Source organism: Bradyrhizobium sp. LM2.9 (assembly GCF_054056555.1).
The window spans coordinates 3293033-3350703 of the sequence record NZ_JBSRYJ010000002.1 but is presented as its reverse complement, the minus strand read 5'-3'; the positions used below and the strand labels follow the sequence as shown (position 1 = coordinate 3350703).

Genomic DNA, 57671 nt, shown 5'->3' with positions numbered 1-57671 from the left:
GCCCGACTGCCGCATTTTCGCGGCATTTGCCTACAGATGCGCGCGTGCTTTCTGGTTGAAAAGCCTGATAACGTTGACTACGCAGGAACTTCAGTGCCTTGCAGTCTTAGGAGCCCCGCGGCGTGCCTCAGGACAAGACCGGCGACCCGCGACAGTCGGCGGGCAACAAACTATCGGTCCTGCGCAAGCACCCGATCTTCGCGGATCTGGAGCCGGACGCGCTTGATCAGCTCTGCCGCTACGCCAAGCACACCATGGTGAAGCGCGGTGCGACGATCGCCGCCAAGGGCGATCCCGGAAACAATTTGTTCGCGGTGATCGCCGGGACAGTGAAGATTTCCTCTTCGTCGCCTGATGGGCGGAATGCCATTCTCAACCTGATCGGTCCTGGAGAAATCTTTGGCGAGATCGCCGTGCTCGACGGCGCGCCAAGGTCGGCCGACGCGACCGCCAACACCAATTGCGAGCTCTACATCATCGACCGCCGGGACTTCCTGCCGTTCGTGAAGAGCCAGCCGGCGCTGGCGATGAAATTCATCGAGCTGCTCTGCGCGCGCTTGCGCTGGACCAGCCAGCAAGTCGAGCAGGTGATCCTGCAAGATCTACCGGGTCGGCTCGCGAGCGCGCTGCTCGGTCTCACTGAGGAGCGCAAGCTCGACTCCGGCAGCGGCACGCTCACCATCACGCAGCAGGAGATCAGCGAGATGGTGGGGATGACGCGCGAGAGCATCAACAAGCAATTGCGCGTCTGGGCAGGTCGCAACTGGGTTCGCCTCGAGCACGGCGCCATCGTCGTGCTCGACATTGATGCCTTGCGCGAACTCGCCGAGAGCGGCCTCGACGGTAACTAGCTGTCGATGATTGCGACTGCGCGGGTCCAGCCTGCGGAGGCACGCTCGATCTTCACCGGAAAGCATGACACCGTGAACCCGGTCGAGGGCAGCTGGTCGAGATTGTGCAGCTTCTCGAGATGGCAATAGCCGATGTGCCGTCCCGCCTTGTGGCCTTCCCAGATCAGGCCGGCATCTTTTGTTTCCGCATATTTCTTCGCGGTATAGACGAATGGCGCGTCCCAGCTCCATCCGTCGGTGCCGGTCAGCCGCACGCCGCGTTCGAGCAGATACATGGTGGCCTCATAGCCCATGCCACAACCCGAGTTGACGTAGTCGGCGCGGCCGAATTTGGCGCCGGCGCTGGTGTTGACGACGACGATCTCCAGCGGCGACAGCGTGTGCCCGATCCGCCTCAACTCCTTCTCGACGTCGTCGGCGCTCGCTACGTAACCGTCGGGCAGATGCCGGAAGTCGAGCTTCACGGCGGGCTGAAAGCACCATTCCAGCGGCACCTCGTCGATCGTCCACGACCGCTCGCCGCGATTCATGGTCGGATGGAAGTGCCAGGGCGCATCGAGATGCGTGCCGTTATGGGTCGACAGCGAGACTTGCTCGACGGCCCAGCCCTGGCCGTCCGGCAGGTCTTGCGCCTTGAGGCCGTCGAAGAACTGCAGCATCCGCGGCAGGCCCTGCTGGTGATCGATATACTGGATCGTCGGGTGATTGCCCGGGGGATCGGCCGTCACGTCGTTTCTGAGCGGCACGGAGATGTCGATCAGCTTCCGCGGCATGGGTGTTCCTCGGGACGGTCCGTTTTGTTTCGGAGCATCTTGGAGGGGCCGCACCGGGGGCGTCAAGCGACGCGCGTGAACGTTTCGCGCGGCAGACGGCCATATGGTTTCGGAAAAAACTGACTATTCCCAGATTGCCTCTCCGAACCCGCTTGATCCATCGATACAACTCTAGCATTGATCGATGCCGGATTTGGCTTGGACTCAGAATGCCGCCCGCCCTACGGACGACAATGGCGCTTGACTTCACACCTGAAGTGGAGCGACCCAAGGCGGCCCACAGCATCTGCCCAACGATATAATCACCTCAGGAGGAAGCCCAGATGAAGACACTCACCGGCATCATTGCAGCCGCTCTGCTTGCGGTCTCAGCCCCCTTGGCGACCGCACGCGATTTCCGTTCCGCCGACATCCATCCCGCTGATTATCCGACCGTCGAGGCCGTCAAGTTCATGGGCAAGCAGCTCGCGACGGCGAGCGGCGGCAAGCTTGGTGTGAAGGTGTTTCCCAACGGAGCCCTGGGCTCCGAGAAGGACACCATCGAGCAGCTCAAGATCGGCGCACTCGACATGATGCGGATCAACGCATCGCCCTTGAACAACTTCGTGCCGGAAACCATCGCGTTGTGCCTGCCCTTCATCTTCCGGGACACGCAGCACATGCGCACGGTCCTTGACGGGCCGATCGGCGACGAGATCCTGGCGGCTATGGCGCCCGCAGGCCTGATCGGCCTCGCCTATTATGACAGCGGCGCCCGGTCCATCTACACCGTTAAGGCACCGATCAAGTCGCTCGCCGACCTCAAGGGACTGAAGATCCGCGTCCAGCAATCCGACCTGTGGGTCGGCATGATCCAGAGCCTCGGGGCCAACCCGACGCCGATGCCGTATGGCGAGGTCTATACCGCGCTCAAGACGGGTCTGGTGGACGCTGCCGAGAACAACTGGCCCTCTTACGAATCCTCGCGCCATTTCGAGGCCGCCAAGTTCTACAACGTCACCGAGCACTCCCTGGCGCCCGAAGTTCTCGTGATGTCCAAGACGGTCTGGGACACGCTGAGCAAGGAAGATCAGGCGATGGTCCGCAAGGCGGCCAAGGAATCGGTGCCCGTCATGCGCAAGCTCTGGGACGAGCGTGAGCAGGCGTCCCGCAAGACGGTTGAGGCGGCCGGCGTTCAGGTCGTGACGATCGCCAACAAGGCGGAATTCGTCGATGCGATGAAGCCGGTGTACGACAAGTTCGCCGGTGACGAGAAGCTGAAGGGCCTCGTCAAGCGGATCCAGGACACGAAGTAAGACCATAGCGTCGGTCCGGCGTCGCCGCATGGCGACACCGGGCCCCGCAAGGAGAGCTGATGACAGACCCTCACGTCGCAAGCCACGAGCAGGAAGTCGCCGGACGACCGTCGACCGGCTTGCTGTCGCGGATCAACGCCGTCGTCGCTCGGCTGGGCATGTATGTGTCTGTGACCGGACTGCTCGTTATCGTCACCATCGTGTTCTACCAGGTGTTCGGACGTTACGTGCTGAATTCCAGCCCGACCTGGACGGAGAACCTCGCGCTGGTTCTGATCCTGTATGTCACGCTGATCGGCGCCGCTGTCGGCGTACGCGATGCCGGACACATCGGAATGGACAGCTTGCTGGTGATGCTTCCTGATCAAGTGCGTGAGAAGATCGAACTCGTGATCCACGTCCTGGTGGCCGTGTTCGGCATTGCGATGGCCTACAACGGCTGGATCCTCGGGGCGTCGGTCGGAACGGTGAAGATCCCCAATCTCGGCCTGCCGGAGGTCATCCGCTACGTGCCGCTGATCGCCTCCGGCGTTTTGATCGTTTCCTTTTCAATCGAGCACATCATTGCTCTCCTGCGCGGCGAAGAGGTCGTCCCCTCATGGAATTGATCATTCTCGGCGCCACTTTCTTCGGCTTTCTCGTCATCGGTGTACCCGTTGCCTTCGCGATCGGTCTCTCGGCGATTTGCACCATCCTCTACGAAGGCCTGCCGGTCGCCGTCATCTTCCAGCAGATGATGTCGGGGATGAACATCTTCTCCTTCCTCGCCATCCCGTTCTTCGTCTTCAGCGGTGAGCTGATGCTGCATGGCGGCGTCGCCGACAAAATCGTGCAGCTCGCCAAGAATCTCGTCGGGCACATCCGCGGCGGGCTCGGCATGTCGAACGTGGTCGCCTGCACGCTGTTCGGCGGCGTCTCCGGTTCGCCCGTGGCCGACGTGTCGGCAATGGGGGCCGTGATGATCCCCATGATGAAAAAGGAAGGCTTCGACACCGACTACGCCGTCAACGTCACCACCCATGCCTCGCTCGTCGGAGCGCTGATGCCGACCAGTCACAACATGATCATCTATGCGCTCGCCGCCGGCGGCAAGGTATCGATCGGCGCGCTGATCGCCGCCGGCCTACTGCCGGCGCTCGTGCTGATGGTGTGCATGCTGGCCGCCGCTTACGGGGTCGCGGTGAAGCGAGGCTATCCGGCCGGCAAGTTCCCGGGCTGGCCCGCGGTTTTTCGCTCGTTTGCGGCCGCTCTGCCTGGCCTTCTGATCGTCGGCATCATCCTCTCAGGCATCCTGTCGGGCGTGTTCACGGCAACCGAATCCGCGGCCGTCGCGGTCACCTATACGATCCTGCTGACGTTCTTCATCTACCGTACCATGACCTTGCCGAACTTCCTGCGCGCTGCGGCCAAGGCGGTGAAGACGACGGGCGTGGTGCTGCTGCTGATCGGCGTCTCCACCATGTTCCAGTATCTGATGGGGCTGTACGAGGTGGCCGACTTCGCCGGCGACATGATGAGCAAGGTCTCGACGCAGCCCTGGGTCATCTTCCTGCTCATCAACGTCATCCTGTTCGTGCTCGGCACGTTCATGGACATGGCCGCGACCATCCTGATCTGCACGCCGATCTTCCTGCCGATCGCGATGAAGGCGGGCATGGATCCGGTGCAGTTCGGCATGCTGATGCTGATCAACTGCGCGCTGGGACTGAACACCCCGCCGGTCGGAACGACGCAATTCGTGGGCTGCGCCATCGGCGGCATCTCGGTGGGCGCGGTGATGCGCACCATCCTGCCGTTCTACGCCGCCCTGATCGCAGCTCTGATGTTCGTGACCTACATCCCCGCCTTCTCGCTGTGGCTGCCCCGCCTGCTGATGGGCTACAAGGGATAGCAGCAACACAGGAGAATTCGTTCGTGACTGACTATCGCAAGCTCTTCGATCTCACCGGCAAGACCGCCGTGGTGCTCGGCGCCGCATCGGGCATCGGTAAATCGTCAGCCGAGGCGCTGGCCGGGCTCGGCGCCCGTGTCGTCTGCGCCGATCGCGCGCTTGATGCCGCCGAAGCGACCGCCGCCGGCATTCGCGACAAGGGCGGCTGGGCCGAGGCGGCCGCGTGTGACGCCGCGAGCGCTGCGGACGTCAATGCGTTGGCCAAGTCCGTGATGCAGAAATTTCCGCGGCTCGACATTGCGGTGACGACGCCCGGGCTCAACATCCGCAAGACCATCCTCGACTATACCGAGGAGGATCTCGACCGCGTCCTCAACCTCAACATCAAAGGCACGGTCTGGTTCTTCCAGGCGTTTGGCCGCATCATGGTCGAGCAGAAAGGCGGCAGCATCATCGCCTGCTCCTCGGTGCGTGCGGTGACCATCGAGCCGGGCCTGGGCGTCTACGGCTCGACCAAGGCGGCCATCGGCCTGCTGGTGAAGGGGTTTGCTTCCGAGGTCGGACGCTCCGGCGTGCGCGTCAATGCGATCGCGCCGAGCATCGCCGAGACCGCGCTGACCGGCCCGTTCAAGCAGCGTCCAGACATCTACAATCTTTACGCCGGCCACACCGTGTTCAACCGCTGGAGCAGCGCCGACGAGGTCGCGACCGCCGTCGCTTATCTCGCCTCGGACGCCGCAAGCTATGTCAGCGGCAGCACGCTGTTCGTCGATGGCGGCTGGACCGCGGTCGACGGGCCGCCGACCGGCCTCACCCAGCTGCACAAATAGGGCGGTTATCTAGCCGGTGAAGCCTGCACGCTGGCGCAGCTCCTTGTGGTCTGCGCCGGTCAGCAACGCGATCAGTGCGGCCGCATCTTGCGGATGCGTGGCCCGCGTGGTCACGCCGGCCGTGTACATCGTCACGAGTTCGCAGCCCGGCGGCAGCGCCCCTGATAGCGCGATGCCGTCGGTCGCGATGATCTCGGTCGCCTGGGTGCATCCGATCGGATGCGCGGCGGTGGACGCCGCAAGCTCGCGCATCGCGGCCGCGCCATTGGGAAAAATCTTGAGGCGCGAAGCAACCTCATAGGCGATGCCGAGCTGATCCAGGACTTTTGCGACGTGCTGTCCTGCGGTCGAGGCTCTGGTATCCGGGACGTAGATTGCGTCGGCGCTGCGCAGCACCTCGCGCAAATCGGCCTCGGTTTTCACGGTTACCTTGGGGTCGCGGCTGCGAACCGCCAGCGCGGTCTCGACCCGGCCGACATCTGCGATGGAGGAGGGGGTGACGAGATTCTCCTCCGCGAGCTTCGCAAGCAGCGCCTGCGTCAGGATGACGAGATCGGCCGCCGTCCCCGCGCGCAGCTTGTCGGCCATGATGCCGACCGCGCCGAACTCACCGTCGATACCGAGGCCGGTCTGCGCCTTGAAGGGCTCGCTGAGGCCGCGTACCAGGCCTTGCGCCGCACCTCCGCTCAAAACATTCACTGTCGTCACGATGCTAGCTTCATGGCTGCGATGATCTTGGCGCGCGTGATCGGCAGGTCGCGCACGCGCACGCCGAGGCAATCGTAGACCGCATTCGCGATCGCCGCGGTCGCCGGGCCGTGGGCGGCCTCGCCGGCGCCGACCGGCTCGATCTCCGGCCGCTGGATGATCTCGACATCCACTGCCGGCACCTCGCTGAAGGTCAGGATCGGATAGTCGGTCCATGACGTCGATGTGATCCGCATCCGGTCGAAGCGGACGCGTTCCTTCAACACCCAGCTTGTCGCCTGCATCGCGCCACCCTCGATCTGGTTGATGACACCGTCCGGATTGACGGCCTCGCCGACATCGACCGCAAGCGTCAGCCGCTTGACGCGGATGTCATCAGTGCCTTCGATCTCCGCAATCGCGGCGCAATAGGCCCCTGTGTTCTTGTAGCGGGCGAAGCCGACGCCGTGGCCCGTGCCGGACTCTTTCTGCGGTTTCCACTGCGCGCGTCGTGCCGCGGCGCGGATGACGTCCTTCGCCCGCTCGTCGCGCAGATGACGCAAGCGGAACGCGATCGGATCCTCGCCGCGCAGGGCGGCGATCTCGTCGAGCAAGGACTCGATGGCGAACACATTGCCCTGTCCGCCGAGTGTCCGCAGCGCCGAGGTCCGCACCGGCATGGTCAGCAGCCGGTGGCTCGTGACCGTCCAGGCCGGGAGGTCGTAGAGCGGAATGGAGTTCCGATCGCCGCCGCCGCCGTTGGCAGCGGGCGGGTTGGTCGAGATCATGCGGGGGTAGGGGTTCGTAATCTCGGTCGCGGCAAGCAGCGCGGGCTGTGCCGCGCGCCCCGGTCGCGCCGCGTGGCCGTTGCTCCAGATCGCATGGCGCCAACCGACGATCTCGTTGTCCTCGTCGAGATCAGCCTCGACCTCGATCGCCATCGCTGCGCCAAACGGCGCGTGGGCCATCTCGTCGTGGCGCGACCACTGCACCCGCACCGGACGGCCGGCCGCCGCTTTCGCCAGCAGCACGGCATCGAGCGCGACGTCGTCGGCGGCATTGTGCCCGTAGCAGCCCGCACCCTCCATGTGCTCGACCACGATGTTTTCGGCCGACAGCTTGAGCACGATCGCGAGATCGGCGCGCAGCAGGTAAACGCCCTGGCTGTGCGTCCAAACGTGGACACGATCGTCGCCGGCCCATTGTGCCATGGCGCAGGAAGGCGCGATCGAGGCATGCGCGATGTAGGGGCGGGTGTATTGCCGGCGGAGAGTCCGAATGGGCTTGCCTGTCGTTGCCGCCATCCTGGTGTCGATGACATAAGTCTCGACCGGCTGGCTTTTCAGGAAGCCCGCCAGATCATTTTCATCGGGCAACGGTTCGCCGGCTGACCATATCGCGCCCTTGCGAAAGGCTTTCAGCGCGGCTTCCGCCGCTGCCTCGCTGTCCGCAACCACGCCGGCAAAGCCGCCGTCGCGGACGATCGCGACGAGGCCGGAAACGGCGCGCGCGGCCGCTTCGTCCAGTGCAATCAATTTGGCGCCCGAGACGTCCGGCCGCAACACGCGTCCGTGCACCAGGCCCGGCAGCGCATGGTCATGGATGAAGCGCGGCCGTGCGAACACCTTGTCGGGAATATCGACGCGCTGGACCGAATGTCCGGCGATAGCGCGTTTGGCGAAGTTCTTCGTTGTCGCGCCCGCATTGGCGTCGTGGTCGAGCGAGACGTCGCCGGCAAGCTCCCAATAGCTGGTCCTGACATTGCCGGGGCCCGAGATCGTGCCGTCATCGATCTCGAGCAGCGACGCATCGACGCCGAGACGTTCCGATGCCGCGACGAGGAAGCGCTGGCGCACCTCGGCGCAGGCGTGGCGCAGCGCGCGGCCGGACTGCTGGATTGAGAGGCTGCCCGAGGTGACGCCCTCGTTCGGGCTGGTCGCTGTGGAGGCACGGATCATCTCGATCCTGATGATATCGACGTCGAGCTCGTCGGCGGCGATCTGCGCCAGCGCTGTGACGATGCCCTGACCGATCTCGACCTTGCCGGGCGAGATCGCGATACGGCCTTCGCCGATGAGCCTCACCCAGGAGGACAGCTTTGGATTGGCCGCAAGGCTGACCGGCAGTGTCGGGGCAGGGGACGCCGTACTCATGATGCCGCCATCTGCGACGCCGCCCGCAGTACGGCGCGGACCATCCGGTTGTGCGATCCGCAGCGGCACAGATTGTGATCCAGCGCCGCTTTGACCTCCGCCTCGGTCGGCGACGGATTGCGCTTCAGCAACGCCGCCGCGCTGATCAGGATCCCGGAGACGCAATAGCCGCATTGCATCGCCTGTTCGGCGATAAAGGCACGTTGCAGCGGGTGCGGTTGCTCTGCCGTGCCGAGGCTACCTCGACCGTGACGATGTCCTTGTCCGCGACCGACCACATCGGCAAGTCGCAGGAGGCCATCGCGCGGTCGCCGACCATGACATAGCAGGCGCCGCACTCGCCCGCTCCGCAACCGAAATGCGGACTGGTGACGCCGAGCGGGCCGCGCAGCACATCGAGTAGCGTCCGATCGGGAGCGGCATCCACGGACGTGGCCGCGCCGTTGAGCTGGAATTGAATGGTAGGCATTGTCGCTCTACAGCCTCAGGACTTGTCGAACTTCTTGACGACGTCGGCCCATTTTTCGATGTCGCCGCGCAGGAATTTCTCAAATTGGTCCGGCGTCATCGACATGGGTACGGCACCCTGCTCGGTCCAGAGCTTTATGATGTCGGGGCGCTTCACCATCGCGTTCACGGCGGCATTGAGCTTGTCGATGACAGGTTTCGGCGTGCCGGCCGGCGCCATCAGGCCGAGCCAGATCGTGGCTTCATAACCTGCCACGCCTGCCTCGATCGCCGTCGGTACGTTTGGCAGCACCGCTGAGCGCTGCTTGCCAGTGGTCGCGAGCGCGCGGACCTGGTTCTCGCCGATATTAGGCGCCATCGCCGGCACTGCGTCGATCATCATCTGCACCTGCCCGCCGATCACGCCGCTGCGCGCCTCGCCGCTGTTGCGGTAGGGGACGTGCACGAGGTCGATGCCGGCCATGGCTTTGAACAGCTCCCCGGCCATGTGATAGGGCGTGCCCTGGCCGGAGGACGCGTAGTTCAACTTGCCCGGCTGCGACTTGGCGAGCGCGACGAACTCCAGCAGTGTCTTCGCTGCGACTTGCGGGTTCACCACGATGACGAGATCGGAATAGTTCACCGGCGTGATCGGCGCGAGGTCACGCATCAGCTCGTATTTGCGTTTATCCGGCGTCAGCAGGGATTCGTTTGCGGTCTGGGTGTTGGACATCATCAACAGCGTGTAGCCGTCGGCCGGCGACTTCGCCGCTTCGACCGTGCCGATGACGCCCGCCCGCGCCGGTTCGGTTCTCGATCACGAAGGGCTGGCCGAAACTCTCCTGGAGCGCATTGCCGATCAGCCGGGCCGCGACATCGGCCGGCCCGCCGGCGCCGAAGGGCACGACGATCCGGACCGCGTGGTTGGGATAGTCTTGTGCCAGGGACGGGGCTGCGGAGAATGCGCTGAGCAGGCCGGCGGCCAGCGCCAGCATAAATTGTCGGGCCGTCACACCCACCTCCCTGATATCGTTCTTGTTGGCCGGCACTGTAGCGGCAGGGGAGGCGGACTGTCGACGCATCACAAAGCCGACGGTGCCTGGAATATCGGGCGGTTTGCGGTGTGGCGGTGCCGCTCTTCGCGGTTGCGGCAGGAACCGGCAGCGCAGGCGGCCTGAGCAAATCGCATGGGCATTGCCGGATAAATACGCTCGGCTGACCGGTATTTTGGTGTTACCAAATTGGACATGAACCAGCACGCCAAGATCGAAATCCGCCATTCCACCTGCCCGCATGATTGCCCGTCGGCCTGTGCCCTCGACATCGAAGTCGTCGAGGGACGCAGCATCGGCCGCGTCCGCGGTTCGAAAAAGCAGACCTATACGGCCGGCGTGGTCTGCGCCAAGGTTGCCCGTTATGCCGAGCGCATCCATCACCCCGAGCGGCTGATGTATCCAATGCGCCGCACCGGGCCGAAGGGTTCCGGTCAATTTGCGCGGATCAGCTGGGACGAGGCGCTCGACGAAATCGGGCATCGCTTCAACCAGGCCGAGCGCGAGTTCGGGGCAGAATCGATCTGGCCCTATTATTACGCCGGCACGATGGGGCTGGTGATGCGCGACGGCCTCAATCGTCTCACGCATGTGAAGAAATATTCGCGCTTCTATCAGACCATCTGCGCCAATGTCGGGCGTATCGGGTTCGCGATCGGCACTGGCAAGATCGCCGGCGTCGATCCGCGCGAGATGGCACTCTCCGACCTCGTCGTGATCTGGGGCACCAATCCCGTCAACACGCAGGTCAACGTGATGACGCACGCGGCACGTGCGCGGAAGGAGCGCGGCGCCAAGATCGCGGCGGTCGACATCTACGACAACGAAACCATGAAGCAGGCCGACATCAAGATCATCCTGCGGCCCGGCACCGATGGTGCCTTCGCCTGCGGCGTGATGCATGTCCTGTTCCGTGACGGCTATGCCGACCGCGCCTATATGGACAAGTACACCGATTGCCCTGACGAGCTCGAGGCGCATCTGGAGACGCGCACGCCGGAATGGGCGTCCGCGATCTCGGGCGTGCCGGTGGCGGAGATCGAGGCCTTTGCCAAATTGGTCGGCGAAACCAAGCGCACCTTCTTCCGGCTTGGCTACGGCTTCACCCGCTCGCGCAACGGCGCGGCGCAGATGCATGCCGCGAACTGCATTCCCGCGGTGACCGGCGCCTGGCAATATGAAGGCGGCGGCGCCTTCTTCAACAATTACGCGCTGTGGCACTTCAACGAATCCATCATCGAAGGCCACGACGCCATCGACAGGGCGACGCGTGCGCTCGACCAGTCGCAGATCGGGCGCATCCTCACCGGTGAGGCCGAGGCCCTGCACGGCAAGGGTCCGATCAAGGCGATGCTGATCCAGAACACCAATCCAATGACGGTGGCGCCGGAGCAGGCACTGGTGCGCCAGGGCTTTGCGCGCGAGGATCTGTTCGTCGCAGTGCACGAGCAATTCATGACCGAGACGGCTGAGATGGCCGACATCGTGCTGCCGGCGACGATGTTCATGGAGCACGACGATCTCTATTACGGCGGCGGCCACCAGCACATCTCGGTCGGGCCGAAGCTGATCGATCCGCCCGGCGAATGCCGCTCCAACCATGAGGTCCTGCAGGCGCTGGCGCCGCGGCTCGGCGCCAGGCATCCCGGCTTCGAGCTGACGCCGCGCGAATTGATCGACGCGACGCTGAAGCTCAGCGACCACGGCGACATTGCCGGCCTTGAAGCCGATCTCTGGCGTGACCTGCAACCGGACTTCCGCACCTCGCATTATCTCGACGGCTTCGCCCATGCCGACAGGAAATTCCACTTCAAAGCCGATTGGGCGCATCCGCCGTTCGGCCAGACGATGGGGGACTTCGACAAGATGCCGTCGCTGCCGGATCATTGGGCGGTGATCGAGCACTCCGATCTGGCCCATCCGTTCCGGCTTGCCACCAGCCCGTCGCGCAGCTTTCTCAACACTACCTTCAACGAGACGCCGTCCTCGCAGGCGCGCGAGGGCAAGGCGAGCGTGATGATCCATCCCCTGGATGCGGCCGCGCTCGACATCGCGGACGGCGACGCCGTGACGCTCGGCAACACCCGCGGCGAGACCACGCTGATTGCCATTCTGTTCGAGGGCGTGCGCCGTGGTGTGCTGATCGCGGAGTCCGTTCATCCCAACAAGAACCATATCGGTAACCGCGGCATCAACATGTTGACGGGCGCGGACACCATCGCGCCGATCGGCGGAGCCGCTTTCCACGACAACAAGGTCTGGATCAGGAAAGCGGTCGCGGCCTGAGCGCTCGCGCTTCGTTCGCCTTTCAAGTTTGTGTCGAGGCGCTAAAGCGGCGGCTCGCCGCAGATTGCCCTTGCACCTTCAGCCCGTGCTGCCGCAAATGGCTGCAAAACGGGAACTAGAGGAAGCGAGTGCGCCATGACCGACACCACAGCCGTGATCACTGAGAAGCGCGGGCAGGCGCTCTGGATCACCATCAACCGGCCCGAGAAACGCAATGCGCTGAATGGCGAGGTCATCGCCGGCATCGCACGCGGCTATCGCGACGCGCATGACGACAAGGACATCCGCGTCATCGTGCTGACGGGTGCGGGCGAGAAGGCGTTCTGCGCCGGCGCGGATTTGCAGAACTCCGGCGCGGCTTTCGCGATGGATCATTCCAAACCAAATGTCGACTATGCCGATCTGCTGCGTTTGTCGCAGAACGCGACCAAGCCGGCGATCGCGCGCGTCGGCGGCGTCTGCATGGCCGGCGGCATGGGCCTGCTCTGCATGACCGACATGGCGGTCGGCGCCGATCACGTCATCTTCGGCCTGCCGGAGGTGAAGGTCGGCGTGTTTCCGATGCAAGTGTTGAGCCTGTTGCAGTCGATCGCGCCGCCTCGGCTCGTCAACGAATGGGCGCTGACCGGCGAGCCGTTCGACGCGAAAGCGGCGCAGGGAGCCGGCCTGCTCAATTATGTCGTGCCCACGGCCGAGCTGGACGCCAAGGTCGACTGGCTGATCGGCCGCATCGTCGACAAATCCCCGACCGCGATCCGCCGCGGCAAATACGCCATGCGCGCAATCGCCTCGATGTCGTTCGACGAGAGCATCGCCTACACCGAAAGCCAGATCGCGCTGCTCGCCATGACCGAGGACGCCAAGGAAGGGCTGAAAGCGTTCGGCGAAAAGCGCAAGCCGATTTGGACGGGGCGGTGAGGGCGCACCGCTCTCGTGTCCCGGACGCGCTGCAACGCTCTTGCGTTGCTGCGCAGAGCCGGGACCCAGAACGCAGTTCGGTACAGCGCGGCGGGATAGGCCCCGGCTCTGCAGCGCACCGCTGAAGAAGCGCTGCGCTGCGTCCGGGGCACGAGAGCGACTTCCACCAGCTTAGATTCGATTGTCAAACAGCAAACACGCCTTCGCCTTCTCGCGGCGTATTCCGCCCGAGGTTTGCTCTCCGTTTCACGCCCTTTCCGGAGAAAGGGCGCAGGGAAGGCCGGGTGCCGGCTGGCACCCGCATGACTCCCGTGCGAGAACGTTGCACACGCAATGCACAGGAGAGAAACAGGGCAGCCTGACATCCGGCCTTCCCTGCGCAGTGGTTTGACGGCTTATGCGCGCTCTCCCCGGAGACGAATTCCTGCTTGCCTCCGTCACCTCGCGAAAGTCACGGACATCTCCCCGGTTGAGGCGATGCCGCATTCGCAAAGGCTTGACCGTAGCAACGACGGCCAGGACCACGCGGTTTTGCCGTACGCATTCGGCGCCGTCCGTCGTGCGCGGTCCGCGATGTGCTCACGGGGTTCATCCCGCCCTGCACATTACGTTCCGCATCGGCGCCGCTCGCGTCCACCGCAGCCCGATCCGCGGTTCGTGACGACGTACGACCGCCCCTTTCGCCGGATCAGGATGGGGCGGAGAATGCGATAAAACAGAAATTCTGTAAAGGCGAATATTTTGGCGAGCGATGGTTGACCGAAGGGTAGCGTGTTTTGCCCGTCGGGTGGCGCAAAGTGTTGTGGCCGCGTAGGGCTGACCCACCTCTCTAGTCTCCGCGGTGACAGAAGTGGTGGGGTACGCCAGCGACTGCGCTTCGCGCAGCCGCCGTCTGACCGACCCTACAGGATTCACCCCGCGTTGGCTTTCAATCCCGCGGCCTGGATGCCCGCCACGGCACACGCCTCGTCATTGTCCGACGTGTCGCCGGAGACGCCGACGGCGCCGAGCAGCGTCGCGCCGTCCATGATCAGCACGCCGCCGGGGACCGGGACCAGCGCGCCCTTGGCGATGGTGTTCACGGCGTCGATGAAATAGGCCTGCTCCTGCGCGCGCTGGAACAAAGCGCGCGAGCCCATGCCCAGTGCGAGCGCGCCATAGGCCTTGCCGTGCGCGATCTCCGCACGCATTAGGCTGGTGCCGTCCTGCGCCGCGGCGATCTTGAGCACGCCGCGGGCGTCGAGGATGGTGACGACGAGTGGCTTCAGCTTCAGCTCGGTGGATTTCGCGAAGGCGGCGTCGAGGATCTTGCGGGCGGTGTCGAGGGTGAGGTCAGCCATGGCTGGTTTCCTTTGCAACGGGAGTGGTTGTGGATTGGGTCTCGGCACGATCAAGGCTCATCGCCAGCACACGCGCGACGTGAAGCGCCTCGCGCTGGGCGCCGTCGTGGATCTGGTGCCGGCAGGAGGTGCCGTCGGCAACGACCAGCGTATTCTGGTCCGCGCGGCGCACGGCAGGCAGCAGCGACAGCTCGGCCATCTCGATCGAGGCGTCGTAGGTGTCCGCGCCATAACCGAACGCACCGGCCATGCCGCAGCAGCTCGACTCGATGGTCTCGACCGCAAGGCCGGGGACGAGGCGCAGCACCTGCTCGACCGGCTTGAAGGCGCCAAAGGATTTTTGATGACAATGGCCGTGCACCATGGCCTTGTCGGCGACGGTGCCGAACGGCAGTTGCAGCCGGCCGGCCTCGGCTTCGCGCACCAGAAATTCCTCGAAGGTCAGCGCATGGGCGCCGACCGCCTTGGCATCGTTGTCCTTGCGCAGCGAAGCCAGCTCGTCGCGCAGGGTCAGCAGGCAGCTTGGCTCGAGACCGACGATCGGCACGCCGCGCGCGGCGAAGGGCGCGAAGGCGGCGACGAGACGATCGAGTTCGACTTTCGCTTCGTCGACGAGACCGGCGGACAGGAAGGTGCGGCCGCAGCACAGCGGCCGGCCGCCGCTCGCGGGCTTCGGCAGGTGCACGCGATAGCCGCCGGCCGCCAGCACGCGCAGCGCGGCCTCGAGGTTTTCGCGCTCATAGATGCGATTGAAGGTGTCGGCGAACAGCACGACCTCGCGGCCGGTTTCAGGTCCCACGCTGTCCGCAGGCGGTACGAACACATCACTGCGGAAGGCGGGCAGGGCGCGTCGCGCGCTGATGCCGGCGAAGCGCTCGAACAGTCTTCGCAGCAGCGGGCTGTGATTGCGCAGGTTGACGAGCGGCGCGAAGCGCGACGCGAGGCCGGCATAGCGCGGCAGGTAGCCGACCAGGCGATCGCGCAAGGTCAGGCCGTGTGACGCCGCACGCGCGGCGAGCACCTCGATCTTCATCTTGGCCATGTCGACACCGGTCGGGCATTCGTGGCGGCAGGCCTTGCAGGAGACGCAGAGCTTTAGCGTCTCCATCATCTCGTCCGACGACAAGGCGTCCTCGCCGAGCTGGCCGGAGATGGCGAGCCGCAAAGTGTTCGCACGCCCTCGCGTGACGTCCTTCTCGTTGCCCGTCGCGCGGTAGGACGGGCACATCACGCCGCCCTCAAGCTTCCGGCAGGCGCCGTTGTTGTTGCACATCTCGACCGCGCCCTGAAAACCGCCGCCGGCCCCGGGATAAGCGGACCAGTCGAGTTTTGTCTTGAGCTCGGCGACGCGATACTCAGGCTTGAAGCGGAATAGCGAACGATCGTCCATCTTCGGTGCGTCGACGATCTTGCCGGGGTTGAGCACGCCATCGGGATCGAAGCGCTGCTTCACCTCGCGGAAGTCGGTGACCAGGCGCTCGCCGAACATTGTTTCGTGGAATTCGGAGCGCACCAGGCCGTCGCCATGTTCGCCGGAATGCGAGCCCTTGTATTCGCGCACCAGCTCGAAGGCCTCTTCGGCGATGGCGCGCATCGCCTTGACGTCCTTATCGAGCTTCAAATTCAACACCGGCCGCACATGCAGGCAGCCCTCGGAGGCATGGGCGTACATCGTGCCGCTGGTGCCGTGCCTGGCGAACACCTCGCTCAGCCGCGCGGTGTAGTCGGCGAGATGCGGCAGCGGCACGGCGCAGTCTTCGACAAAGGAGACCGGCTTGCCCTCCTGCTTCATCGACATCATGACGTTGAGGCCGGCGGCGCGGAAATCGGCGATGCCACTCTGCAGCGCAGGCTCGATGATTTCGACCACGCCGCCCCATTTGCGTTTGTCCTTATTCCAGCCGAAGCCGAGATCGCCCATCAGCTCGCCGAGCTGCTTCAGGCGTACGAGATTATCCGCCTGATCCTCTTCAGCGAATTCGACCACCAGCACCGCATCCGGATCGCCCTTGATGGCAGCAGAGATGATCGGCTGAAACATCGCGATGTCGCGGCCGAGCGCGAGCATGGTACGATCGACCAGCTCGACCGCGATCGGCTTCAGCTTGACCAGATGCTGGGCGGCGTCCATCGCCTCGTAAAAATTGCCGAAATGGCAGATGCCGAGCGCCTTGTTGCGGATCACCGGCCACAGCTTCAGCTCGACCTTGGTGGTGAAGGCGAGAGTGCCCTCGGAGCCCACGAGAAGATGCGCCATGTTGTTGCGCGCATTGCGCGGCACCAGCGCATCGAGATTGTAGCCGCCGACTCGGCGCTGCACCTTCGGAAAGCGCGCGGCGATCTCCTCGGCCTCGCGGGCGCCGAGATCGAGCATGTCGCGGAACAGGGCGCGGGCGCTGTCGTTCGCGTCGAGATCAGAGAGATCGCGCGCCACCTCGCCGTAACGGCTCAGCGTGCCATCGGCGCGCGCGGCCTCCATCGACAGCGTGTTGTCGCGCATGGTGCCGTAGCGCAAGCTACGGCCGCCGCAGGAATTGTTGCCGGCCATGCCGCCGATGGTCGCGCGCGATGCCGTGGAGACGTCGACGGGAAACCACAGGCCGTGCTTCCTAAGCTGGCGGTTGAGGTCGTCGAGCACGATGCCCGGCTCGACCACGCAGGTGCGGGCCTCGACGTCGAGCGACAGAATCCGGGTCAGATGCTTCGAGAGATCGACCACAAGGCCGTCATTGACGGTCTGGCCGCATTGCGAGGTGCCGCCGCCGCGCGGCGTGACCTTGCGTCCCTCGTCGCGCGCGATCGCCAGCGCCCGCAAGGCCTCGTCCATGGTCTTGGGCACAACCACGCCCGCGGGCACGATCTGGTAGAACGAGGCGTCGGTGGCGTAGCGGCCGCGGCTGAAACCGTCGAACAGGACGTCGCCGGTCATTTCCGCGCGCAGGCGCCGTTCGAGCGAGGAGGCGTTTGTCATCCCTGGTCCCGGACTGATCCAGCGAGGCCTACGGCCGGACTGGAGTATTCATTCTTGTTTCTGATCGATTTCATTATGAATGCAAATGAGCAAGCCCGGCTGCCCTTCACGGCGCGGCCGAAGCGCCCTCTTGGGGCTCGGTCAGGTGCTCAATCGCGGCCGTCCGCTTGTTGCGCAGGTGCTGGAACAGGATGTCGCTGAGCTCACTGCCGGCACGGCGGCGCAGCGCGTCGAGGATGGTCTCGTGCTCGCGCATCGCTTCGGCCCAGCGCTGCCGCTTGCGGGCGAAATTGGCGGAGTAGCGGACGCGGCGGATCCGCCCGGCAAAGTTGGCGTACGCGGTCTTCAGCGTCTCGTTGCGCGCGGCCGCGACGATGCTTTCGTGGATGCGCTGGTTGACCTGGAAATAGCCGTGCATGTCGCGATGCAGATAGTGGCCGTACATCTCGTAATGCAGCTGCTCGATCGCGGCGATTTCCGCATCCGTAATGGCTTCGCAGGCGAGGCGCCCGGCCAGGCTTTCCAGCCCCGCCATGATGTCGAACAGCTCCTCGAGATCGCGCTGGCTGAGTTGGCGGACCCGCGCACCGCGATTGGGGAGAAGCTCGATCAGCCCCTCTGCGGCGAGCACTTTCAGTGCCTCGCGCAGCGGTGTGCGGGAGATGCCGAGCATCTCGCAGAGCTGCCGCTCGGGAACGCGGGCGCCTTCCGAAATGTTGCCCTCAACCACGTAGTCGCGCAGCCGCAGCAGGATCTCGCCGTGAAGCGAGGCCTCCTGGCGGTCGCCGCCATTTGTGGCGGACGGGGCAATCGGAACCCCGGTGTCGGGAATCGTGGATTTCATTTGCAGCACAATAGTTTGCTCGTTTGGTCGCGTCGATGTCCACAATCGGATACCAAATTTAGGTGGAAAGTACAAAAAATGAATGCAAACTAGCTCGCAGAGCCGGCCAGAATCCGCCGACAGGGAGGTTTTCATGCATCAGGGACGCCATTTCCTTCAGATTCCCGGCCCGAGCCCGGTCCCCGAGCGCGTCCTGCGCGCCATGGACATGCCCGTCATCGACCACCGGAGCGCGGAATTCGGCGAGCTCGGCCGGGCCGTGCTCGAAGGCAGCCGGAAAATCTTCCAGACCGCCGGCCCGGTGGTGATCTTCCCCTCGTCGGGAACCGGTGCCTGGGAGGCCGCGATCGTCAACACGCTGTCGCCGGGCGACAGGGTGCTGATGGTCGAGACCGGCCATTTCGCCACCCTGTGGCGCCAAATGGCGGGACGGTTCGGCATCGAGGTCGATTTCGTTCCCGGCGACTGGCGCCGCGGCGCCGATCCGGCCGTGATCGAGGCAAGACTCACTGACGACACCGCCCACGCGATCAAGGCCGTGATGGTCGTGCACAACGAGACCTCGACCGGCGCGACCAGCCGCATCGCCGAGATCCGCGCCGCGATCGATCGTACAGGGCATCCGGCGCTGCTGATGGTCGACACCATCTCCTCGCTCGGCTCGGTCGACTACCGCCACGACCAATGGAAGGTCGATGTCAGCGTCAGCTGCTCGCAGAAGGGTTTCATGCTGCCGCCCGGCCTCGGCTTCAACGCGATCTCGGAGAAGGCGCGCGCTGCGGCGAAGACCAACAAGATGCCGCGCTCCTATTTCGACTGGGAGGAGATGCTCAAGCCCAATGCAAACGGCTTCTTCCCCTACACGCCGGCGACCAATCTGCTCTACGGCCTGCGCGAGGCGATCGCGATGCTGCTCGAAGAGGGCCTCGACGACGTGTTCGCGCGGCATCAGCGGCTGGCTGCTGCGACCCGTGCCGCCGTCAATCATTGGGGCCTCGAAATCCTCTGTCAGGAGCCATCGGAATTTTCGCCGGTGCTCACGGCGGTGCTGATGCCGCCGGGACATGACGCCGATCAATTCCGCAAGATCGTGCTCGACAATTACAACATGTCGCTCGGCTCGGGCCTGTCGAAGGTCGCGGGCAAAGTCTTCCGCATCGGCCATCTCGGCGAATGCAACGCGTTGACGCTGCTCGGCGCGCTCACCGGCGTGGAGATGGGCCTTTCGGTCGCGGGCGTGCCGCACCGCTCCGGCGGCGTCGATGCCGCGATGAAGCTGCTGGAGCAGCGCCCGCACGGCAATACGTCGCCGCATCTGAAAGTGGTCGGCACTTAAACCGCGCGGGGATAACCACAAAAAGCATTCAGGGAGGGTGAGATGGGAGTATGGCCGCAGAGTAGGGGGCGGCCGCCCTCCGGCCATGCATGGGAGCCGCCTTTAGAAGAGGGGACAAGCCGGTCAAATGGTGCTATTCGGCGGCCATCCAAAATCAAGGCAAGACCGGGAAGGACGCCGATGACCGTGCATACTGGAAGGCATTTCCTACAGATTCCAGGACCGACCAACGTGCCCGACCGGGTGCTGCGGGCGATGGACATGCCGACGCTGGACCATCGCGGTCCGGAGTTCGCCGAGCTCGGTTTCGCCGTCCTCGCCGGAATGCAGCGGGTGTTCCGCACCAAGCAGCCCGTGATCATCTTCCCCTCGTCCGGCACCGGCGCCTGGGAAGCTGCGATGGTCAACGTGCTGGCGCCCGGCGACAAGGTGTTGATGTGCGAGACCGGCCAGTTCGCCGTGCTGTGGCGCGGCATCGCCGAGAAGTTCAAGCTCGACGTCGACTTCATCCCGAGCGACTGGCGCCATGGCGCCGATCTCGCCGAGATGGAGAAGCGGCTTGCCGCCGACAAGCAGCACGCGATCAAGGCGGTCTGTGTCGTCCACAACGAGACCTCGACCGGCTGCGTGACGCCGCCGCTCGAAGTGCGCAAGCTGCTCGACCGGGTCAAGCATCCGGCGCTGCTGATGGTCGACACCATCTCCGGCCTCGGCTCGATTGAATACGAACACGATGCCTGGGGCATCGACGTCTCGGTCGCCGGCTCGCAGAAGGGCCTGATGCTGCCGCCGGGCCTCGGCTTCAATGCCGTCTCGGAGAAGGCGCTCGCGATGGCCAAGGCCAACCCCGGCATGCGCTCTTATTGGGACTGGCAGGAGGTGATCAGCTTCAACAAGCTCGGTACCTTCCCCTACACGCCCGCCACCAATCTGCTCTACGGCCTGCGCGAAGCGGTCAAGATGCTGGAAGAAGAGGGGCTTGAGAACGCCTGGACCCGCCACAAGCGCCACAGTGCGGCGACGCGTGCCGCGGTCAAGGTCTGGGGCCTGGAGACGCAGTGCGCCGATCCCGCCGCACATTCGCCGGCGCTGACCGGCGTGCGCGTGCCTGATGGCCATGACGCCGACGCCTTCCGCAAGGTTGTGCTGGAAGCCTTCGACATGTCGCTCGGCACCGGCCTGAACAAGGTCAAGGGCAAGGTGTTCCGCATCGGCCATATCGGCCATTTCAACGATCTGATGCTGATGGGCACGCTCGCCGGCGTCGAGATGGGCCTCGATCTTGCAAAGATCCCGCACCGGAGCGGCGGCGTGTTGGCGGCCATGGACGTCCTGAAGGGACGCGACGTGGTGCCGATGGCCAAGGCCCAGGTAGCCTGAGGGCTCAGGTGGCCTAAAGGCTCAAGTGGCTTGAACTAGCTTAGAAAAGAAGTGAGCGCGCGATGAACGCACCGACGACTGCCAACGAAGACCTGCTTTACTCCGTCACGGACGGCATCGCGCGGATCACTTTCAACCGTCCGCAGGCGCGCAACGCACTGACCTTCGCCATGTACGAGCGCATGGCGGAGATCTGCCTGGAGATCAACGCCGATCGCTCGATCAAGGCACTGATCCTGACCGGCGCCGGCGACAAGGCGTTTGCCTCCGGCACCGACATTTCTCAGTTCCGTGCGTTCAAAACCGCGCAGGATGCGCTCGACTATGAGGCTCGCATCGACCGCGTGCTCGGCACGCTCGAGCAGTGCCGCGTGCCCGTGATCGCGGCGATCGCGGGGGCCTGCACCGGCGGCGGTGCCGGAATTGCGGCCTGCTGCGACCTTCGCATCGGGACTGAAGCGACACGCATCGGCTTTCCGATCGCGCGCACGCTCGGCAACTGCCTGTCGATGTCCAATATCAGCCGCGTCGTCTCGCTGGTCGGCCCCGCCCGCACCAAGGATATGATCTTCAAGGCGCGCCTGGTCGAGGCGCCGGAAGCGCTCGCGCTCGGCCTGCTCACCGAAATCGTGCCCGATGTCGAGACGCTCCAGCGCCGTGCCGACGAGACCGCCAAGCTTGTGGCGAGCCACGCCCCGCTCACGCTGGAAGCGACCAAGGAGGCGGTGCGCCGCATCCGCCGCACGCTGTCGCGCGAAGAGGGCGAGGATCTGATCCTCAAGGCCTATATGAGCGAAGATTTCCGCGAGGGAATGGACGCCTTCCTCAACAAGCGCACGCCCAACTGGAAGGGCAAGTAGCGTATCTCCGGCTTGGGCCTCGTCAGCCGAAAGTCATAGGCGGCGGGATGCCCGCCTGCTTGAACTCGCTGGCTTTAGTCCGCACAATGTGCCGATAAATTACTGACAAACAAAGCCAACAATAACCAGGGGGCGAAACTCGTGCGAATTCTAGTGAAAGCTGTCGGGGTCGCAGCGGCGCTAACGTTGAGCGCGCCGGCCTTTGCCGGCTGGGAGCCGACCAAGCCGGTCGAGATCGTGGTGGCGGCGGGCGCGGGCGGCGCCTCCGATCAGATGGCGCGGATGATGCAGGCCGCGATCCAGAAGAACAATCTGATGAAGCAGCCGATCGTGGTCTCGCTCAAGGGCGGCGCGTCAGGTGCGGAAGCGCTGATGTACATGAAGTCCAGCGAGGCCGATCCCAACAAGGTGCTGATCGCCTATTCGCTGATCTACATGCTGCCGCTGTCGGCGAAGATTCCGTTCAACTGGCGTGAGCTGACCCCGGTCTCGGTGATCGCGCTCGACCAGTTCGTCCTATGGGACAACAGCTCGGGTCCCAAGACGGTGAAGGAGTTCGTCGCCGCCGCGAAGGCTGCGAGCGCCCCGTTCAAGATGGGCGGCACCGGCTCCAAGCGCGAGGATCACGTGCTGACGGTGTTTCTCGAGCAGAAGACCGGCGCGAAATTCTCCTATCTGCCTTACAAGTCCGGTGGCGAGGCCGCGACCCAGCTGGTCGGCAACCACACCGAATCCAACGTCAACAACCCGTCCGAAAATCTCGAAGTCTGGCGCGCGGGCCAGGTGCGTCCGCTCTGCGTGTTCGACAAGGAGCGCATCTCCTACACCAGCAAAGTGACGGACACGCAGTCCTGGGCCGACATCCCGACCTGCAAGGAGGAGGGCGTCGACGTCCAGTATCTGATGCTGCGCGCGACGTTCCTGCCCGGTAAGGTCACGGCTGAGCAGCAGGCGTTCTATGTCGACCTGTTCCACAAGGTGACGCAGACCGCCGAATACAAGGACTACATGGAAAAGCAGGCGTTGAAGCCGATCTTCCTCACCGGCAAGGACATGGTGCAATTCCTCGAAGAGGACGATGCAGTCAACAAGTCGCTGATGACGGAAGCCGGATTCGTCGCGAAGTAGCTTTGGTTTCTCCCTCTCCCCGCTTGAGGGGAGAGGGTCGGAGTGAGGGGCTCTCTCCGCGAGTCCAATCCTCACCGTCATCGCGGAGACTCCCCCTCACCCCAACCCTCTCCCCGCAAGCGGGGAGAGGAGGAATTGAACTACTCGGTCCCCAACGGCTCATGTCCCAAACCGATCTTGAAATCGTCGTCGACGATCCGACCGCGCCCGAAGACGACTCGCCTTCCGTCGTCTCCTCCGGCACGGTCGAGATATTCGTCTGTCTCCTGTTGCTCGCGCTGGCTGCCACGCTCGGCTACGACAATTGGCGCACCGGCGCCTCCTGGGATTCGACCGGGCCGGAGCCTGGCTATTTCCCGTTCTATCTCTCCGTCATTCTCGGCGGCAGCAGCCTCTACGGCCTGATCGTGGCTCTCGTCGCGCACCGCAAGGCGGCTGAGACCTTCGTCACGCGCGCGCAGGCCCGCCGTGTGATGGCGGTGTTCGTGCCGACGCTGCTGTTCTGCCTGACGACGCAGTTTCTCGGCCTCTATGTCGCGAGCTTCCTGCTGATCGCGGGCTTCATGCGCCTCGTCGGCAAGATCGCGCTGTGGAAGTCGCTGCTCACCGCTGTCGTGTTCACGGCGATCATGTTCCTCACCTTCGACATCGCCTTCGACGTCATCATGCCGAAAGGGGCCGCTCGAAGCGGCCTTCGGCTACTAGGCGGGGCCTGCGATGGAAGCTTTCGGTCTCTTGCTTCACGGCTTCGCCGTCCTGCTGACGTGGAAGACGCTCGCGCTGATGATGGTCGGGCTGGTGCTCGGCATCTTCGTCGGCGTGTTGCCCGGGCTCGGCGGACCCAACGGCGTCGCGATCCTGCTGCCGCTCACCTTCACGATGGATCCGACCTCGGCGATCGTGATGCTGTCCTGCATCTACTGGGGCGCGCTGTTCGGCGGCGCGATCACCTCGATCCTGTTCAACATCCCCGGCGAGGCCTGGTCGGTCGCGACCACGTTCGACGGGTATCCGATGGCGCAGCAGGGCAGGGCAGCGGAGGCACTGACCGCGGCGTTCACGTCCTCTTTCATCGGCTCGCTGGTCGCTGTGCTGCTGATCACTTTCCTCGCCCCGATGATCTCGTCCTTTGCGTTGAAGTTCGGCCCGCCCGAGTTCTTCGCTGTTTATCTGCTGACCTTCTGCTCCTTCGTCGGATTGGGCCGCGAGGCCAAGCACAAGACTGTCATCTCGATGTCGTTGGGGCTCCTGCTCGCGGGCGTCGGAATGGATACCGTGTCGGGGCAGCTGCGCATGACCTTCGGTTCGTCCGAGCTTTTGCGCGGCATCAACTTCCTGGTCGCCGTCATCGGCCTGTTCGGCATCAGCGAGATCCTGCTGACGATGGAGGAGCGCCTCGCGCTGCGCGGACACGCAGCGAGCATTTCGCTGCGCGTCGTGCTGAGTGTGTGGAAGGACCTGCCGAAATACTGGGTGACGCTGCTGCGCTCCTCCGTCATCGGCTGCTGGCTCGGCATTACCCCGGGCGGCGCGATCGCGGCCTCCTTCATGGGCTACAATCTGGCAAAGCGCTTCGCCAAGGATCCCGAGAGCTTTGGCAAGGGCCGCATCGAGGGCGTGTTCGCGCCGGAAACGGCGGCGCATGCCTCCGGCACCGCGGCCCTCTTGCCGATGCTGGCGCTCGGAATTCCCGGCTCCGGCACCGCGGCGATCCTGCTCGGCGGGTTGATGGTGTGGGGGCTCAATCCCGGCCCGCTGCTGTTCGTCGAGCACAAGGATTTCGTCTGGGGCCTGATCGCCTCGATGTATCTCGGCAATGTCGTCGGCCTCGTGCTGGTGCTGACGACGGTGCCGATCTTCGCCTCGATCCTGCGCGTGCCGTTCGCCGCGGTGGCGCCGATGATCGTGGTGTCCTGTGCGATCGGCGCCTATGCGATCCAGAACGCCATGTTCGACATCTGGCTGATGCTCGGCTTCGGTGTCGTCGGCTACGTCTTCAAGAAGATCGGCATTCCCTTGGCGCCGTTCACGCTCGCGCTCGTGCTCGGCAACCGCGCGGAGGATGCCTTCCGCCTGTCGATGATCGGCTCCGGCGGCGACCTCAAGGTGTTCTGGTCGAACGGCCTGGTCGGCTCGATCACGACGCTCGCGATCGTGCTGCTGTTCTGGCCTATCATTGATAGGCTTCTGACACGCATTGGAGGGATGCAACGGGGCAAAGCCAGGTCACTTTGACGTCTATCACTCAAAACATCCCGGACAAGTTCGGACCTTCCGCAGCGGATCGTTCGCCGGCACACGTTTATCCGGCGCGATGTACGAAAACAGGCCGCGCTGATCCGTAAACCTGCCGCGCATGATCGTCTCCGCCGATTCGAGATGATAAAGTGAATCATCAAGTCCCCTCCCTGGCGAGGGGTTTTTTCAGCAGACTGTTAGACGACTTTCGCCTCCCTTAAACGAGCTACTTCCTCCTTGTTGAAGCCGAACTCCTTCAGCACTTCGTCGGTCTGCTCGCCGAACTCCGGCGGCCGCGCCACCATCCTGCTCGGCGTGCGCGACAGCGTCACGGGCTGGCCGACGAGGCGGATGTCGCGATCCTCGTCGTTCGGCACCTCCTGCGCGATGCCGAGATGCTTGACCTGCGCGTCTTCGAACATCTGGTCGATGGCGTAGATCGGCCCGCAGGGCACGCCGGCCTCGTTGAGTTCACTGACCCAGGTCTCGGTGGACTTCGTCAAGGTACGCTTCTCGATCTCGGCATTGAGTGCGTCGCGGTTCTTGGAGCGGGCTGGCGCGGTCACATAGTCGGGGTGGCTGTAGAGTTCCGGCGCGCCGATCGCCTGCGCGCAGCGCTCCCAGATCCGGCCACCCGTCGTGGCGATGTTGATGTAGCCGTCCGAGGTCCTGAACACGCCCGTCGGGATGCTGGTCGGGTGATTGTTGCCGGCCTGTTTTGCCACGTCTTTTTCCATCAGCCAGCGCGCGGCCTGGAAGTCGAGCATGAAGATCTGGGCTTGCAGCAAAGAAGTCTGTACCCACTGGCCCTTGCCCGAGACCTCGCGCTCCAGCAGCGCGGTGAGGATGCCCATGGCGCAGAACAGGCCCGCGGTGAGGTCGGCGACGGGAATGCCGACCCGCATCGGGCCTTCGCCCGGCGCGCCGGTGATCGACATCAGCCCGCCCATGCCTTGCGCGATCTGATCGAAGCCCGGCCGCTTGTGGTAGGGCCCGTCCTGGCCGAAGCCGGAGATGCTGCCATAGACGATGCGCGGGTTGATCTCGCGCAGGCTCTCATAGTCGATGCCGAGCTTCTTCTTCACGTCGGGACGGAAATTCTCCACCACGACGTCGGCCTTGGCGGCGAGGCGCTTGAACACGGCAAGCCCACGCTCGTCCTTCAGGTTCAGCGTCATCGCCCGCTTGTTGCGATGCAGATTCTGGAAATCGGAGCCCCGCCGCGGCCCGCCCGGCTGTTCGCCGCCGGAATCCTCGGTCAGCGCGTCGATCTTGATCACGCTGGCGCCCCAGTCCGCGAGCTGCCGCACGCAGGTGGGCCCGGACCGGACGCGGGTCAGATCGAGTACGGTGAAGCGCGACAAGGCTTCGGAGGCATGCGGAAAGGGCATCTTGAAAGGCTCCGGGAAAGATTGCGGGCCTACCATAGTGCCGAAAGACCATGCGGCAAGACATCACGCGGCAGGTCTGGGCCGCGCGGATGCCGCCTGTCGAAATGCAATGCCTGAGGGGGCACGGCGCGCGAAGGATCAGCGCGCCAGCTGCTTCAGCTCGGCACGCGCCTGCTCGGCCAGGGGATCGTCACCGTGACGCGCGATGAAGAGCTCGAACGCCTCCCGTGTACCCTGCCGGCGGGCGGCTTCGTACTCCTCCGCTACCGCAGCCGAGGGGTCGCGGGCCATTGGAACGGAGGGGGCGCGTCCCGCTGTGCCGCCTTGCTTGCCACTCTCATCCGCGCTGGCTTTCCCGACCATGACAGGCAGTCCTCCGAAGGGTAGATGGTCCGGCCCGGCGAGCGCCACCAGGGCGCCGAACAGACCGGCCGAGAGTGGACGTAGTTTCATGATTTCACTCGCAACACAGGTGGGCGGAACCGACATCCTTTGCCCTGGCCCGTGTGACTACGGGATTTGATGGCTAACACGGCCTTATGGAAGGAGTCCGGACCGGCTCGCCAAAATTAAGCCAAACGTTTAACTCTCAAGCTAGAATCACCTGTCGCGCCCCGAATCGAGCGGGGTTTGCTGCTTCGGAGATTCCCTTGGCCAGCGCCGTCAACGTCAGTGCAACCAACAACGCCGAAATCGACGGCCTGCTGTCGGGCTACAAATGGTCCGGCACGATCACCTACAGCTTTCCGGACGCTGCAAGCGACTACTCCAGTCCTTACTCCGGCGGCAGCAGTGAGCCGACGACGTCGGGTTTTGCCGCGGCGCCGAGTCAGATGCAGGCGGCGATCAATTACGCGATCGGGCTGATCCTCGGCTACACCAACGCCAACATCCAGTACGCGGGGACGAACGGTGCCGACATCATGGTCGCGCAGTCGCCGGCGGCCAATCCGACATCCTACGCCTATTACCCCGGAAACTACGCGGCCGGCGGCGACGTGTGGTTCGGAGGCGCCTACAACTATTCGCTGGCTGCGCTCGGCAATTACTATTTCACGACGGCGTTGCACGAGCTCGGACACGCCCTTGGCCTGAAGCATAGTCAGGAAACGGGCGGCGTCGCCAACGTCGCGGTGCCGAGCGCGCATGACGACAGCGAATACACCGTCATGAGCTATCGCAGCTATGTCGGTGCTTCGACGACGAGCGGCTACACCAACGAAGCCTATGGATATCCGCAGACCTATATGGCCAACGATATTCTCGCGCTGCAGACGATGTACGGCGCGGACTACACCACCCAGGCCGGAGCCACCGTCTATACCTGGAGCTCCAGCACCGGGCAGGAGTTCATCAACGGCGTTGGCCAGCCGGCCGACAATGGCGGTGCCGGTGGCTCGGCCAATCGCATCTACCAGACTATCTGGGATGGTGGCGGCGTCGATACCTACGACCTGTCGAACTACACGACGAACCTGAGCATCAATCTCAATCCAGGTGCGTCGTCCGTGTTCTCGTCGGTTCAACTGGCCAATCTCGGAAACGGCCATTACGCGTCGGGCAACGTGTACAATTCCTATCTCTACAACAACGACGGGCGTTCGCTGATCGACAACGCCATCGGCGGCTCCGGCAACGACACGATCATCGGCAATGCCATCGCCAACGCACTGAACGGCGGCTCCGGCAACGATACGATCACCGGCGGCGGCGGTAATGACACGATTAGCGGCGGCGGGGGCACGGATACGGCGGTGTATTCGGGCAGCAAGGCGAATTACGCCGTCTCGTACAATTCGGTAACCCGGACCTTCACGATCGCCGATCAGCGTTCCGGCACACCCGATGGCACTGACACGGTGACGGGTGTAGAGTCTTTTCAGTTCGCCGACGGCAGCATTGGTAGCGCCAGCCTGATCAACGCTACGATCGAAGCGGTCGGGTCGACCAGTTTGGTGCAGAGGGGAGACAATTTCTACCTTGACAATATCAGTACCGGCAGCGGGCCCGTCCTGAAGATTGCCGGCTCACCCGTCAGCGCCAATGCATATGGCACCTGGGCGCCAATCGCAGCCGAGCAGACCGCCAGCGGATATGATGTGGCCTGGAAGGACTCGCTGACCGGTCACTACACGGCGTGGGGTGTGGACGTCAGCGGCAATTATACTGACAATATCGTTCCCGAGGTGACGGGGACGAACGCGTCATTTCAGTCGCTCGAGACCACCTTCCACCAAGACCTCAATGGTGATGGCAGCATCGGTGTTCCCGCCACCATCGTTGAGGCGCAGGGCTCCACCAAGCTGGCGCAGAGGGGAGACAATTTCTACCTTGACAATATCAGTACCGGCAGCGGACCGGTCCTAAAGATTGCCGGCTCACCCGTCAGCGCCAATGCGTATGGCACCTGGGCGCCAATCGCAGCCGAGCAGACCGCCAGCGGATATGATGTGGCCTGGAAGGACTCGCTGACCGGTCATTACACGGCGTGGAGTGTGGACGTCAGCGGCAATTATACTGACAATATCGTTCCCGAGGTGATGGGAACGAATGCGTCGTTTCAGTCGCTCGAGACCACCTTCCACCAAGACCTCAATGGTGATGGCAGCATCGGTGTTCCCGCCACCATCGTTGAGGCGCAGGGCTCCACCAAGCTGGTGCAGACGGGAGACAACTTCTACCTTGACAATATCAGTACCGGCAGCGGGCCCGTCCTAAAGATTGCCGGCTCGCCCGTCAGCGCCAATGCGTATGGCACCTGGGCGCCAATCGCAGCCGAGCAGACCGCCAGCGGATATGATGTGGCCTGGAAGGACTCGCTGACCGGTCACTACACGGCGTGGGGTGTGGACGTCAGCGGCAATTATACTGACAATATCGTTCCCGAGGTGACGGGAACGAATGCGTCGTTTCAGTCGCTCGAGACCACCTTCCACCAAGACCTCAATGGTGATGGCAGCATCGGTGTTCCCGCCACCATCGTTGAGGCGCAGGGCTCCACCAAGCTGGCGCAGAGGGGAGACAATTTCTACCTTGACAATATCAGTACCGGCAGCGGACCGGTCCTAAAGATTGCCGGCTCACCCGTCAGCGCCAATGCATATGGCACCTGGGCGCCAATCGCAGCCGAGCAGACCGCCAGCGGATATGATGTGGCCTGGAAGGACTCGCTGACCGGTCACTACACGGCGTGGGGTGTGGACGTCAGCGGCAATTATACTGACAATATCGTTCCCGAGGTGACGGGGACGAACGCGTCATTTCAGTCGCTCGAGACCACCTTCCACCAAGACCTCAATGGTGATGGCAGCATCGGTGTTCCCGCCACCATCGTTGAGGCGCAGGGCTCCACCAAGCTGGCGCAGAGGGGAGACAATTTCTACCTTGACAATATCAGTACCGGCAGCGGACCCGTCCTAAAGATTGCCGGTTCACCCGTCAGCGCCAATGCATATGGCACCTGGGCGCCAATCGCAGCCGAGCAGACCGCCAGCGGATATGATGTGGCCTGGAAGGACTCGCTGACCGGTCACTACACGGCGTGGGATGTGGACGTCAGCGGCAATTATACTGACAATATCGTTCCCGAGGTGACGGGGACGAACGCGTCATTTCAGTCGCTCGAGACCACCTTCCACCAAGACCTCAATGGGGACGGTACCATCGGTGTTCCACCAGCGGGCGCCACGGCCGACGGGTCATCTGCGGCGGCGCATCTCCTGATACACTTCTTGATCTAATGAAGAGTGCAACCGCGCTGATCGATCCGTGCACGAATGAAGATGCGTAGACTTCTCGGCGTGGACCGACCGATTGTCGAATGCCCGATTGGCATTGCGGCGCGCCGCTACCACGACAATGCTCTTGCCGGGAAAGCTTTCGGCTTGACCGACAGGCAACAACAGGGTGATCGGCGGCGGATCGCAAGTTGCCGTCTGGAAAGCTGTGGGGCGCTGATCGCACCGAGGATCTGGCGCTCCGGGGGCGGGACGCAACGCCTGCCGCAGGCCCGCCCGCGGATGGCGGCGGCCAGCCGATGCCGGCCGGCCGATCCGTCGCTTCATCCGTACGCGCCCCGCTCGACGCCAAAGAATGGTGAGTCCGACGGACTCTGAGTGCGCCTTTCCGAGATTGGACGGCGCGTTTACGATCTGTCCAGGCAAATGCTGCTCTGGCAAAGATCTGCTCTGCAAGTCGTGGGAGCGGCCTGAGCAAGCAGTCGAAACGGTCTGGATTAGCCCAGGGACGGCCTCCCGCGCCCTCTCGACATTCCGCGTGCTGGCTGCTAGCCCGATGCGCATACTTGGGAGGAACCCTGATCGGCCAGGTTGCAAGGGTGTGGCGGGTGATGGCCGGGTGGCTGACATGACGTTGAGAAAAACACCACCCGATCTGCTGGGGAATTCCGCGTGGAATGCGATGGCCTTCCTGGTGGCCGTGGTGCTGAATCTGGCCATCCTGCCTTTCGTGATCACTCACCTCGGCCTCGCTGCATTCGGCGTCGCGGGTCTAGTCACCGCATGCATTGCGCCAGCACTGGTGTTCAGCTAACGCGCTCGGCCTGTCGACGTCGCGCGAACTTGCACAGCGACTGGAGCCATCCGACCGCGACGATGCGCGACGCCTGTTCGCGACCGCGGTCATGCTCGCGGTCGGTGCGGGCGGGCCGATCGTCATTTTCCTTCTGGTTGCCGGGGCTCCGCTTGCGCGTCTCGGATTTCATCTGGCCGGTCCGGCCGCCGACGATCTCGGACTGGCGTTCGCGCTGGCCGGTATCGGCTGGTTGTGCCAGTGTGTATCGGCGGTCTTCATTTCGTTGTTCACCGCACGGCAAGACTATCGCCGGATCGCCTCGATCGGCATCGTCAGCACCGTGGTTTCGACTCTTTCGATGCTCCTCCTGATCCCTGCCGCGCCGCGCGCATCGACATTCCTGGGTTGCCAGGCGCTGGGATTGGCAATCGGCCTGCTGCTGGCCCTGGCTTGGTCTAGCGGCCAAATGCGCAAGTGGCTGGCTCCTCCAGCATTGCATCGCGAGGCGCTCGGCAGGCTGGTTCGGTTCGGCGGATGGCAAGTTGCCGCACAGGGCGGTGCGCTGCTTGCGGGGCAGGCCGATCGATATCTGCTCGGCGCGCTGCTGCAACCGCAGTTCGTCGGTTTCTATGGCGTTGCGCAGCGCCTGCAGGAAGCGACCTATATCGGTATCCTGAAGGTCGGCGAGATCCTGTTTCCCTTCTTCAGCACGCTGCAAGGGGAGAGCGAGGACCGCAAGGTCGATCTGCTGTTCCGATCGTCGTGGATACTCAACGTCCTGGCCGCAAGCGCGCTCGGCGGATTGATCCCCGTGGCTGGCCCGCTGCTGCATGTCTGGACCGGCGCCGAGGTCGCAGCCGAGGCGGCACGGGTTCTCGTCGTCCTGTCGATTGCCGGGATCCTTGGATCGAGCGCGAACGTCTTCGGCTTCTACTTGCTCGCGAACGGGCGGTCGCGCTCCAACGCGCTCATCGCCCTGATCACGGGTGTCGTCACACTCGTGACCAGCGCGATCGCATTGCCACACTTCGGATGGCAGGCCGCAGGCTGGAGCGCATGCGCCGGAATGATCGCGCAGATGGCGACCATTGTCTTCCTGTTGCGCCGGAGTTTTGCCCTTGCCGGCATGTGGTCGCGCATCGTGCATTGCGTGCTGATGCCGCTCGGCATCGGAATCGCGACGGCGCTGGCCGCGCGATACGGTCTCGACCACGCGCCATTCCAGCCCGCGCCCTCCTGGTGGTCGGTGGGAGCCGTCTCGTCGCTGACGGCCGCGACCATCTTCGTAATCGCGGTTGCCGCGTCGCAATTGGGTCCGTATCGAAGGGCCTGTTGGCAAGACATTCGTTCGATCGTCAATCGCTTCTTGCCCGTCAAGGCTGTCTAGGACATGTGCGGAATCGCAGGTATCGTAAATCTGGGTGGCAACGCGGTCGAACCGGCCGACATCTCGCGGCTGACCAGCCTGATCGCGCATCGCGGTCCGTTCGGCGAGGGGACCTGGTTCAGCGCAGACCGAAGCCTCGCATTCGGCCACCGCCGCCTGGCCATCATCGATCCCGGCGAGGGCGGCTATCAGCCCATGCTGTCTGCGGACGGCCGCCATGTGATCGTGTTCAACGGCGAGATATACAACTTCCTCGAGCTTCGCCGCGAGCTCGAGGCGAAGGGCGCGGTGTTCCGCAGCCAATCCGACACCGAAGTGATCCTGGCCGCCTGGCAGGCCTGGCGGGAAGACATGCTGCCCCGCTTCAACGGCATGTGGGCCTTGGCGATCTTCGACACCAGCACCCGCGAACTGTTTCTTGCGCGCGACCGCTTCGGCATCAAGCCGCTGCTCTATGCCGCGTCGCCGGAACGATTCATCTTCTCCTCCGAGCAGCGGGCGCTGGTGCGGAGCGGACTGATCGATGCCTCAGTTGACGTGGAAGTCGCACGCCGGCTGCTGCTCGATGCCTTCGGGATCGAAGGAAGCGAGCGGACCCTGTTTCGGCAGGTTCGCCGCCTGCAGGGCGGCCATTGCATGTGGCTGCGCCAGGGCAAGGTCAGCGTCAAGCGTTGGTGGCGGACCGTGGATCATCTGCCGCCCGTGCCGGCCACCGAAGCCGAACGTGTCGCGCGCTTTCGCGAGCTGTTCCAGGATGCCGTGGCCCTGCGCATGCGCAGCGATGTGCCGATCGGAACATGCCTGTCCGGTGGCTTCGATTCGTCGGCGGTGATTTGCGCTATGGCGGCGCATGAGAAAGATGGCATGGGGCCGCGCGACAGCACGGCATGGCGTCACGCCTTTGTTGCGACGTTCCCCGGCGCCTTGAACGACGAGAGGCCGATGGCTGAGGAGGCCGCCGCCTGGGCCAATGTCGCGCCTACTTTTCTCGAAATCGGACAGGCCGATGCGCTGACGGACCTCGATCAGATTCTCGACGATCTCGATGACGTCTACATCGCGTTGCCCAGCGCCATATGGCTGCTCTATCGGCAATTGACCCACAACAACGTGACGGTGTCACTCGACGGCCACGGGGCGGACGAGCTGATGGGCGGCTATTTGCAGGAAGGACAAGCGCGCGCATTTCAAATACGGAATGCGGCAGAGGACCTCGCGTCCCGTTCGAAACTGGCCCGGCGCTGTGTGGATATCCTGCGTGCGTTGGCCCTGAAGCGCAAGGGCGTGTATTTTCTGCGCGGTGGCCTGCGCAATCTTCCCGCCCCGCTCCCGCTGACAGCGGAGGACGATGTGCTGCCGCGTGAATGGGGTGGCTTGAACAAGCGCCTCTATCGGATGTTTCACAGCACGGTGCTGCCCACTATCCTGCGTAACTTCGACCGCCTTTCGATGGCGCACGGCGTCGAAGTCCGCATGCCCTTCATGGATTGGCGGCTGGTGACCTACACGATGGCGCTTCCCGAGAGCAGCAAGTCGTCAGACGGCTATACCAAGGCTGTTGCCCGGCGGGCGATGGCCAATTTGATGCCGGAGTCCATTCGCACCGCGCGTCGCAAGGTTGGCTTCAATTCACCGATGCCGGAATGGTTGAACGGACCGCTGGCCGGCTGGACGGCCGACCTGCTGGACAGGAACGTGCCGGCGTTTGCCGAACTGGTGGATGAAGCGGCTCTGCGCGCGGCCGTCAGCCGCTTGACGGCGTCGAAGTCCTGGGATTGGGAGTCGGTCGGGCGGATCTGGCCGTATCTGAATATGAAATGGATGTTGGCGAGGTACGTATAAGCAATGCGTCTGTTCCAAAATAGCTGTTTCTATCCATCCTACCTGCCGCGGTTGAACCAGCTCGCGGCAAAGGCCGTCAGCTTCGAAGAGCGACGCCGGGTTTTTCTCAATGATCGTTTCGGTGCGTCGCATTTCCTTCAACCGGTGCTCGACGGTTCGCCGGACGCCTTCTTCACCAACGGGGATGACGAGATCCTGCAGCGCCGCTGGGCGCGCGAGCAGGGCATGTCGGGCGAGCCGACGCTCGAGGCCATCTTGCTCGCGCAAATCGAGCATCACGCCACCGAGGTGTTCTACAATCTCGATCCCGTGCGCTACCCGAGCGCTTTCGTTGCCAAGCTGCCGGGCTGCGTCAAGAAGACGTTGTGCTGGCGTGGCGCGCCATCGGGAAATGCTGACTTTACGTCCTATGGCGCCGTGCTTGCAAACTTTCCCTCGATGCTCGACATGTGGCGCCGCAAGGGATGCCGGGCCGAGGTATTTTACCCGGCGCATGATCCGGTAATGGACGAGTATGGCCATGGAGACCGTCCGATCGACGTCGTCTTCGTCGGCGGTTATTCACGACATCATCGTGAGCGTGCGAAGACGCTTGAGCGAGTCGCGAGCCTATCGGGCAGTCATGGTGTCGTATTTTGTCTTGACGCATCGCGCTTGACCAGGCTCGCCGAGAGTGCAATCGGGCGATTGCTGCCCCTGCAGCAGCACAGACGTCCCGAAGCAATCGCAGCTATCGCTCGGCCGCCGGTATTCGGGAGAGATCTCTACGAGCTGATTGGCTCGTCTAAGATCGCGCTTAATGGCTCGATCGACATGGCAGGCGAAGACCGTGGTAATATGCGTTGCTTCGAGTCAATGGGGTGTGGTGCATTGCTCGTGTCCGACGCGGGAAGATATATTGATGGTATGCAGGAGGGGGTGACCATCGAAACCTACGATACACCGGAACGGGCGGTCGAGGTCATTTCACACAGTCTGCAGGACTGGCGCAGATCGGCCGAGATCGCAGCGCTAGGTCGAGCTCGCATCCGGGACATTTACCATAAGGACATGCAGTGGAAGCTATTCGGCGAGCTCGTGGGGCGCCTCTGACCGCGCAGCCGCTCCGTTGGAGGTGTTCAATTGAAAATCCGTGCACGTTGGATTTTGCTATGTGAGAGGATAGGCTGATGTCCAGCCTCTCCACGCTTGTGCGCCGGTTTGCGCACGCCATCGATGGCTTCAACTTACACTATATCGTCCAGCGTCTGGTCGGACGGGCGACTTGCCGCTTGGAACGAGATGCTTTCTTGGCCCACAGCGCGCGGATCAGGAATGCGCTTGGCAAAAGCGAAAGGATTGTCATTGGCAGCCATTCTCACGTCAGGGGTGAACTGATGATCCTCGGTCACGGCGGTCAAATCACTATCGGAGAGTGGTGCTATGTTGGGGTCGGCACGCGTATTTGGTCAGGTGCGTCGATCGACATCGGAAATCGTGTCTTGATCTCGCATTCCGTCAACATATTCGACAATCTCTCGCATCCGATCCGTGCCTCTGAGCGGCACGAACAGGCGAAGCAGATTTTCTCTACCGGTCACCCAAGGCAGCTTTCTCTTGACGACCGTCCGATCAAGATTTGCGATGATGCGTGGATCGGTGCTTGCGCCATGGTTATGCGAGGCGTGACCATTGGTGAGGGTGGGATTGTCGCCGCGGGGGCTGTGGTCACCAAGGATGTTCCGGCATATTCGATCGTAGCAGGTAATCCTGCGACCATCGTCAGGGAATTGTCGCCGGGCGAGCGATGAGGGAGCATATGGCAATACCGATAGCAGTTTGCTTGCGAGCCAAGCGAGCGTCTCGTTGGCAGTACCCAAGGTAGCATAATGTCCACGTGGGTTACCGGTGCGAACGGATTCATCGGACGTCATCTCGTTCGCGAGCTGGCGGGCGCCGGGCGTGTGGTCCATGGCGTTGGTCACGGTGCGCTCGATCCGGCCGATGCGCACGCTCTCGGCTTGCAGAGCTGGATCAATGGTGAAGTCGATGCGGCCAATCTGAATGCACTCGCCGCCTTGCACGGCCTGCCGTCGCACGTCTTCCATCTGGCCGGCGGGTCGTCGGTCGGGCTGTCGATTGCGCGCCCGTTCGAGGATTTTTCGCGGACCGTGACGAGCACGGCGCGTCTGCTCGAATGGCTTCGAAGTTTTGCGCCCAGCAGCCGGCTGATCGTGGTGTCGAGCGCCGCGGTCTACGGCGCCGATCACACCGGTCCGATCCCCGAGAGCGCAGCGCTTCTGCCGATGTCGCCCTACGGACACCACAAGCTGGTGATGGAACAGCTGTGCCAAAGCTACGTCCAGAGCTTCGGCATTCACTGCATGGTCGTGCGACTGTTCTCCGTCTACGGTCCCCACCTTCGCAAGCAACTGCTCTGGGATATCTGCTCTCGGCTGCGGAGCGAGGTAGAAACGCTGAATCTCGGAGGGACGGGCGCCGAGATAAGGGATTGGACCGACGTTCGCGACGTCGTTCGCTTGCTGGCGCGCGTCGCGGAGGCGGAGTGGCAGGACGATTTTGGCGTGATCAATGGCGGTTCGGGGCGCGGCGTGAGCGTGGCCGATATTGCCGAGGGATTGATCGGGCATTGGGACAGCAAAACGGTCGCGCGCTTTTCCGGCGTCGCGCGGCCAGGAGACCCGACGAGCTTGCTGGCGGACAACGGGCGCGTGCTCGACATGAACTTCGATTGGCGTATCCCGCTGGAGCGCGGTCTGGCCGACTACGTCGAATGGTTCAGGAGCCAGGCTCGTGCCTGAGCGTACGTCGCTGCGGATTGCATTCACCAACATCCCACGTCGGCTATGGGCGGGCGGCTACAACTATCAACGCAATCTGTTCGAGGTGCTCAACCGGCATTCTCCGGGGACGGTGGTGCCCGTGCTGTTTGCCGGCGCGGCGGACGATCCCGAGGAGATCGCGGTGCTGGCCGGCATTCCCGGCGTTGAGGTCGTGCGCTCGCCGGTTTTCGATCACGCCGCGACCGGTCTTGCCCGCGCGACGGACCTCGCCCGCGCGATCGTCTTTGGTTTGGACGCACCTGCCGTCGCCGCGTTCACGGCCAGCAAGATCGACATGGTGTTCGAATCCGCGCGCTTCTTCGGCTGGCGCCTGCCATTTCCGGCGGTCGCATGGTTCCCGGATTTCCAGCATCGACTGCTCCCGCATCTGTTCTCCAGGAGTGCATATTGGCGGCGCGATCTTGGCTTTCGGGTCCAGATCGCATCGGGCCGGCACATCATGTTGAGCAGCGCCACGGCGTTCGGCGATCTCAAGAGGTTCTACCCGGGCAATTCGAACGGCGTCTCGGTCGTCCGGTTTGCGACCGAGCCGCCCGCCAGTCTGCTCGCCACGCAGCCGTCCGACGTGATTGCGCATTATGGTCTTCCGTCACGGTATTTCTACCTGCCAAACCAGTTCTGGCGGCACAAGAATCACCAGATCGTGGTCGATGCGCTTGATCTGCTGAAAAGCCGGGGGCTCGACGTCGTCGTCGCGGCATCGGGAAGTACGCAGGACTTCCGTGAATCCGGTCTTTTCGAGAGGACCATGAGTGAGGTCAGGTCGCGTGGTCTCGATATGAACTTCAAGCATCTCGGAATGATTCCACTGGATCACGTCTACGCGCTCCTGCGCGCATCGATGGCTCTCATCAATCCTTCGGAGTGCGAGGGGTGGAGCACGACTGTCGAAGAAGCCAAGTCGTTTGGTGTCCCGACGATCCTGTCCGACATCGATGTCCATCGCGAACAGACCGAGGGCAGCGCGCGATATTTCGGCATCCGCGACTCCAGGTCGCTGGCCGATCAAATGTTGCAGGTTGCGCAAACCGCCGGGCCTGCGACCGTCCGCAATTTGTTGCCGAACCTGGAGCAGCGCGTAGAGGCATTCGTTACCGATTTCGTCCGACTGACCGCGGACGTGATGCAAACGTCGAGAGTCCACTAGTCAGCGATGCCGGGCCGCGCAAAGATGTTTCGCGGCACCACGTACCAGAGCAGGAAGAGGAGCGCGGTGCCGTGGGTCACCATGGCGACCGTGAGCGGGGTATTGAGCAGAACGTGCGGCAGCGTGCCGCTGGATATCAGCACGAAGCGTTGCGGCAGTCCTGCCGAGGCACGGTTGCCCAGAGCCAGGATGAAACCCGACGCAAGTGCCGTCAGCGGCGCAAGATAAGGTCCGACCGAGGCGACACCCTCCGTCGCGAACAGGGAGGCGTTGAGCATGCCGAACCCGTATGTGTCCTGCATCACGACCGACAGCTGATCCTGGTAAGCGCAAGACATGACCGCTTTCAGCACTGAGATCTGACAGAACCAGGTCAGCGGATGACTGGCGAAGAAATGGTTGTAGATGTCGAGCGCGCTCGATGGCGTCGCCATCATCCGGATGTTGACCACGTCGAAGTACTTGCTAAGAGGGTCGTGGAGGACGTAGCCCGCCAAGGCCATGGCGGCGACGCCGAGCAGCATCGGGACGAAGAGCGATGTGATGACCGAGGTTCTTGCGTTCAGAAAGCGTGACAGCACGGCAAGCACGATCAGCCAGGCTGACGTGAAGAACGAGAACTTCGTCAGCGTGATCGGGTAGAAAAACAGGAGCAGGATCAACACCAGGCCGGCGCGCCAGCGATAGCCGAGCAGCCAGTAGCAGGCGAAGGCGAACGGCAGCAGCGTGCTGGAGACCCAGCCGACGAGATATCGCACCACTCCAGGAAATTGCAGCGCGCCGCGGTAGTCGTAGATGTCTGCGACGGCGACCATACGGAAATTATAGGTCGAGGCGACGGCAATGGTGCCGATGGAGATCGCCAAGATAGCCGTGAGCAGATGCTCGAAGGCGGCATTCGACAGCACGATGCGTTGGGGGAACGGCGCCCGGACGAACAGAACGGGCAGCAGGAAAAGCACCAGCGAGAACGCTGCCGAACATCCCGCGAGCAATCGCTCGTAGCTGTATTCGGAGAAGACGTCGATCCACAGGAAGCCCAGGATCATCGTGTAGAAATAGAAACCGACGAAATAACCGAAGCTGAAGCGGGCGGCGGCGAACAGCAGCGAGACCACGGAGAAGGCGGCCGCAATCCCGACCGCCATCCAGACGCGCTCGCCGCTGAAGTGGATATACGACTGCCAGGTTGCGACCTTGATCAGCGACAGGCAGGTCACGGCACTGTGCAGCAGCAGCATGATCGTTAGTGCAGCCCTGGAATCCAGCCGCGATCGCACATTCTGGATGATGTCGCACAATGCGCTCATGGCGGACAGGCTCGCTTGCGGCCGACGGAAGTTGCGAGCGGATCAAGCCAGCTCGAGCGTGCGCTTGAAATAGGCGATCGTCTCCTTCAGCCCGTCCTCGAGTGCGACCTTCGGCTCCCAGTCCAGCGCCGCCTTTGCCTTGGTGAGGTCGGGCTGGCGCTGGCGCGGATCGTCCTGCGGCAGCGGCTGGAAAATCAGTTTCGAGCGCGAACCGGTGAGCTTGATCACCTTCTCGGCGAGTTCGCGGATGGTGAACTCCGAATTGTTGCCGATGTTGATCGGTCCGGTGATGTCCTCGCCGGTCGCCATCAGCCGCATGATGGCCTCGACGAGATCGTCGACATAGCAGAACGAGCGGGTCTGCCCGCCGTCGCCGAACACGGTGATCGGCTCGCCCTTGAGCGCCTGGACGATGAAGGACGATACCACGCGCCCGTCATTGGGCTGCATGCGCGGGCCGTAGGTATTGAAGATGCGCGCGACCTTGATCGGCAGAGCGTGCTGGCGCCAATAGTCGAAGAACAGCGTTTCGGCGCAGCGCTTGCCTTCGTCGTAGCAGGAGCGGATGCCGATCGGGTTGACGTTGCCCCAATAGTCCTCGGTCTGGGGATGGATCAGCGGATCGCCATAGACCTCGCTGGTGGAGGCCTGGAAGATGCGCGCCTTGAGCCGCTTGGCGAGGCCGAGCATGTTGATCGCGCCGTGCACCGAGGTCTTGGTGGTCTGCACGGGATCGCGCTGGTAGTGGATCGGCGAGGCCGGGCAGGCCAGGTTGAAGATCGCGTCGACCTCGATGTAGAGCGGGAAGGTGACGTCGTGCCGGACTGCCTCGAACAGCGGATTGGCGATCAGATGGGCGATGTTGCGCCGGCTGCCGGTGAAGTAATTGTCGACGGAGACCACCTCGGCCCCCGTATCGAGCAGCCGCTCGCAGAGGTGCGATCCGATGAAGCCGGCGCCTCCGGTGACGAGGATGCGGCTGTTCTTGTAGCTTTCAAACGGCATGATCGGTTCCAGATTGTCCGCGGCAGAGCGCGCTGAGTGGTATCGGCAACGGCCGGACTCGCCAATAGCCAAATGGCTTGGTCAAAGGTATTTAAATACCATTACTGTGCATGGGGTTGTTTTCGATTTTCGTGGGTGCCCTCGGCAGGGCGCGGGAGGCTAGAATTCCCGCCGTTTCAGCCAGGCGCGCGCGCTCCAATGAGCAAAGCACCAGGCCGATCTGATCAGGGAGAGCTGTTCGACATTGCGGTAGATCTGCCAGACCCATTTGGCGGAACGCGCCGGGCGGCTGGAGACCGAGGAGCCCCTGACGCGGTAGCGCGCAAGGTCCTCGTTGAGGCCGTATGCGGTATGGCCGCGCTTGAGGATCGAGAGCCACAGGCAAAAATCGTCGTAGCCCTCGTTCTTCATCAGGATGGGACCGGCGATCTCGCGGTCGACCAGCGCGGTCAGCGTGGCGATCGCGGTGTTCTCCAGGAGCTGGCCATAGGTGAGTGACGCCGGCACCTCGATCAGCCGGCCGGACATGGTGTTGCTCTCGTCGATGCGGCGGAACGCGGTGTAGCTGAGGGCGGCCCGCTTCTCCCGGGCGAAGGCGAGCTGGCGCTCGAGCTTGCCCGGCAGCCACAGATCGTCGCTATCGAGGAAGGCGAGATAGCGGCCCTGCGCGGCATCAATCGAGGCCTGGCGGGCGAGCGCCGGGCCGCCATTCTTGGCCTGCCGGATCAGCTTGACGCGGGGATCACGCTCGCCGATTGCCGCGATGATCGCCGGCGTCCTGTCGGTCGAGCAGTCGTCGGCGATCAAGAGTTCCCAATCGGCGAAGGTCTGGTCCTGCACCGAGCGGATCGTCTCCTCGATCAGGCCTTCGACGTTCCAGGACGGTGTGATGATCGAGACGAGCGGCATGATGGGTCCGTTCAGTTCGTGCCGGCGGGCTCGGCAATTGCCGCGCGCAAAGAAGCCGCAAACGTGTCGAGCAGATTGGGATCGCCAATATAAAGCTCGCCCGGATATGACCGGCGCCAGGCAGACTCGAAGTAGGGTGCTCCCCTGGCCGGATCGAACGGCCCGGCGGAGAGCGCTTCGCGCAACCGTGCCGGCACGTCGGCCAGACGGTCGACCGCATACACCAGCGGGCAGGAGCGATAGAACGCATCGCCCATCACCACGACAGGCTTGCCGAGCAGCAGTGCCTCGGCACCCGATTTGCTGTTGACGGAGATCACGGCATCGGCGCGATTGAGCACGGTGTAATTGTTGGTCTGCGGCGGCAGCAGCACGAAATTGTCGAACCGGCGCGCGAGTTCGAACAGCCGCGAAGCCGCGATCGCGCCGATCTGGGCGGGATGTTCCTTGACCACGAGCACATGCGAATCCGGGATCGTGCGCAACAAGAAGTCGACGGTCGCGACCTGGTCGAGATAATCCGGCGAGCGCAGCGTCAGCGCCATGTCGGCCGGGACGTGGAAGGGATAGTAGACGAAGGGCGTTTCGGGAAGCGGACGATAGAGCTTGCGCAGCCGCGCCGCGTTGAGCGCCATTGCCGCATGAACACGCGCGTGGCGCAAATTGTGCCCGAACTCCTGGTGCTTGCCGAGCGCAAATTGGTCCCAGAGTTTTTCGGCAAGACGATTGGCATTGCGCAAATTGACGACCTTCTTGAAGGCCGCCGAATAATGATGCTGGTCCTTCTTGGGGATGACGATCGCACGCTGCGTCAGCGTGTCGTCGAGATAGGCGCGCACCTCTGATGACACCGTGTCTGCGGGCGTCGACATCACGTCGGGAGCTGCGAGGCTGTCGGGCGTAAAATACATGCGGCCGCGGAAGAACGACGGCTCGATGAACCAGTTGCGGATGTTACGGCGCCTGGCGGCGTAGAAGCTCGCGATGACGGAGAGAAAACCGCCGAGCTCCTGCACCAGCTCGGCGTGCGTGCCTTGCGCCTCCAGCCGGTCGAGCAGCGCCTCCATGGCGTTGGCATAAATCATGAAGCGCCGGCGCAGCGCGGCCGTGTCGCGGATGCCGAAAGTGAAACGCTCATGGCTGAACAGGAAATTGGTTCCGTCGAGCCCGTAGGCTTTGATCCGCGCATCGAAGGCCGGCCGATCGTCGGGGGAGGGAGCGGTCTTGAGGCCTTCGCGGTAAATGTTCGTGATCGGGATGCCCGCGGCCTCCGACATCTCGGCGCTGCGGTCGTCGAAGGCGAGCAGTTCGACTTCGCAACCTGTCGCGCGCAGGCGTTGCGCCACCGGAATCCAGAACCGGGTCTGGTATTCGGCGAGTGTCGTGATGAGGATGGTTTCTGCAGAACTCATGCTGAGGGCGGGGGTGCCTGGTTGCGGTTTCCGCATATAGAAGCCTGTGCGATAGCTCAAGCTGGTTTAGTGTGAGTTCCGGTGCCGAATTGTGGTAGTTGACGGCTTCCCTTGGGGCACAATCTGTGCAGGGCAGGAACAACTGGCTCGAATCGATGAAGAATGAGCGAGTGATCTTTCGCGTCGACGCGGCGGTCGAGATGGGGATGGGGCACCTGACGCGCTGTCTTACCCTCGCCGACGCGCTCGCTCAAGACGGTGGAAGGTCGTGTTTTCTGATGCGAAGCCGTGCTGCTGGATTGGCCGAGCTGGTGGAGCGCAATGGACACGCCGTGCAGCTTCTGCCCGATCCGCCTGCCTGGGTCCCCGGCATCGCCCCAGTCGACGACGGCCACGCCCATTGGCTGCCGACAACGTGGCAGGAGGACGCGGAGCAGACGACCCACGCGATGGATGAGCTCGGTCCGGCCGATTGGCTCGTCGTCGATCACTATGCCCTCGACGCTCGCTGGGAGAGCGCATGCCGCCGCGAGGGTTTGCGAATTTTGGCAATCGATGATCTGGCCGACCGCCCACATGACTGCGATATGCTGCTCGATCAGAACCTCGTCCGGCAGATGGATACGCGCTATCGCGAGAAGCTGACTAAGGCTAGCGTGCAGCTGCTGGGACCGCGATATGCGCTGCTTCGTCCTGAATTCCTCGAGCAGCGTCGCCGATTGTCGAGCCGCAGCGGCAGGATCGGTCGCATCCTGGTTTGCTATGGCGGCTCCGATCCGACCAATGAGACGGCCAAGGCGGTGAAGGCGATTACGACGCTGGCGATTCCGTCGATCGCGGTGGACGTCGTCATCGGCATCAGCAATCCGCATGCAGAGTCGATCGTGCGTGTCTGCAGCGGGTTGCCGCGGGCGGAAGTGTACCGGGGGACGAACAGCCTCGCCGAGCTGATGCGACGGGCGGACCTTTCGATCGGTGCTGGCGGTGTGATGAGCTGGGAGCGGTGTTGCTTGGGCCTGGCGGCGGTAGTGACCGATATTGCCGCAAACCAGATCGGTGCGCTAACGGCGTTGGCCGATGCGGGGGCTGCTCTCCACCTTGGGCCGGCGGCCTTCGTTACAGCGGAAATGCTGGGTGATGCCATTCGCGTGCTGCTGAACGATTCAAACCGGGCCAAAGCACTCGGTGAGGCCGCCTTTGCGCTTGTGGACGGCGAGGGGCGGACCCGGGTCGTGGCCTGCCTGCAAGCTTAGGTCATTGATTCTTAGATCAAAATCCTGGCCGGGCGCGGGACTTTCGGCAATGGTCCGGGTTCCCGGGGGATGAGACAGCTATTGGTGTGAGGCGGGACTTCTGTGCTAAACGCTGGGTCCAACTCGGGAATTCCGCCGTCGTATCGCCGATTGAAGATGAAAATTTCCATCCTCTGCTCCAGCGTGTCGCACCCAATCTATCCCCAATTGCAACATTGGGAGATGGTCACGGGCGCCGGACACGAAGTCGAGCTCGTGCACAGGAAGGCGGAACTTTCGGGAGGGGACATCCTTTTCCTAATATCATGTCACGAGATCATCTCGGCGAAGGATCGCGCGAGATACGACAAGAGCCTCGTGATTCATGCGAGCGACCTTCCGTTCGGCCGCGGCTGGTCGCCCCATATCTGGCAAATCCTCGAGGGAAAAAACGACATCGTCGTTTCGCTTCTGGAGGCGGAGGATCAGGTGGACACGGGAGCCATCTGGGCGCAACGCCATCTGGTCCTCGAAGGTCATGAACTCTACGACGAAATCAACGCAAAGCTGTTTGCGATCGAGCTTGATCTTATGAACGAGGGTGTGGCGAGCTTGGGACGAAAAACGTCGGCGCCGCAGGACGAGCGGGTGCCGACCCACTACCGCCGCCGTTCACCGGAGGACTCCAGGCTCGACCCCGACCAGCCGCTCGCAGGACAGTTCGATCTGTTGAGGGTAGCGGATCCGGAGCGCTTTCCCGCGTTCTTCGATCTTCGCGGTCACCGCTATCTGATTCGCCTCGAAAAGGCTGGAGCGAACGATGACTAATACGATCACCATCTCCGGCCGCCCGATCGGTCCTTCCCACGAGCCCTTCATCATCGCCGAGATGTCGGGCAACCACAACCAATCGCTCGAGCGGGCTTTGGCGATAGTTGAGGCGGCCGCCAAGGCCGGGGCTCATGCTCTCAAGCTGCAGACCTATACGGCCGACACGATGACGCTCGAACTCGCGCGCGACGAGTTCTTCATCGATGACCCGAACAGCTTGTGGAAAGGCCGTTCGCTACACGAGCTTTACCAGCAGGCCTACACGCCATGGGAGTGGCACGCCCCGATCTTCGAGCGTGCGCGCTCGCTCGGCATGATTCCGTTCTCGACGCCGTTCGATGACACCGCCGTCGACTTTCTCGAAAGTCTCGGCGTCGCTTGCTACAAGATCGCGTCGTTCGAGAACACCGATCTGCCGCTCATTCGCAAGGTCGCGGCCACCGGCAAGCCCATGATCATCTCGACGGGCATGGCCAACGTGGCCGATCTCGACGAGACGGTACGGGCCGCAAGAGCTGCGGGCTGCAAGCAGCTCGTCTTGTTGAAGTGCACGAGCACCTATCCCGCAACGCCCTCCGATACTAACCTGCTGACGATACCGCATATGCGGAGGTTGTTCGGTTGCGAGGTCGGGCTTTCGGACCATACCTTCGGGATCGGCGCATCGGTCGCAAGCGTCGCGCTCGGAGCTAGCGTGATTGAGAAGCATTTCACCCTTGCGCGCGCCGACGGCGGCGTTGATTCCACGTTCTCGATGGAACCAGAGGAAATGGCGGCTCTCGTGGTGGAGAGCAAGCGTGCCTGGCTTGCCCTCGGGCAAGTCTACTATGGCTTGACCGAGAAAGAGCATAGATCGCTCGTGTTCCGACGCTCGCTCTATGTGGCGGAAGATCTTGCCGCCGGAGACGTGTTAACCCAAAGGAACCTGCGGATTATCCGGCCGGGCCTCGGCCTGCCGCCGAAATATTTCGAGACGTTGCTCGGCAAGCGTGTCGGACGGGCAGTTCGCCGGGGGACGCCGATGAGTTGGGATATGCTCTCATCCGCGGACGACGAACTTCCGGTGCCGCAGTCCGTGGCGAGGAACGCCGGTGGCTGATCAGCCCCATGTCTGCCTGATCGTCGACAGCCCGCTTCGCGACCTCGAGGGATTGGTGCTGCTCGCGCGGCAGTTGGCGACGCGCGGCGCGCGAGCCACGCTCGTGCCCATGTACGAGCAGGGATTCGATGTTCCGGCCTTGCGGCCTGACCTCGTGCTGGCGAACTACACGCGTCCCAACAACGCCGACCTGATCAAGTCCTACAAGAGCGCCGGAATCCTCGTCGGTATCCTTGATACGGAAGGAATTGGAGGCAAAAACGCGGACCAGTTCGCGAAGATGGTGAAGAGCGCGGGTCGTCCCGATCTTGTCGATCTCTACTGTGTTTGGGGCGCGTCGCAGTACGCCGCGTTCCTGCGACAGGGCACGATCGCGCCGGATCTCCTGCATGCCACCGGTTGTCCGCGTTATGATTTTTGCGCGCCGCCCTGGCGCGCCGCGTTGCCGAAGCCGTCCGTCGATTCGGGCTACGTTCTCATCAACACGAACTTCCCGAACCGTAAACCCGCGCTTTTCCGTTAACTCCTCCCACGAGGAGGAATCGATGGTCAAAGCTGGCTTCTCGCGCGAGTTTGCACGGCAGTTCATCGCCGATGGCGGACATGCTTACCGCAGCACTTTGGATATGGCCATTAAGCTCGCGAAACACTTTGCCGATGTGCAATTCGTGCTGCGACCACATCCATTCGAGAAAATCAGCTCGTATGATTCGTTCGCTGCCCTGCCTAACGCCAAGGTCATTCAGAGCGGTACATCGCTCGAATGGATCAGCGGCGCACGGCTGCTGGTCCATCAGAATTGCTCGACCGCGATCGAAGCGACCATGCTGAACGTGGAGCCGTTGAGCATGGAGTGGTTCAATACGCCGGCCTTGCGCCTCGACGCGGCGACGCGGGTCAGCCGGGGCGCGGCCGGAGAGGCCGAAATGCTCGAGCTGGTTGGGCAGGGCCTCGAGGACAGTATGCCGCCGCTGCCCTCTGAGATCGGGCTGTCTCGCCGCGAGATTGTCAGCGAGCTTTATACGGCCGTGGATGGTGCGAGCTCCGCACGCGTTTCCGAGGTGGTTCTCGCGACGATCGCTGCTTCCCGGCACGGCGGATCGAAGGCGCATGCCTCGCCGTCGCCGTCTTTGCGGGGGCTGGTGGCCGGCGCGGTTCGCCGGACGCTGGGCCACAAGGCAAGTTCGCTCTTGCGTCGCACTTACAGCTCCGTCGAGAGCGAGCGCCGCCGCGCCGGAAAAGTGTTCGATGCGGGGACGGTGAACGCGATATTGCAGCGTATCGACCAGGCTTCGGTGGACCACCGGCGATTTGTCGCGCAGCCGGCTGCGAACATCCGCATGAGGCGAATGATGAGCGGAGCGAGCCTGCAGCTCGCGGAAGCGAACTGACCCGTGCTGCGCCGCTTTCTCCATAACACAGCTATCTCGGCCGTCGCCTACGGTCTTGCGGGATTGCTGGGCCTGTTTGCTGTCGGACTGATCGCGAAATCCTATGGGTTGGCGGTTCTCGGCTTGATCGTGTTGGTGCGCGGCTTCCTTCCGAGCGGCTTTCTCATTCTGTTTGATTTCGGCATACCCGAGTTGGCGATCCAGGCGACCGCTCGCGGTCGGCTGGGGGACTGGTCGATGGCCAGCGAAAAGATATCGCTCCTGACCTTGATTGCAGGATTCGTCGGGGTCGCCTCGGGCGTCGTGCTATGGCTCGTGGCGGGCAGGCTCGCCCTCGTCTTCAAGGTGGCGCCTGATCAGGTTCAGGCGTTCGTGTCGATTCTCCAGCTCACCGCGCTTGCCCTTCCCATCGCCTTTGTCGGGTTGGTGGCCGAAGGCGCACTCAAAGGCTTCGAGGAATATACCTGGCTTCGGTTGACGGAGGTCGGAGGCAGCCTTCTCTACGTTGCTTCGATCTATCTTGCCGTTTGGCAGAACGCTGCGTTCGAATGGATTGCATATGCCTATCTTGCGACCATTGTTGCCAAGTATCTGATGCTGGCGTTGGTGGTCTATTTTGCGGCACGAGGCACGCCGCTGCGCTTCGGCTCCTGGACTCCCGAGAGCCAGCAGGACATCACCTATCGCTGTTGGCTGATGTTCAACAACAGGATTGGTGGCTGCCTGCAGCAATCCGTCATTCCGCTGATGATTGGCGCATTGTACGGTCCCGTCGAGGTTGGGGCCTTCGACCTGCTCACGCGGCTGCCGCGCTTTCTGAAGACGACGATGAGCCCTCTTTATTCGGCGATCCTTCCTATTTCGACCCACCTCGACGAGAAAGACGATGTTCGGCGACTGCAAATGCTCGGTCGGAGCGGCCTGGTTCTGCCCGCCGCAGTTATCGTTCCGTTCCTTGTCGTCGTGGCGCTGTTCTCCGAGGAGATATTGCAGGTGTGGGTCGGCCCGCAGCATGCGGATCACTGGCCATGGCTTGCCCTGTCGCTGTTCGTCCCGGCCGTGAGTGTCATGCTAGGGGCTGGGCAAACGGCATTGATGGTAAAGTCGGATTTCCTTCGCACCTACACACGGTTCCTCTATCTCCAGGTGCTGATCCAGTACATCGTTACCGCGCTCACGCTGGCCTGGTTGAGCGAGCGCGCCTTCATCCTGGGTTGGGTGGTCTCCTACGTCCTCTTCGCGCCGCTCATCGCCCACCGGATGCTGTCCTCCATGAGCCTGCCCGATTCGCTGTTCTGGCAGCAGCTGGGCAGGCAGTTGCTGGTGGCGGCGATCCTTGCGGCTACGGCGACCGGTTACAAGATGTACTCGACGCCGACGACCTTGGCGGCCTTGTTTGTCGTCGGGGCAGTCTGGTGCATTGCCGCGTGGGCGCTTAGCATCAGTTTGATACTCTCGCGCAGCGACCGGGCAATGGTCAGTAAGTTTGCCCGCGCGATGAGGGGGCGGTAATGCGGCCGGCGCTTCCCTGGCGTGGTCAAGTTCCGGCTCGACACTCTGCGGTTGCTCGTGTTTGGTGGATTTGCTAAGGGCAAAATCGACCGACTGAGGCCCAATTGGGAACAGCGCGAATCTTATTTCTGGCAGGGTTGGGGGGCGGAAAAATGGGATTGATGTCCAGGGCGCTTTGGCATGTGAACCGCTCGCCGCTCCGTTGGGCGGTCAAGTCGGGCGTCAGCGCGTGGCACTTAGGCGAGAAGCAGGAGCGGCGACGTCAGGCCGAGCTCCTGAATGTGTCCGCGCTCGAGAAAGCCAAGGCGGAGGACCTGAACCGGAACGGCTATGCAATTGTCACCGAGTTGATGGACCCGGCGCTCCAGCAGGAGTTCGCGGACGCGGGACAGGCGAGGCTGAAGGACGTCGAGGGGCTCGAGTCGCAGCAGAGTTCGACCTGGAAGAAGTTCTGGGTACGCCTGCTCGATGCGGAGATGCAGAACGGTCAGCTCAGTGCCGACAACATTTTCGGTCGCTATGCGCTGCAAAGCTCTGTCGTCAACGTCATCTCGAGCGCGCTGGGTGAACTTCCCTGGCTCGACTACGTGTTGCTGTCATACTCCCGGCACACTGGTGAGAACCTCGCCTCATCGCAGCTTTGGCATCGCGATCATGACGATGTCCGGGTGATCAAGTTCTTCAGCTATCTAACCGATGTCAAGGATGACGCGGACGGTCCCTTCACGTTTCTGCCGAAGCAGTCGACGGACAAGTTCGGCTATCCTCTCCTTGGCAGCCACTTCCCCGACGAGCAGGTTTTCAACAAGGTCCCGCGCGGCGACATCAAGATCATGAAGGCGCCGCGGCTTGCGTCCTTCATGGTGGATACGACCAGATGTCTGCATATGGGTAGCCGGATGGGGCCAGGGCACGGGCGGCTCCTGTACACGGCGACCTTCTTTTCCTTCCCGCGGATGTTCCCCGGCGCCAAGAATCGGCCGTTCTTCGCGACGCCGAACACGACGGACTTCCAGAAGCTCCTCCTTGGCCTGTGATGGGCAGTTTTACCCAATTCCATGGTGGATCCCCGAAAGAACGTTCGGTGACCTTTAGCCCCAATCTGAAGCCTGCTTCGCGGCTGGAGCTGTCAAAGGCCTATGCGTTCGATATCGTGCGTAGTCTTCGCCGGATCGCGCTCAAGAATGTCCGGCGAACGCATGATGTTGTCGATGCCGAATACAATGCTGGGCAATGGGGCCGGATTCTTTCCGAGCGCACCTGGCTTCGCGAGCGCTCGCTCGAGGACTTCCTTGTCGGCCACAATGAGGCGCCGCGTCTCACCAAGGTCGACGGCCAGATCGTTCGTGTTTCCACCAGCGACTACTATCGGTATCGGTTGGGTGCGCTCTCGCAACTGATCGCGAGGCACGCCGGCGAAGCGACCTCGCTCATCGAGCTTGGCGCAGGCTCCGGATACAATCTGTTCTCGCTGGGTCTCGACCCGCGCTGGGCCACGCTGCGCGGGTTCGATATCGCGCCGAACGGGATCGAGGCCGGACGCCAGATTGCCGCTCATTTCGGCCTCGATGGCCGGATCAGCTTCGGCCGTATCGACCTGACTGATCCTGCCGATCCGATTTTTGCGGAGCTCGCGGGTGCGACGATCCTGACCTATTTCTGCATCGAGCAGATTCCTCACGCGGTCGAGGCCGTCGTCGATCATATCCTGAAGGCTCGCCCTGCGCGCGTCATCAACATTGAGCCTGCCATCGACATGCTGAGCCTTTTAAATCCGCGGGATATTGCGAGCCGGATCTACATTCGATCTATGGACTATCAGACCCGGTTGTGGACGACGCTCGATGAGTTGGAGCGCAAGGGCCGTATTCGGGTGAGCGCGAGGGAGCGCATGAACTTCGCGCCCACGCTGCACAACGACGGATTAATCTACGCTTGGGAGCCGGTGGGCGATTTGGGCTGACCCGGGATCGGCCCGGGCCTGGAGCCCTGGACGCTTCCGGCGGCGACGGGGGAGAAATGCAGATCTCATGGTGGAGCTTGGAGAGCGTGTTGCCGGCGATGCTCTGCGTCGTCGCCGCCGCGTTCGTGCTTTCAGCCATGGGGCGTATCGCGGCCGGTCGCCCGGGTCTTCTGCTCATCGTATTCTTCTTCTTCTTTGCGTTCGCCTGGCGGCTCATCTCGGTCCTCTACATTGACGTGTTCGGGCCGGTTTACTCTGAACAACTGGAAAGGGAGATCGGTCCTGGTCTCGCCGTACTGCCGCTCGCGGTTTCCCAAGGGCTCGTCATTGCGGCGTTGTTGTTCTCGTTCCGCCCGCGACGCCTACTCGCGCTTTCGGATGCTTCCGTAATCCGGCTCTCCGGTTTGTTGAAGGCGGGCAATTGGAATTTGTCCGACCTGGCTTTTCGCGTGGTTGCCTTGTTTGTGCTCGCGCTCTGGGGCGAACTGCTCGTGAGAGGACACATTCCAATATTCGCCGGGCTCGAGCGGTACGAGTATTCGCAATTATACGGCGGTCTTTTGCATCGCCGGTTGTTGGAATGGGGGCCGATGTTGGCGTTTCAGCTCGGCCTTCTCCTGACGCTCCCCGCGCTGCAAGGCAGGCCGCTGGACCGCCGGTTTGGAGTGCTATTCGGTACCTTGATGCTGTACCTGTTCGTGGTCGGACACCGCTTTTCGTCGTTCTACCTCTATCTCTCCTTCCTTATCATCCCGTTGGGCGCCGTCCTGCTCGGGCGTCTGTCAAAGGGACAGGCATCCTTCCTGAAGTTGTTGCACAGTTTCTGGCTGCCGGGGATTGGCTTCGTTGTCCTGGTCGGAGCTGCACTCGTCTATTCCTATACGGTCGTTCGGGGGGGCGAGGTCGTCGCGCTTCAGACCAAGCTGGTCCAGCGGGTTTTCGTGCAACAAGGCGAGATGTGGTGGATGACATATGACCGCGTTTTCCTGCATAACGACTGGGACACCGGTCTTGCGATCTTCAAGCTGTTTGTGGCTCCGTTCAATCCGAGCAATAATTCGACCATGCAATTCCTGATGGAGTTGGGGTTGCCGCTCGAGCGCGCCCAGCTCATCCTCCGGCAAGGATCGGCCTACACGGGTGGGTGGCCCGAAGTGCTCTTCGAGCTGGGAGGGCCGGTCGAGGGTTTCCTTCTGGTGGCGGTTTCCGCCATATTGTTCTCCGAATTTATGTTCTTATTGGCGCGCTGTATCGTCGAAGAGCGGTATGCCACGTGCTTTTTTCTGACGCCCGTCTTGTTTACGGTCTCTATCTTCTTCGTGTCGGGCATGGTCAATTCCTTCATACAGTTCACGTTTGTGGTAAAGATCGCCGTTGTCGTCTTCGTATACGTTCTGGAGGACAGATGGCGGCGGAGCGTGATTAAGGTCGCGGCATCGGATCCCGGGGAACTTGTCGTGTGTATGGAGAACGGACCGGAGCATGAGTGAGATGCAAACGCGGATATCGGCCGCCGAGTATGTTAACGAGTTCTCCACGTTTTTTAGCCGTTCGGTCCGCCAGCGGGTGATCGTGATTGCGTTGGGTACGCTGGCTGCAATGCTTATCGTATTCCTCGTTAGTCAAATGTTGCCGGCGACCTATACTGCGACAGCCGGTGTTCGCCTTGCTCGTGTAGATGGGCAGGATTTGATGACGCCGCAGGCGACGGCCGCCCACATGAATTCGTCGACGTTCATGACCCGGGCTCTGGATGCTGCGAGCCCAGCGGATCACAGCAACGACCGAAACCGAAGAAGAATCCTGGACAACTTCGAGGCGCGCCCGAAAACATCCGATTCGTTGACGCTCGTAGCGGCGGCAGCGAGCGAGCTGCAGGTCCGCAATGCACTGGAAGCAACGGTGCGCCAGCTGGATAAGGATCAGGAAAAGCTGCGAGGCCCCCTGCTGTCGGAAATCAACGCCCAGATTGCGCTGACAGATGCAAACATTGCCAGCTTGACGCGAATACGGGAATCTTTGGCGACGGCAGATTCGATCACGCCTTCCGCGTCCGGCGATCTCTCGGCGCTGGCGTTGCGGCGCGTGTGGCTCTTGGACCTGACCCTCAGAAACGAAGAGAGGCTGGCCGCAGCGACCGCAGAGCGGCGCGCGCTGGAAACGAGGATCGGGCCTACGAAGACCTATCGAGCGTCGTTGAGCGAGGACGTGACGGTCGTCCAGGCGTCGCCGCGACCCGTCCGGCACGCGATCTTTGCCGGGGCAATTGCGTTGCTGACCCTGCTGCTTTACGCGATGATCCGCATGCCGGGTCCGGCTCGAACGGATTGAGGGCGCATCGCGGATGCGGAATCCATGTTGAGACAAGCCGCAATCCTGGTCGGGGGGCTCGGGACACGGCTCGGCGAGAGAACGCGGCTTGTTCCCAAGCCGCTGCTTGAAGTTGGCGGCGGGCCTTTCCTCGGTTACCTGCTCGATGAGTTGACGCGCTATCCTTCTATTGAGGAAATCGTGCTGCTCGCCGGCCATCGCGCCGACGCCGTCGTCGATGCTTACCATGGCAAGCGCTGGCGCGGCGCAACGGTGACGGTTGTGTGCGAGCCGGCTCCATGTGGTACCGGCGGTGCGTTGAAGCATGCTGCCGCAGTGCTACAGGACCGCTTTTTTCTTCTGAACGGAGACTCCTGGTTCGACTTCAATCTGCTCGATCTTGCCGTGCGCGCGGCGAACTCCTCCGCGATTGTCCATATGGCGCTCAAGCGGGATCAGGCAGGCGATCGTTACGGTCGCGTCGTGCTCGACAAGAACCGAGTTAGAAGTTTTCTGGCCGCCGGCCAGCCGAGCGGGCCAATCAACACAGGCATCTATTGTGTCGATCGAGCAGTTCTCGACTACATAGGTGAGATGCCGTGCTCGCTTGAGCAGCAGGTGTTTCCCAGGCTGGTCGCAGAGGAACGTCTCGCCGCTGATCTCTATGACGGTTTCTTTATCGACATCGGCATTCCCACCGATTTTGAGCGGGCCCAGCATGAGCTCCCCGGGAGGCTGAACCGGCCCGCGGTTTTCTTCGACCGGGACGGTGTGCTGAACATCGACAAGGCCTATGTGTACCGGATCGAGGACTTCGAATGGGTCGCCGGTGCGCGCGAGGCGATCAAGCTCTGCAACGATCTTGGTTACTACGCCTTCGTCGTCACCAATCAGTCGGGAATAGCGCGCGGTTACTACGGTGTCGACGATGTCCACCGCCTGCATGACTGGATGACCGGCGAGCTTGCGGCGATCGGTGCGCATATCGAGGACTATCAATATTGTCCCTACCATGAGGACGGTACGGTCGAAGCATATCGGCGCGTCAGCGACCGGCGCAAACCTGAGCCCGGCATGATCCTCGATTGCATGAAGGCTTGGCCTGTCCGGACGGAGGGGAGCCTGCTCGTCGGCGACAATGATCGGGACGTCGAAGCGGCGCTTGCTGCGGGGGTACCGGGACACTTGTACCAGGAGGGCGATTTGGCAACGTTCCTTCGTCCGCTGCTCAACGCCCGAGTAACGCCTTAGAGGTGCGGTTCGCCTCGGGGGGTCCCCTCGGCCCAGGCAGCCAAAATGACGCTTCGGTTGCGCGCTTCGGGGTTGTAATGCTACGTCAGGTCAGGAAGCAACCGAGCACGGCTGGCGTATATGCGATTGTCCTCAAGTCTCAAGCATCACATTTGGCGCGCTGCCATGAGAGCAACGCCATTTCCGATCTTCGCCAAGGCACGAGATTCCGACTATTGGCAGAAGCACTGGAAAGAGAAGCAGCACGCGAACGAGTTCGACGGATACGCTGCATCAACTCCGCTCAAAAAGTGGTTTGCAAGACAAGTCATCGACCTTCAGCCGAAATCTGTTTTGGAGTTCGGATGCAATGTCGGAGCCAATCTACGCGAGATCAATGCGCTCGACGCTTCGGTTAATCTGTATGGAATCGAGCTGAACCACCGCGCGATCCAGTATGGAATTGAGAACGCAGTTGCGAACGATGCGCAGCTAATCCAGGGCTCAATGGCTGAAGCCGGGCTTCTCATGCAGCAACGCAACATCACGGACGTCGATGTTGTATTCAGTTCAGCGGCTGCAATGCACTGCGACGACAATATTTTCGCCGCAGCCAAAGAAGCCGCGCTATCGCTCGCCACAAGGGCGATCGTGCACCTCGAATTCAATGCATGGAGCCCCGCTGACCTTCACAATTGGCGAAGCTGGCGAAATTCATTCGTCAGTGACAGGTGGATCCGCGACTATGCCGGAGAATATAGAGATCATCCGAGGGTCGAGCGCATCGAAACTGTGGGCATTCCGCTTGATCTAAACTTCATGGACAATATCGGACGCGTGATGGTTAGCGATGTCACCGGTCTGGTAATCGTGCATTTGAAGGAAGCCACTTCCTGAGGCTGCCTGATTGACTTGAAAGTTGAATAATTTGGCTTGCGCGCCTGAAGTCACGCGGCATCAACTGAGCTAGCCGCACGGCGGAGTTTGCGACGCCGCGGCCTAGACTAGCCGCGGGAAACCGCGCGGAACATGTATTCGGCCTGTTCCCAGTCCTCAAGCGTGTCAATGTCCTGCACGTACATCCGCGGCAGGATGATGCCGATGGATTGCTCGCCGAACAACGGTACCTCGTCGCGAAAAGCGGCGGCCGTTCCCCAATAGAACTGGCCCGCATCATGGTAGGCGTGCTCGAGATCCTGAGAGCGGGTCAGACGGTGCTCAGGATAAAAGGGATCGACCCGTCCGGAGGTCGCGATGCGCACGGCACGCTGGATCGGAAACGCGTAACTCGTGACAGAGAAGGCGAAGGCAGCGTCCGAGGAGGCGAGGGCATTGTAGCCCTCGCGTAGATAGCGTGGCTGAATCAGCGGCGCCGTGGCGTAGATGCAGCAGGCGTGACTGACTTCGTTGCCTTGGCCCATGAACCAGGTGACGGCGTGTTTGACGACAGCATTGGTGCCGGTAAAGTCGTCGGAGATATCCTTTGGCCGGACAAACGGCGTCGCTGCCCCGAATTTGCGTGCCACGGTGGCGATCTCCTCGTCATCCGTGGACACGACGACCTCGTCGAACAGACCGCTGTCGCGTGCCGCCTCGATCGAATAGGCGATAATGGGCTTGCCGCAGAACGGACGAATGTTCTTGCGGGGAATTCGCTTGCTTCCGCCGCGGGCCGGGATGACCGCGATCTTCACGCGAGGATCTTCGCGAGCGCCGCGACGACGGTGTCTTGCTCGTCATTCGTCATCTTCGAGAACAGCGGCAGCGTGATGGCGTCCTGGTAGTAGCTCTCTGCCTCCGGGAACATGCCGAAACTGAATCCAAGGCGCTGATAGTAGGGCTGGGTGTGTACCGGAATGTAGTGCACGTTGACCCCGATACCTGCGGCGCGCAACGCCTCGAAGACCTGGCGCCGACTGAGCTCGATTTCGTTGCGCCGCAGCCGGATCACGTAGAGGTGCCAGGCCGAATTCGTGTCGGGATGCTGCCATGGGCAGATCACCGGCAGCTTCGCAAGAAGCGCGTCGTAACGCGCCGCGAGCTCGCGCCGGCGCGCAACAAAGGCATCAAGCCTGTCGAGCTGGCTGGCGCCGAGTGCGGCCTGGATGTCGGTCATACGGTAGTTCAAGCCGAGCTCGACCTGCTCATACATCCAGGGACCATAGCGGTCCTCGTTCGAGCGCCGCGCGTCGATCGGATCGTGTTGTACCGGGCGGACGATGCCGTGAGTGCGCAGGTGACCAAGGCGATCCGCCAGTCCGCGATCGTTGGCGAGTATCATGCCCCCTTCGCCGGTCGTGATGATCTTTACCGGGTGGAAGCTGAAGATCGCCATGTCGCTTAGTTGGGCGGCACCGATCTTTCGTCCCAGATATTCGCCACCCACCGCGTGCGAAGCGTCTTCAATGATGCGAAAGCCGTAGCGGTCCGCGAGGGTACGGATCTCTGTCATCTCGCAGGACTGGCCGGCAAAATGCACGGGAATGACGACCTTTGGCAACTGTCCCCGGGTGCTTGCCTGCGCGAGCTTCTCCGAGAGCGACGTAACGCTCATGTTGTAGGTTCGGGGATCTATGTCGACGAAATCGACGCTGGCTCCGCAATACAGCGCGCAATTGGCCGAGGCGACGAACGTGTTCGGCACGGTCCACAATATGTCGCCGGGACCGAGATCAAGGGCAAGGCAGGCAATATGAAGCGCTGCAGTCGCGTTCGATACCGCGACACCATGTTCCGCGCCGCAGTAACCGGCCATTGCTTGCTCAAAGCGTGGCCCAGCCTGCCCTTGGGTGAGCCAGTCCGACTTCAGCACCTGAGTGACCGCATCGATATCCTGTTCAGAGATATCCTGGCGCCCATAGGGGATCATTGCACGGCAATCTTGTTGAATTCCCTGATCTCGGCAACGTCGAGGAAGTGATCGTTCTTGCCGGAGTTGTATTCGAATCCGTCAGCCACCGGCTCGCCGTGTTCACCGATCGAGTTAGCGAGATAGTCGACATCCCGGCGGAAAAACTTGATCGTCGGTTTGATCACGAAGTGAT

The 57671-nt window shown here is 62.7% G+C and carries 47 protein-coding genes and 3 pseudogenes (1 of these 50 cut by a window edge); 33 read left to right on the top strand and 17 right to left on the bottom strand.

Annotated features, from left to right (window positions below):
• Positions 1–122 precede the first annotated feature (122 nt).
• On the top strand, positions 123–851 hold the full coding sequence (locus tag ACVWW3_RS17825; RefSeq protein WP_247350731.1) for a Crp/Fnr family transcriptional regulator: 729 nt from the start codon (positions 123–125) through the stop codon (positions 849–851).
• Here the strand turns inward: ACVWW3_RS17825 and ACVWW3_RS17820 are convergent.
• Positions 848–1624 (bottom strand): cyclase family protein, encoded by a 777-nt coding sequence (locus ACVWW3_RS17820; RefSeq protein ID WP_247350732.1) that lies wholly within the window; start codon positions 1622–1624, stop codon positions 848–850. The two genes, ACVWW3_RS17825 and ACVWW3_RS17820, sit on opposite strands and share 4 nt — an antisense overlap.
• Positions 1625–1947: 323 nt before the next feature.
• On the opposite strand from ACVWW3_RS17820, the gene ACVWW3_RS17815 reads away from it, so the two are divergent.
• Genes ACVWW3_RS17815 through ACVWW3_RS17800 form a run of 4 tightly spaced genes read left to right on the top strand, consistent with a single transcriptional unit; the run spans position 1948 to position 5640 of the window.
• Positions 1948–2919 carry a TRAP transporter substrate-binding protein gene (locus ACVWW3_RS17815; RefSeq protein WP_247350733.1) on the top strand — a complete coding sequence of 324 codons (972 nt, stop codon included), beginning with the start codon at positions 1948–1950 and terminating at the stop codon, positions 2917–2919.
• Positions 2920–2978: 59 nt separating this feature from the next.
• Positions 2979–3527: a TRAP transporter small permease gene (locus ACVWW3_RS17810; protein ID WP_247443767.1), complete on the top strand. Its 549-nt coding sequence runs from the start codon at positions 2979–2981 to the stop codon at positions 3525–3527.
• A complete protein-coding gene (locus ACVWW3_RS17805; protein ID WP_247443766.1) occupies positions 3518–4810 on the top strand; it encodes a TRAP transporter large permease in 1293 nt (430 codons plus the stop codon). The genes ACVWW3_RS17810 and ACVWW3_RS17805 overlap by 10 nt, the downstream gene beginning before the upstream one ends.
• 23 nt (positions 4811–4833) lie before the next feature.
• The gene (locus ACVWW3_RS17800; RefSeq protein ID WP_456649178.1) at positions 4834–5640 is read left to right on the top strand and encodes an SDR family NAD(P)-dependent oxidoreductase; all 807 of its coding nucleotides are present in this window, start codon (positions 4834–4836) and stop codon (positions 5638–5640) included.
• Between the two features lie 9 nt (positions 5641–5649).
• On the opposite strand, the gene ACVWW3_RS17795 is transcribed toward ACVWW3_RS17800, so the two are convergent.
• From ACVWW3_RS17795 to ACVWW3_RS17780, 4 genes and pseudogenes are all read right to left on the bottom strand, one after another.
• Positions 5650–6348: a molybdate ABC transporter substrate-binding protein gene (locus ACVWW3_RS17795; protein ID WP_456649179.1), complete on the bottom strand. Its 699-nt coding sequence runs from the start codon at positions 6346–6348 to the stop codon at positions 5650–5652.
• On the bottom strand, positions 6345–8480 hold the full coding sequence (locus ACVWW3_RS17790) for a molybdopterin cofactor-binding domain-containing protein (protein ID WP_456649180.1): 2136 nt from the start codon (positions 8478–8480) through the stop codon (positions 6345–6347). Before ACVWW3_RS17790 ends, ACVWW3_RS17795 begins: the two co-directional genes overlap by 4 nt.
• A pseudogene (locus tag ACVWW3_RS17785) lies at positions 8477–8949 on the bottom strand ((2Fe-2S)-binding protein). The gene ACVWW3_RS17790 and the pseudogene ACVWW3_RS17785 overlap by 4 nt, the downstream one beginning before the upstream one ends.
• Positions 8950–8964: 15 nt before the next feature.
• Positions 8965–9922 (bottom strand): annotated as a pseudogene (locus ACVWW3_RS17780) (tripartite tricarboxylate transporter substrate binding protein).
• 252 nt (positions 9923–10174) lie between these two features.
• Between ACVWW3_RS17780 and ACVWW3_RS17775 the strand changes: the two are divergent.
• Both ACVWW3_RS17775 and ACVWW3_RS17770 read left to right on the top strand, forming a co-directional pair.
• Positions 10175–12265, top strand: a complete 2091-nt coding sequence (locus tag ACVWW3_RS17775) for a molybdopterin-dependent oxidoreductase (RefSeq protein ID WP_456649807.1) — start codon at positions 10175–10177, stop codon at positions 12263–12265.
• Positions 12266–12400: 135 nt separating this feature from the next.
• Positions 12401–13183 (top strand): enoyl-CoA hydratase/isomerase family protein, encoded by a 783-nt coding sequence (locus ACVWW3_RS17770; protein WP_456649181.1) that lies wholly within the window; start codon positions 12401–12403, stop codon positions 13181–13183.
• Between the two features lie 911 nt (positions 13184–14094).
• On the opposite strand, the gene ACVWW3_RS17765 is transcribed toward ACVWW3_RS17770, so the two are convergent.
• The 3 genes from ACVWW3_RS17765 to ACVWW3_RS17755 form a co-directional block, all read right to left on the bottom strand.
• Complete coding sequence (locus ACVWW3_RS17765; protein WP_247443755.1) at positions 14095–14523, bottom strand: GlcG/HbpS family heme-binding protein; 429 nt, start codon at positions 14521–14523, stop codon at positions 14095–14097.
• Positions 14516–17494 carry an FAD-binding and (Fe-S)-binding domain-containing protein gene (locus tag ACVWW3_RS17760; protein WP_456649182.1) on the bottom strand — a complete coding sequence of 993 codons (2979 nt, stop codon included), beginning with the start codon at positions 17492–17494 and terminating at the stop codon, positions 14516–14518. The genes ACVWW3_RS17765 and ACVWW3_RS17760 overlap by 8 nt, the downstream gene beginning before the upstream one ends.
• Positions 17495–17600: 106 nt before the next feature.
• Complete coding sequence (locus ACVWW3_RS17755; protein ID WP_456649808.1) at positions 17601–18338, bottom strand: GntR family transcriptional regulator; 738 nt, start codon at positions 18336–18338, stop codon at positions 17601–17603.
• 133 nt (positions 18339–18471) lie between these two features.
• On the opposite strand from ACVWW3_RS17755, the gene ACVWW3_RS17750 reads away from it, so the two are divergent.
• The 6 genes and pseudogenes from ACVWW3_RS17750 to ACVWW3_RS17725 all read left to right on the top strand — a co-directional run bounded on the left by ACVWW3_RS17750 (position 18472) and on the right by ACVWW3_RS17725 (position 25277).
• Complete coding sequence (locus ACVWW3_RS17750) at positions 18472–19674, top strand: pyridoxal-phosphate-dependent aminotransferase family protein (protein ID WP_456649183.1); 1203 nt, start codon at positions 18472–18474, stop codon at positions 19672–19674.
• A gap of 180 nt (positions 19675–19854) precedes the next feature.
• The gene (locus ACVWW3_RS17745) at positions 19855–21054 is read left to right on the top strand and encodes a pyridoxal-phosphate-dependent aminotransferase family protein (protein WP_247443748.1); all 1200 of its coding nucleotides are present in this window, start codon (positions 19855–19857) and stop codon (positions 21052–21054) included.
• 62 nt (positions 21055–21116) lie between these two features.
• Positions 21117–21914: an enoyl-CoA hydratase/isomerase family protein gene (locus tag ACVWW3_RS17740; RefSeq protein WP_247443746.1), complete on the top strand. Its 798-nt coding sequence runs from the start codon at positions 21117–21119 to the stop codon at positions 21912–21914.
• Between the two features lie 141 nt (positions 21915–22055).
• Entirely contained in the window at positions 22056–23042 is a 987-nt protein-coding gene (locus tag ACVWW3_RS17735; RefSeq protein ID WP_247443744.1) for a Bug family tripartite tricarboxylate transporter substrate binding protein, read from the top strand.
• A 161-nt stretch (positions 23043–23203) separates the two neighbouring features.
• Positions 23204–23747 (top strand): annotated as a pseudogene (locus tag ACVWW3_RS17730) (tripartite tricarboxylate transporter TctB family protein).
• 12 nt (positions 23748–23759) lie between these two features.
• Positions 23760–25277 carry a tripartite tricarboxylate transporter permease gene (locus tag ACVWW3_RS17725; protein ID WP_456649184.1) on the top strand — a complete coding sequence of 506 codons (1518 nt, stop codon included), beginning with the start codon at positions 23760–23762 and terminating at the stop codon, positions 25275–25277.
• Positions 25278–25477: 200 nt separating this feature from the next.
• Here ACVWW3_RS17725 and ACVWW3_RS17720 read toward each other — a convergent pair whose 3' ends face one another.
• A complete protein-coding gene (locus ACVWW3_RS17720) occupies positions 25478–26671 on the bottom strand; it encodes a CaiB/BaiF CoA transferase family protein (protein WP_247443738.1) in 1194 nt (397 codons plus the stop codon).
• A gap of 138 nt (positions 26672–26809) precedes the next feature.
• Complete coding sequence (locus ACVWW3_RS17715; protein ID WP_247443736.1) at positions 26810–27124, bottom strand: hypothetical protein; 315 nt, start codon at positions 27122–27124, stop codon at positions 26810–26812.
• Positions 27125–27321: 197 nt separating this feature from the next.
• Between ACVWW3_RS17715 and ACVWW3_RS17710 the strand changes: the two genes are divergently transcribed.
• The 8 genes from ACVWW3_RS17710 to ACVWW3_RS17675 all read left to right on the top strand — a co-directional run bounded on the left by ACVWW3_RS17710 (position 27322) and on the right by ACVWW3_RS17675 (position 38423).
• Positions 27322–30411 carry a M10 family metallopeptidase C-terminal domain-containing protein gene (locus ACVWW3_RS17710; RefSeq protein WP_456672042.1) on the top strand — a complete coding sequence of 1030 codons (3090 nt, stop codon included), beginning with the start codon at positions 27322–27324 and terminating at the stop codon, positions 30409–30411.
• A 616-nt stretch (positions 30412–31027) separates the two neighbouring features.
• Positions 31028–31222 (top strand): hypothetical protein, encoded by a 195-nt coding sequence (locus ACVWW3_RS17705; RefSeq protein WP_456672041.1) that lies wholly within the window; start codon positions 31028–31030, stop codon positions 31220–31222.
• Positions 31223–31313: 91 nt separating this feature from the next.
• On the top strand, positions 31314–32591 hold the full coding sequence (locus ACVWW3_RS17700; protein WP_456672040.1) for a lipopolysaccharide biosynthesis protein: 1278 nt from the start codon (positions 31314–31316) through the stop codon (positions 32589–32591).
• Between the two features lie 3 nt (positions 32592–32594).
• Positions 32595–34433: an asparagine synthase (glutamine-hydrolyzing) gene (gene asnB / locus ACVWW3_RS17695; protein WP_456649188.1), complete on the top strand. Its 1839-nt coding sequence runs from the start codon at positions 32595–32597 to the stop codon at positions 34431–34433.
• A 3-nt stretch (positions 34434–34436) separates the two neighbouring features.
• On the top strand, positions 34437–35525 hold the full coding sequence (locus tag ACVWW3_RS17690) for a glycosyltransferase family protein (protein ID WP_456649189.1): 1089 nt from the start codon (positions 34437–34439) through the stop codon (positions 35523–35525).
• A 77-nt stretch (positions 35526–35602) separates the two neighbouring features.
• The gene (locus ACVWW3_RS17685; protein ID WP_247443727.1) at positions 35603–36223 is read left to right on the top strand and encodes an acyltransferase; all 621 of its coding nucleotides are present in this window, start codon (positions 35603–35605) and stop codon (positions 36221–36223) included.
• Positions 36224–36301: 78 nt separating this feature from the next.
• Positions 36302–37234 (top strand): NAD-dependent epimerase/dehydratase family protein, encoded by a 933-nt coding sequence (locus tag ACVWW3_RS17680; protein WP_456649190.1) that lies wholly within the window; start codon positions 36302–36304, stop codon positions 37232–37234.
• Positions 37235–37355: 121 nt separating this feature from the next.
• Entirely contained in the window at positions 37356–38423 is a 1068-nt protein-coding gene (locus ACVWW3_RS17675) for a glycosyltransferase family 4 protein (RefSeq protein WP_456672039.1), read from the top strand.
• Here the strand turns inward: ACVWW3_RS17675 and ACVWW3_RS17670 are convergent.
• From ACVWW3_RS17670 to ACVWW3_RS17655, 4 genes are all read right to left on the bottom strand, one after another.
• On the bottom strand, positions 38420–39733 hold the full coding sequence (locus ACVWW3_RS17670) for a hypothetical protein (RefSeq protein WP_456649192.1): 1314 nt from the start codon (positions 39731–39733) through the stop codon (positions 38420–38422). The two genes, ACVWW3_RS17675 and ACVWW3_RS17670, sit on opposite strands and share 4 nt — an antisense overlap.
• A gap of 42 nt (positions 39734–39775) precedes the next feature.
• Complete coding sequence (locus ACVWW3_RS17665; RefSeq protein ID WP_456649193.1) at positions 39776–40738, bottom strand: UDP-glucuronic acid decarboxylase family protein; 963 nt, start codon at positions 40736–40738, stop codon at positions 39776–39778.
• 159 nt (positions 40739–40897) lie between these two features.
• Positions 40898–41647, bottom strand: coding sequence for a glycosyltransferase family 2 protein (locus ACVWW3_RS17660; protein WP_456649194.1), 750 nt, complete (start codon positions 41645–41647; stop codon positions 40898–40900).
• 11 nt (positions 41648–41658) lie between these two features.
• Positions 41659–43059: a capsular polysaccharide export protein, LipB/KpsS family gene (locus ACVWW3_RS17655; RefSeq protein WP_456649195.1), complete on the bottom strand. Its 1401-nt coding sequence runs from the start codon at positions 43057–43059 to the stop codon at positions 41659–41661.
• Between the two features lie 125 nt (positions 43060–43184).
• On the opposite strand from ACVWW3_RS17655, the gene pseG reads away from it, so the two are divergent.
• The 12 genes from pseG to ACVWW3_RS17595 all read left to right on the top strand — a co-directional run bounded on the left by pseG (position 43185) and on the right by ACVWW3_RS17595 (position 55524).
• Positions 43185–44312: a UDP-2,4-diacetamido-2,4,6-trideoxy-beta-L-altropyranose hydrolase gene (gene pseG / locus ACVWW3_RS17650; protein WP_456649196.1), complete on the top strand. Its 1128-nt coding sequence runs from the start codon at positions 43185–43187 to the stop codon at positions 44310–44312.
• A gap of 156 nt (positions 44313–44468) precedes the next feature.
• Positions 44469–45119 (top strand): formyltransferase family protein, encoded by a 651-nt coding sequence (locus tag ACVWW3_RS17645; RefSeq protein ID WP_456649809.1) that lies wholly within the window; start codon positions 44469–44471, stop codon positions 45117–45119.
• A complete protein-coding gene (pseI, locus tag ACVWW3_RS17640) occupies positions 45112–46221 on the top strand; it encodes a pseudaminic acid synthase (protein WP_456649197.1) in 1110 nt (369 codons plus the stop codon). Before ACVWW3_RS17645 ends, pseI begins: the two co-directional genes overlap by 8 nt.
• 55 nt (positions 46222–46276) lie before the next feature.
• Positions 46277–46744 (top strand): surface carbohydrate biosynthesis protein, encoded by a 468-nt coding sequence (locus tag ACVWW3_RS17635; protein WP_456672038.1) that lies wholly within the window; start codon positions 46277–46279, stop codon positions 46742–46744.
• 22 nt (positions 46745–46766) lie between these two features.
• Complete coding sequence (locus tag ACVWW3_RS17630; RefSeq protein WP_456672037.1) at positions 46767–47612, top strand: surface carbohydrate biosynthesis protein; 846 nt, start codon at positions 46767–46769, stop codon at positions 47610–47612.
• A 3-nt stretch (positions 47613–47615) separates the two neighbouring features.
• A complete protein-coding gene (locus ACVWW3_RS17625; RefSeq protein ID WP_456649199.1) occupies positions 47616–49124 on the top strand; it encodes a lipopolysaccharide biosynthesis protein in 1509 nt (502 codons plus the stop codon).
• Between the two features lie 161 nt (positions 49125–49285).
• Positions 49286–50161 (top strand): hypothetical protein, encoded by an 876-nt coding sequence (locus ACVWW3_RS17620; protein WP_456649200.1) that lies wholly within the window; start codon positions 49286–49288, stop codon positions 50159–50161.
• 47 nt (positions 50162–50208) lie between these two features.
• Positions 50209–51087 (top strand): class I SAM-dependent methyltransferase, encoded by an 879-nt coding sequence (locus ACVWW3_RS17615; RefSeq protein WP_456649201.1) that lies wholly within the window; start codon positions 50209–50211, stop codon positions 51085–51087.
• Between the two features lie 98 nt (positions 51088–51185).
• A complete protein-coding gene (locus ACVWW3_RS17610; RefSeq protein WP_456649810.1) occupies positions 51186–52577 on the top strand; it encodes a DUF6418 domain-containing protein in 1392 nt (463 codons plus the stop codon).
• Positions 52570–53418, top strand: coding sequence for a hypothetical protein (locus tag ACVWW3_RS17605; protein ID WP_456649202.1), 849 nt, complete (start codon positions 52570–52572; stop codon positions 53416–53418). Before ACVWW3_RS17610 ends, ACVWW3_RS17605 begins: the two co-directional genes overlap by 8 nt.
• 24 nt (positions 53419–53442) lie before the next feature.
• Complete coding sequence (locus ACVWW3_RS17600) at positions 53443–54648, top strand: HAD-IIIA family hydrolase (RefSeq protein WP_456649203.1); 1206 nt, start codon at positions 53443–53445, stop codon at positions 54646–54648.
• A 165-nt stretch (positions 54649–54813) separates the two neighbouring features.
• Positions 54814–55524, top strand: a complete 711-nt coding sequence (locus tag ACVWW3_RS17595; RefSeq protein WP_456649204.1) for a class I SAM-dependent methyltransferase — start codon at positions 54814–54816, stop codon at positions 55522–55524.
• Positions 55525–55631: 107 nt separating this feature from the next.
• On the opposite strand, the gene pseF is transcribed toward ACVWW3_RS17595, so the two are convergent.
• The 3 genes in view from pseF to pseB are tightly spaced (each overlapping or abutting the next) and all read right to left on the bottom strand, a layout consistent with a single transcriptional unit that may run on beyond the window.
• A complete protein-coding gene (pseF, locus tag ACVWW3_RS17590) occupies positions 55632–56321 on the bottom strand; it encodes a pseudaminic acid cytidylyltransferase (RefSeq protein ID WP_456649205.1) in 690 nt (229 codons plus the stop codon).
• Entirely contained in the window at positions 56318–57496 is a 1179-nt protein-coding gene (gene pseC, locus ACVWW3_RS17585) for a UDP-4-amino-4,6-dideoxy-N-acetyl-beta-L-altrosamine transaminase (RefSeq protein ID WP_456649206.1), read from the bottom strand. Before pseC ends, pseF begins: the two co-directional genes overlap by 4 nt.
• Positions 57493–57671, bottom strand: partial view of a UDP-N-acetylglucosamine 4,6-dehydratase (inverting) gene (pseB, locus tag ACVWW3_RS17580; RefSeq protein ID WP_456649207.1) — the 3' portion only. The gene runs 823 nt beyond the window's last position; only the last 179 of its 1002 coding nucleotides appear in the window; its start codon lies beyond the right edge, outside the window; its stop codon occupies positions 57493–57495. Before pseB ends, pseC begins: the two co-directional genes overlap by 4 nt.

Coding starts and splice junctions, on each gene's coding strand:
- ACVWW3_RS17740 (WP_247443746.1), top strand. CDS start 21,117: ATGAACGCACCGACGACTGCCAACGAAGACCTGCTTTACTCCGTCACG.
- ACVWW3_RS17765 (WP_247443755.1), bottom strand. CDS start 14,523: ATGGCTGACCTCACCCTCGACACCGCCCGCAAGATCCTCGACGCCGCC.
- ACVWW3_RS17610 (WP_456649810.1), top strand. CDS start 51,186: ATGCTCTGCGTCGTCGCCGCCGCGTTCGTGCTTTCAGCCATGGGGCGT.
- ACVWW3_RS17645 (WP_456649809.1), top strand. CDS start 44,469: ATGAAAATTTCCATCCTCTGCTCCAGCGTGTCGCACCCAATCTATCCC.
- asnB (WP_456649188.1), top strand. CDS start 32,595: ATGTGCGGAATCGCAGGTATCGTAAATCTGGGTGGCAACGCGGTCGAA.
- ACVWW3_RS17665 (WP_456649193.1), bottom strand. CDS start 40,738: ATGCCGTTTGAAAGCTACAAGAACAGCCGCATCCTCGTCACCGGAGGC.
- ACVWW3_RS17720 (WP_247443738.1), bottom strand. CDS start 26,671: ATGCCCTTTCCGCATGCCTCCGAAGCCTTGTCGCGCTTCACCGTACTC.
- ACVWW3_RS17810 (WP_247443767.1), top strand. CDS start 2,979: ATGACAGACCCTCACGTCGCAAGCCACGAGCAGGAAGTCGCCGGACGA.
- ACVWW3_RS17630 (WP_456672037.1), top strand. CDS start 46,767: ATGGTCAAAGCTGGCTTCTCGCGCGAGTTTGCACGGCAGTTCATCGCC.
- pseI (WP_456649197.1), top strand. CDS start 45,112: ATGACTAATACGATCACCATCTCCGGCCGCCCGATCGGTCCTTCCCAC.
- ACVWW3_RS17620 (WP_456649200.1), top strand. CDS start 49,286: ATGTCCAGGGCGCTTTGGCATGTGAACCGCTCGCCGCTCCGTTGGGCG.
- ACVWW3_RS17725 (WP_456649184.1), top strand. CDS start 23,760: ATGGAAGCTTTCGGTCTCTTGCTTCACGGCTTCGCCGTCCTGCTGACG.
- ACVWW3_RS17685 (WP_247443727.1), top strand. CDS start 35,603: ATGTCCAGCCTCTCCACGCTTGTGCGCCGGTTTGCGCACGCCATCGAT.
- ACVWW3_RS17745 (WP_247443748.1), top strand. CDS start 19,855: ATGACCGTGCATACTGGAAGGCATTTCCTACAGATTCCAGGACCGACC.
- ACVWW3_RS17605 (WP_456649202.1), top strand. CDS start 52,570: ATGAGTGAGATGCAAACGCGGATATCGGCCGCCGAGTATGTTAACGAG.
- ACVWW3_RS17600 (WP_456649203.1), top strand. CDS start 53,443: ATGTTGAGACAAGCCGCAATCCTGGTCGGGGGGCTCGGGACACGGCTC.
- ACVWW3_RS17750 (WP_456649183.1), top strand. CDS start 18,472: ATGCATCAGGGACGCCATTTCCTTCAGATTCCCGGCCCGAGCCCGGTC.
- ACVWW3_RS17775 (WP_456649807.1), top strand. CDS start 10,175: ATGAACCAGCACGCCAAGATCGAAATCCGCCATTCCACCTGCCCGCAT.
- ACVWW3_RS17660 (WP_456649194.1), bottom strand. CDS start 41,647: ATGCCGCTCGTCTCGATCATCACACCGTCCTGGAACGTCGAAGGCCTG.
- ACVWW3_RS17805 (WP_247443766.1), top strand. CDS start 3,518: ATGGAATTGATCATTCTCGGCGCCACTTTCTTCGGCTTTCTCGTCATC.
- ACVWW3_RS17760 (WP_456649182.1), bottom strand. CDS start 17,494: ATGACAAACGCCTCCTCGCTCGAACGGCGCCTGCGCGCGGAAATGACC.
- ACVWW3_RS17715 (WP_247443736.1), bottom strand. CDS start 27,124: ATGAAACTACGTCCACTCTCGGCCGGTCTGTTCGGCGCCCTGGTGGCG.
- ACVWW3_RS17790 (WP_456649180.1), bottom strand. CDS start 8,480: ATGAGTACGGCGTCCCCTGCCCCGACACTGCCGGTCAGCCTTGCGGCC.
- ACVWW3_RS17655 (WP_456649195.1), bottom strand. CDS start 43,059: ATGAGTTCTGCAGAAACCATCCTCATCACGACACTCGCCGAATACCAG.
- ACVWW3_RS17670 (WP_456649192.1), bottom strand. CDS start 39,733: ATGAGCGCATTGTGCGACATCATCCAGAATGTGCGATCGCGGCTGGAT.
- ACVWW3_RS17820 (WP_247350732.1), bottom strand. CDS start 1,624: ATGCCGCGGAAGCTGATCGACATCTCCGTGCCGCTCAGAAACGACGTG.
- pseC (WP_456649206.1), bottom strand. CDS start 57,496: ATGATCCCCTATGGGCGCCAGGATATCTCTGAACAGGATATCGATGCG.
- ACVWW3_RS17700 (WP_456672040.1), top strand. CDS start 31,314: ATGCTCGCGGTCGGTGCGGGCGGGCCGATCGTCATTTTCCTTCTGGTT.
- ACVWW3_RS17595 (WP_456649204.1), top strand. CDS start 54,814: ATGAGAGCAACGCCATTTCCGATCTTCGCCAAGGCACGAGATTCCGAC.
- ACVWW3_RS17770 (WP_456649181.1), top strand. CDS start 12,401: ATGACCGACACCACAGCCGTGATCACTGAGAAGCGCGGGCAGGCGCTC.
- ACVWW3_RS17755 (WP_456649808.1), bottom strand. CDS start 18,338: ATGAAATCCACGATTCCCGACACCGGGGTTCCGATTGCCCCGTCCGCC.
- ACVWW3_RS17815 (WP_247350733.1), top strand. CDS start 1,948: ATGAAGACACTCACCGGCATCATTGCAGCCGCTCTGCTTGCGGTCTCA.
- ACVWW3_RS17680 (WP_456649190.1), top strand. CDS start 36,302: ATGTCCACGTGGGTTACCGGTGCGAACGGATTCATCGGACGTCATCTC.
- ACVWW3_RS17690 (WP_456649189.1), top strand. CDS start 34,437: ATGCGTCTGTTCCAAAATAGCTGTTTCTATCCATCCTACCTGCCGCGG.